Below are 57,671 nucleotides of genomic sequence, written 5' to 3'. Positions count from 1 at the left end.
GTACCGCACCTGCGGGCGCAATGACCCGCCAGGAGGAAACACTGGCGCTGATCTGGGCGCAGATTCTGGGCCGACCGGTTGAAGACCGTGAAGCGAATTTTTTTGCACTCGGCGGGAATTCCCTTTTGGCGATGCGGCTTGTCGCGCTCATGAAGCGCCACAACATCCAGATTCCTCTGAAACGTGTGTTTGGTGCGCCTACCTTGTCGCAAATGGCTTGTCTGATAGGGGAATGAAAGATGGCGGGCAAAGGACTGAACCCATATCAACAATATTACTGGAACGCGTCGAGCGCTTACGATCTCCCCGAGACCGCTTGCGTGAGCATTGGCTTTGTCCTTGAGGGGGCGGTAAACATCCCCTTGTTCAGTCGTGCGGTTGATGCAGTGGTCAATCGTCACGAGCAGCTAAGGTCGAATTTCCGGGAAACTGCGGAGGGCGTGCGACGCTTTCCTCAAGCCGCTGCACACAATGTACTACAGGTGGGGAGCGAACCGTTCGAGATGTATCGGCTTGATGCGAGCATTGAGGCGTTGTGCCAGGTCCCGCTTGATCTGAAAGTCGATATACCTTTCAGGGCTTATTTGAATCCCATTGATCATGAGCGATATCTGCTGGCCCTGATTATTCACCACATCGTGGTCGACTCATGGTCGCTGGAAGTGATCCTGGATGACCTGGCGACTGCCTACAATCGAGCGATGTCCGGAGCCGGGGAACCGTTGCTTTCTCCCCTGACCTTCGACTACGAAATCCTTGCACAGCCTTTGGAGCCAGATGAGCGTCAAAGACAAGCGCAGTTCTGGCGGGACTACCTGAAGGGCGCAAAAATCCCGGCCATTCCAGGCTTGGGCGTCGGGGAGAGCGCACAAGCGAAATCGACATTCGATGTGATCACTCCCCCACAAGAGGTTCACAAGGCGATCAATCAGCTTTGCAATGCATTGGATGTAACGCCCTTTGTGGTTTACACCGCTGCTGCGTCTATCGCACTGGCCCGGTTTTGCGCCTCGGATGACCTGTTGATCCAGACCAATGTGACGCCACGCTGGATGGAAGGCACACAAACAGTCGTTTCGTATTTGTCTGCACGGATTCCACTGCGGGTACATATCGACTCAACGCTGGCGCTGCAGACTCATATCTTGAATGTGGCGGACTCCCTCTACGAGACCTTTGAGAACGTCAGTCTGTCCATCGGCGAAATGATGGCCGAGTCCGAGATCAAGCAAAGCTTACCCATCCATATCGGCGCTGAAAGTCCATTTGAAAGCTGGCATCTGGAAAACGTTGCCGTGTCCCAGGTCCAGTTACCGGACTATCAGCCCTGGCCCCTGTTCTTGTGGGTTCCTGTCTCAAGTGAACATTCGTTTGTCAAGTTGCAGTATCAGGCCGACAGGATTTCCGCTGAAGACATGCTGACGCTGAAGCATCTGCTGAACGAAACGTTAGAGCGATTCAGGCTCCTGAGTGAGGGGGAAAGCTCCAGTGAACCCGACGCTTTCAGCCACGCCACTATTAAATAAGTCTCTCCATGGAAGGTTCGTAGAATGTCATCCCATCCCTTGACCATTGTTTCCGGTTCTCAAATTGCCACGTTAATGCCTTCGTTGCGCAGGGATATCCTGAAGCTGGTTGAAACGACCTATCTGCAACACGATGCCGGTCTGACCAACAATCCCGACAGCTATTTTCTGCGATTTGCCGATCGTCAGTCGGATCGGATCATTGCCCTGCCGGCAGCCATTTCCAACGACTCACCCATTTCCGGCATCAAGTGGATCGCCAGTTATCCAAAGAACATTGAGCGCAATCTGCAGCGGGCTTCCGCTGTGCTGTTGTTGAATGATTACGAAACGGGGTATCCGGTAGCGTGCCTGGAAGCCTCGCAAATCAGTGCAGCCCGGACCGCGGCTTCTGCGGTCGTCGCGGCCAGGGCTCTGACGGCTGATCCCAAGGCGCCTGTAAAGATCACATTTGTGGGGGCGGGCGTTATTTCGCGGGCGATCTTCGACTTCTTCAAGGCTGACGGCTGGACGTTCGAGCAGATCACCGTGTGCGATCTTGATGCAGGGTCGGCCAATGAGCTTTGTCGCCATGTTCAGGCGGATGGTTGCCAGAACGTCCGGTTTGTCGAAGATGTGAAATCCGCAATCAACTCGGCCGAAATTGTTGTTTTCGCCACCAATGCGGGTGAACCCTATGTTTCGGGCGGCGATGTCTTTGCGCCGGGGCAGATCATTCTGAATGTCTCGCTGCGTGATATCAGTCCCGACATTATCTGGCAGGCCTTCAACATATTTGACGATGTTGAACACTGCATGAAAGCCAATACATCACCTCATCTGGCCGAGCAGAAGTACGGTGATCGTTCGTTTGTAAATGGAACACTCGCCAGCGTTCTGACCCATCCGGAACAGATCGATCGTTCGCGCCCATTGATTTTTTCACCTTTCGGGCTGGGTGTTCTGGATCTCGTGGTGGGCAAGTTGTTCGTCGAAAGGTGTCTGGAAACGGGGGGCTATACCAACATCCCAGACTTCATTCCCGATACGCGGCGTTGGGTGGCTTCCAACGGCTGAGTAATCACTCGCAGGGTCAGCGAGCCTTCGTCATTCATTCCAGGGAGGAGTGACCGGTGCAAAATAAAAAGTGCATGATCATCGGCTTCAACGATTTCTCGTTTGAAGATTACTGTCAGATGCTTGATCAACTTGGGCCGCAAGCTGCGGCAAAGCGCGATTTACGTTTGGCGTTTGTGAATTACGAAGGCTCACGCTGCCATGCTTTGGGCGTCCTTAACAAGACCCGCAAGATGGAAGGCCTGACAGACTTGAACCTTAACAACGCCGATTTTCTTTGGCCCGTTGTGATGGTGTTAGGCTCCTATCTCGAAAAGCACGGTATTGCCTTTGACTACGTGAATCTTTTTCAGAGCGAAAAAGAAGTCCTGGCGCAAAAGTTGGCTTCCGGTGTCATCAATACCGTGGTCATCACGACGACCCTTTATGTCATGCCGCACCCTGTGCAGGAAATCGTCGACTTTGTGAGAGCACATGCACCCGATGTGCAGATCATCATCGGCGGGCCTTATATCAGTGGTCTTTTCAAGGCCCATGAGCGCGACATGCTGGGTGACTATCTCAGTGTCCTTGGCGGCGATATTTACATCAACAGCAATGAAGGTGAGGACACGCTTCGGCAAGTGCTTGAGGCGATCAACGCTAACCGCTCGGTGACTGGACTAAGTCGCACGGCGGTACTGGACGGCGAGGACTGGGTGTTCGGTACGGATGAGCCGGAATACAACGAACTGAAAGAAAACTTCGTCAACTACACGCTATTCCAGCCTCGCGGTATCGGGCGTTTTCTGTCAACGCGTACGGCCAAGTCCTGCCCTTACTCCTGTGCTTTCTGCGGATTTCCTCAGCGGGCCGGTAAATACCGCTATCTGTCCACCAGCGATGTAGAACGTGAACTTGACGCGATCAAGGCAATCGGCACCGTCGATACGCTGACTTTCCTGGATGACACATTCAATGTGCCCAAGCAGCGGTTCCGGGAAATCATGCAGATGATGATCGACAACAAATACAACTTTAAATGGAATTCGTTTTACCGCTCTGATCAGGGTGATCCGGAGACCATTGAGCTCATGGCCCGGGCAGGGTGCGAAGGGGTGTTTCTCGGAATCGAGTCAGCCTCCGACAAGATGCTCGCGCTGATGCGCAAGACGTCTCGCAGAAAGAACTATGAGCAGGCCATCACTTCATTCAGGTCTGTGGGCATAGCGACTCACGCGTCCTTCATTATCGGGTTTCCAGGGGAAACCTTTGAGACGGTGCAGGAGAGCCTGGATTTCATTGAGGTATTTGCGCCGGACACCTTCCGTGCTCAGGTGTGGTACTGCGATCCCCTGACACCTATCTGGAATGATCGGGAAAAGTACGGGATCACAGGGTCGGGTTTTGACTGGTCTCACGATACGATGAACAGCGAGTTGGCTGCTTCCATCACCGAACGGTTCTTCCTCACGGCTGAAAAGTCGACATGGCTACCGCAATTCGGTTTTGAGCAGTGGAGTCTGTTTTATCTGCGACGACTGGGGATGGAACAGGGCAACATTCTCGGTTATCTGGATGGCTTCAATGCTGCGGTGAAACATCAACTGTTGCATGGGGACGAGGCGGCTCTGCCCCATTCGATCAGAGACCGTTTCAATTTCAGTGCCGCACTGCCGACGCAGAGCCCGCCGGTCGCAATGCCCAATCTATCTGTGGAGTCGGCCGCGCACTTCAAGGTTGCCGAGGTGAGTCTGCGGGCCGCCGCTGCATGGCTGGACTCTGATAATAGTGGCCCTATGTCTGTGCAGACAGGCGAACAGACCCAGACACCTCTGAAACCAGCCGTGAGTATCGTCAGCAGCCCTCATCAGGAAAATGCCTGGATCGTGCCGTTTCTGAAGCATGCGTCAAAGGTTCTGGGCGGTGGTCGTTTTCTTTTGCAGTACGTTGCCAAAGAAGGAGCGAAGCTGATTGCGATTGACGATATGGCGGGATGCAGCGACGAAGCTCTTTATGAGAGGACAGTGACCTCGCTTGCTCAATCGCCATTGCTCGACAGTTACGAAAACTATCTGCTCTCACGCAATTCGCGGCTTTGTGCCGCGGGCATCGAAATGCGTCAGCCTGTCCTCAGGGTTTTCGCCCGTGAGGTGCCTGATATCCATTACTCGGACACCGGTCTTTATATGCATCTGGTGCTGGCAAGCTCCGAACATGGGGGGGCAAGCTCCCGGGTGCTTACCAATTTCATCCGGTGGACCGCGGATCTCTCTGTGGACAGTGCCGGGAGAAAACGGCAGGGCGCTGAACAGGCAGTGTTCATCAGAGTGCAATAGGGCGCGAGCACAAACGCTTCCTTTCCTGGGAGGAGTGCCCATTTCACTCGGGCATTCCCCCGTTCCGTTGAAAAAATGTCAGGTCAGCCAAGCAGCGCTGCTTTCTTTCGCTCTTCGCGGTCGCGGGCAGCCAGCAGCAGTTGTTCGGCAATACGGGCTTCAATGCGTTCTTCGATGAGCCGAATGAACAAGGCACTGTCTGCCAGGGCTGGTTCGAGTTGGTAACCACGACCGTCCGGGTCTCGCATCCAGTAGCGGGCGTCGATCAAAGTGCGTCGCAGCTCGACGACATCACTACGCAGCATCGGCGCGAACTGTGTTCTCCAATGATCCAGCGCTGCGGTCGCTTCACGTTCGTCGTAACGTTTGCCAGGTGTCAGAGCGGTGCTGACGTAAAGCAGCATGACGGCAAGTTCCTGACGGTTGAGTCGCCCCAGGGTCAGGCCGTTTTTCTTGCTCAAACGCGTCAGCGTCTCGACATACTGATCGAAATCGGTTGGAAGTTCCTTGTCCAATGTCTTGCTCCTCTGGTCTGAATGTTCACGCAGCTTATCGTGATGACATGCGGCGAGATTGCACCGGTATGGCCGGTGTTGGTTTGATGCTGTCAGCGCTCCGTTGTCTTACGGTAATAGAAAACGATGTACTGATAAAAGTAACCCCTCCACTCGACTGATGCGCAATCGAGGTAGAGGGATTGGTCAACGCTTCAAGGATATCCAGGCAACACAACTCATGTGCGGGCGAGCAAGCCTGCCCGCACACGTTTTATGCCGCGCCGTCCAGGAACTGCTCGGCGTAGTGGCAAGCCACCTGGCGTGTGTCGAGCAGGCGCAGGAGCGGTTCTTCGATGGCACAGCGCTCGGTCGCGTACGGGCAGCGCTTGTGGAAGGCGCAGCCTGACGGCGGGTTCAGCGGGTTCGGCAGTTCGCCGACGATCTTGATTTTCGGCTTGTCCGGATCCGGGTGAATGGTCGGCGTCGCCGACAACAGCGCCTGGGTGTATGGGTGCAGGGGACGGGTGTAGATGTCCTCTTTCGGGCCCATTTCCACTGGACGGCCGAGGTACATCACCATCACGTGATCGGCAACGTGGCGTACCACCGCCAGGTTGTGGGAGATGAACACGTAGGCGGTGTTGAACTCTTGCTGCAAATCCATGAACAGGTTGAGTACCTGCGCCTGAATCGACACGTCCAGCGCCGAGGTCGGTTCGTCCGCCACCAGCACTTTCGGCTGCAACATCATCGCGCGGGCCAGGGCGATCCGTTGGCGCTGACCGCCGGAGAACATGTGCGGATAGCGCTGGTAGTGCTCGGGACGCAAGCCCACCTGCTTCATCATCGCCTGGACTTTCTCGCGACGTTCGGCGGCGGAAAGGTTGGTGTTGATCAATAGCGGTTCAGCCAGTTGATCACCGATTTTCTGCCGTGGATTCAACGACGCGTACGGGCTCTGGAACACCATCTGCACATCTTTGCGCAGTTGCTTGCGCTGAGCCTTGTCGGCGCCGGCGACTTCCTGCCCGGCGATTTTCAATGAGCCGGAGGATGGCTCTTCGATCAACGTCAGGGCACGGGCCAGGGTGGATTTGCCGCAACCGGACTCACCCACGACAGCGAGGGTCTTGCCGGCTTCCAGTTCGAACGACACACCGTTGAGGGCGCGTACGGTCGCATGACCCTTGAACAGGCCGCGAGACACTTCGTAGTGACGGGTCAGGTTGCGGGCGGTAAGTACGACGGCCATTACGCCACCTCCTGGTTCAACGGGTAGAAGCAGCGGGCGAGGCTGTTGCTTTTCTGGTCAAGGGCTGGACGCTGGGTGCGGCAATTGTCTTGCACGTACGGGCAGCGCGGCGACAGCAGGCAACCTTGCGGACGGTCGTAACGACCGGGAACGATGCCCGGCAGCGTCGACAGGCGCGCAGCACCCAAGCTGTGTTCTGGAATGGCCTTGAGCAGCGCTTCGCTGTACGGGTGCGCCGGAATGTCGAACAGTTGTGGCACCTGACCGACTTCAACCGCTTGGCCGGCGTACATCACGCACACGCGCTGGGCGGTTTCGGCCACGACCGCGAGGTCGTGGGTAATCAGCACCAGGCCCATGTTCTGTTCTTTCTGCAGGGCCAGCAGCAGGTCCATGATCTGCGCCTGAATCGTTACGTCGAGCGCGGTGGTCGGTTCGTCGGCGATCAGCAGTTTCGGTTCGCCGGCAATCGCCATGGCGATTGCAACACGCTGGCTCATACCACCGGAGAGTTGATGCGGGTAGGCATCCATACGGCTGGCGGCGCCTGGGATTTCCACTTTTTCCAGCAGTTCGATGGCGCGAGCGCGGGCTTGCTTGCCGGACATTTTCAGGTGCAGGCGCAGCACTTCTTCGATCTGGAAGCCCACGGTGTAGCTCGGGTTCAGCGCGGTCATCGGGTCCTGGAAGACCATGGCCAGGTCTTTGCCGACGATTTGCCGACGCTGACGGTTGCTGAGCGCGAGCATGTTCTTGCCGTCGAAATTCAGGGCGTCAGCGGTGACGATCCCCGGATGCTCGATCAGGCCCATCAGCGCCATCATAGTCACGGACTTGCCGGAACCCGACTCGCCAACGATGGCCAGCACTTCGCCCTTTTCCACGGATATGTCGAGACCATCGACCACCGGAACGGCGTTGGCGTCGCCGAAGCGAACGTTGAGATTCTTGATTTCTAACAGTGACATTTGAATCTCCTCAGGCGGCGTTCTTGAGTTTCGGGTCCAGCGCATCGCGCAGGCCGTCGCCCATCAAGTTGATTGCCAGCACGCTGAGCAAAATGGTCAAACCAGGCAAGCTCACCACCCACCAGGCGCGTTCGATGTAGTCGCGAGCCGAAGCCAGCATGGTGCCCCATTCAGGGGTTGGCGGTTGTACGCCAAGGCCGAGGAAGCCCAGTGCCGCGGCATCGAGAATCGCCGAGGAGAAACTCAAGGTGGCCTGAACAATCAGCGGCGCCATGCAGTTGGGCAGCACGGTGACGAACATCAGGCGAGGCAGACCGGCACCGGCCAGGCGCGCGGCGGTCACGTAGTCGCGGTTCAATTCGCCCATCACCGCGGCGCGGGTCAGACGAACATAGGACGGCAACGAAACCACGGCGATGGCAATAATGGTGTTGATCAGGCCAGGGCCGAGGATGGCGACAATTGCCACCGCCAGCAGCAGGGACGGCAGGGCCAGCATGATGTCCATCAGACGCATGATGGTCGGGCCGAGCACGCGCGGGAAGAACCCGGCGAACAGTCCCATCAGGATGCCTGGAATCAGCGACATCACCACCGATGACAAGCCGATCAGCAGGGACAGGCGCGAGCCGTGAATCAAACGCGACAGCAGGTCACGACCGAGTTCATCGGTACCCAGCAGGAACTGGATATGCCCGCTTTCCAGCCAGGAGGGCGGGGTCAGCAGGAAGTCGCGGTACTGTTCGCTCGGGTTATGCGGTGCGACCCATGGGGCGAAGATCGCGCAGAAAATCACCAGCAGCATGAACAACAGGCCGGCGACAGCGCCTTTGTTCCTGGAGAACGCATGCCAGAATTCTTTGTAGGGCGACGGATACAGCAGGCTTTGATCGACTGCTACCGGTGTAGTGAGAGTGGTCATGGTCATTGATCTCAGCGCTGATGACGGATGCGTGGGTTGGCAAAGCCGTAGAGGATGTCCACTACGAAGTTGACCAGAATCACCAGGCAGGCGATTAACAGGATGCCGTTTTGCACCACGGGATAGTCCCGTGCGCCAATGGCTTCGATCAGCCATTTGCCGATGCCGGGCCAGGAGAAGATGGTTTCGGTCAGGACCGCGCCGGCCAGCAGCGTGCCGACTTGCAGGCCGACCACGGTCAGTACCGGAATCAGCGCATTGCGCAGACCGTGCACGAATACCACGCGCGATGGCGACAGGCCTTTGGCACGGGCGGTACGGATGTAGTCTTCACGCAGCACTTCGAGCATCGACGAACGGGTCATCCGCGCAATCACCGCCAGCGGGATGGTGCCGAGCACGATGGCTGGCAGGATCAGGTGATGCAGGGCATCGAAGAACGCCCCGACGTCATCGGCCAGCAACGTATCGATGAGCATGAAGCCGGTGCGTGGCTCGATGTCGTAGAGCAGGTCGATCCGCCCGGATACCGGGGTCCAGCCCAGGCTCACCGAGAAGAACATGATCAGGATCAGGCCCCACCAGAAGATCGGCATCGAGTATCCCGCCAGGGAAACACCCATTACCCCATGGTCGAACAGGGACCCTCGCTTGAGTGCCGCGATCACCCCGGCCAGAAGGCCCAGGATGCCGGCGAACAACATGGCGGCCGAGGCCAGTTCCAGGGTCGCGGGGAATAGAGAGCTGAACTCGGTCCAGACGCTTTCACGGGTACGCAGGGATTCGCCGAGATCGCCGTGGGCCAATTTGCCAATGTAATCCAGGTATTGGGCATACAGCGGTTTGTTCAGACCTAGGCGTTCCATTGCCTGAGCATGCATTTCGGGGTCGACCCGACGTTCGCCCATCATCACTTCCACGGGGTCGCCAGGAATCATGCGGATCAACGCGAAAGTCAACAAGGTGATGCCGAAGAACGTGGGGATCAATAACCCCAATCGGCGGGCAATAAAACTAAACATCTTGTGTGGTACCTCATCAGCCGGTTAGGCGTACCCGGCATCGCTGGGGTCAGCGATGCCGGGCGTTTCTTATCTACTTCACCTGGGTGGTGGCGAAGTTGTTAGTGGTGAGGGGGCTAATGTGATAGCCCTCTACGTTGGTGCGCATTGCAGTGAACATGCGGGTGTGCGCCATGCTGATCCATGGCTGGTCCTGATTGAAAACGTCCTGGGCCTGTTCGTAGAGCGCCGTGCGTTCGGCCGGGTTCACTTTGGCCCGTGCTTCGTCGATCAGCGCCTGGAACTTTTCATTGCACCAGCGAGCGTAGTTTTCGCCGTTCTTGGCGGCCTCACAACTGAGCATAGGCGTCAGGAAGTTATCCGGGTCGCCGTTATCGCCTGCCCAACCGGCGGACACCATATCGTGCTCGCCGTTCTTCGCGCGCTTGAGCATTTCGCCCCATTCCATGACACGAATATCGACCTTGATTCCGACCTTGGCCAGATCTGCCTGCATCATTTGTGCGCCGAGCATCGGATTAGGGTTGGTCGGGCCGCCGCCGTTACGGGTGAACAGGGTGAACACGGTGCCCTCCGGCACCCCGGCTTCCTTGAGCAGGGCACGAGCCTTGTCGAGGTCGCGAGGCGGATTGGTCAGTTTATGGTTGTAGCCCAGCAGGGTCTGCGGGTACGGGTTGACCGCTACTGTGGCATTACCTTTACCAAACAGGGCGGCGACGTAGGCTTCCTTGTCGAACGCGATATCGATGGCTTTGCGTACCCGCACATCGCTCATATATTTGTGCTGGGTATTCATGGCGATGTAGGACACGGTCATCGCATCCAGTTCTGCGACCTTCAGATTGGTGTCTTTCTTGATGCTCGGAATGTCATCCGGCTTCGGATACAGAGCGATCTGGCACTCGTTGGCCTTGAGCTTTTGCTGGCGTACGTTGTTGTCGGTGGCAATCGCCAGGACCAGCGCATCAGCCGGTGGCTTGCCAAGGAAGTAGTCCGGGTTGGCCTTGAAGCGAACCTGGGCGTCCTTGGCGTAACGCTGGAAGATGAACGGGCCGGTGCCAACCGGCTTGTTGTTCAGGTCGCCGGTTTTGTCGGCCTTGAGCAATTGATCGGCGTACTCGGCGGAGTAGATCGAGGAGAAGGCCATGGCGATGTCGGCCAGGAACGGCGCTTCACGGCGGGTCAGGGTGAATTTGACCGTATTGTCGTCGACCTTCTCGACGCTTTTGAGCAGTTCCTTGAAGCCCATGCTTTCAAAGTACGGGAAGCCTACGCTCGATTTCTTGTGCCACGGATGGTTCGGGTCCAGCTGCCGCTGGAAGCTCCAGACCACGTCGTCGGCATTCATGTCGCGCGTCGGCTTGAAGTAGTCGGTGGTGTGAAACTTGACGCCTTTACGCAGGTGGAACGTGTAGGTCAGGCCGTCATCGCTGATGTCCCAGGAGTCGGCCAGCGAGGGAATCACTTCGGTGGTGCCAGGCTTGAAGCCCACCAGACGATTGAAGATGGTTTCGGACACTGCATCGCCTGTGACAGCAGTCGTGTACTGGACCATATCGAAGCCTTCCGGGCTGGCTTCGGTACAGACCACCAAGGGTTTGGCCGAGACGCCAACAGCGACACTCAGCAACGCGGCAGCGATGGCCGCTCGTAGGGGAAGCATTTTCATCAAGAACCCTCTGCAATCGGTTGAACAGGAAAAAACCGAACGGCCGACTCGTCATGAGTCAGCCGCCGGCGTGCGTTTTACAAAATGTTGAACGGGATGGTGGTCACGAGACGGAACTCGTTGATGCTGCCATCCGCCTGGTTTTCGCTGGCACGGTGCGCGGTGTAGGTTGCGCGAACAGTGGTGGCCTTGAGCGGGCCGCTCTGTACCGCATACGAAGTACCAATGCCGTATTCGTAATGGTGCTCGCCGTCCATCGATTGAACGCTGGAGTAGGCGCCGCCTTTATTGTGAGTACCGTCGATGCCCCAGCCGCGAGCCTGATAGATGTTGAATTTCAGGCCTGGCACACCGTATTCGGCCATGTTCAGGCCGTAGGCGATCTGGAAGGACTTCTCGTTCGGGCCGTTGAAGTCCGAGAGCAGGGAGTTGGCCAGATAGATGCCGTTGGTTTCGTGCAGGTAGTCGAAGTACTCGTTACCGTTCACTTCCTGGTACGAGAAAGTCACGCTGTGGGCCTGGTGGGTCAGGCCGAACGACAGGGAGTAGGTGTCGTTGTCGATTTCGCCGAGCTTGGCTTTACCTTCGTCCACGGTTTTGTAGTAGTTCAGGCCGGTGGTCAGGCTCAGTACCGAGCTGTCGCCCAAGACGTGGCTGGCGCCGAAGTAGTACTGGTTCCACAAGTCTTCAGCCTGGGTGCCCCACAGGCTGGTGGTCAGGCTGGCGAACGGCTGGTAAGTGATACCTGCGGTGTTCACGTGATCGGCTTCCACGACGGTGTCAGCGTATTCGGACCGGAATTTGCGCTGGCTTTCTTCTGTACGCGGCGAGTTGCGATCGAACGTGGCCACGTCGAACGACAGGTTCTCCAGCTCCTCGCTGTGCAGGCTCACACCTTCGAAGCTTGAGGGCAGGGCACGGTTACCGATGACATCGACCATCGGGCTGCTGAAGTTTTGCCGGCCGGCAGTCAGCGTGGTGTTGGAGAAACGTGCCTTGACGTTAGCCAGTCCCAATTTGCTCCACTGACCCTCGGCGTCGCCGCCGTTTTTGGTCAGGGTACGGTTGTTGCCAAGGCCGCCAACGCCATTCAATGGTGCACCACCATTGGCAGACGCAAGGTCCTTACGGTCACGTTCCAACGCGATGGCGTTGTAAGCCGCAACTTCAGTGCTGAAACCGACAGTACCCTCTGTGAAGCCCGAGTTGTACTTGAGGATTGTGCCCTGGACCCAGTTGATACGACGATCAGTGTTGGTCGGTACACCGTTTTTGTTGTACTTGAAATGAGCACCACGTTTGAGTTGCTCATTGGCATACCAGTTACGCGTGCTGCCGGTGATCGATTGGCCTTCGACAAAGCCAGTGGCTTCACTCTGAGCACTTTTCTCTTTAACGGTAACCGGCGTGAACGCCTGGCTCTGGGATTCTGCGTACGCCGTGGCGGTCACGCTGCTGATGGCCAAGGCCAATAACGCGGTGCTGCTCAGTTTCATGTGTGAAGCTCCTTACTTTCTTTTTTTAATGCCGGTCTTTTTTGGTGATCCGGCTATTTGGTTTAGAACTCATTCAGGCTTCGCAAACGTTTGCTGCAGGCCGATTTGACGAATTACGGCAATACGCTTGCGTGAGGGCGGAATCCGCCCCCCAGCGTTTCTGGCTAATTGGTTATTGGTCGATACTGACGCCCGAGAACACGTTGCGACCGAAGGGGCTGACCTTGAACCCTTCGACTTTGGCGCTCAACGGCTGGTTGACCGTCGAGTGGGCGACCGGCGTGATCGGCACCTGCTGCTTGAGGTACTGCTGCGCCTGTTTGTAGAGCACGGTGCGCTGGTCGCGATCGGTGACGACCTTGGCCTGCTTGATCAGCTTGTCGTAAGCCGGATCGCACCACATGGAGTAGTTGTTGCCGCCAATGGCGTCGCAGCTGTACAGCGTGCCGAGCCAGTTGTCCGGGTCGCCGTTGTCACCGGTCCAGCCGATCAGGCTGATGTCGTGCTCGCCGTTCTTGGTGCGCTTGATGTACTCGCCCCATTCGTAGCTGACGATCTTGACCTTGAGGCCGATCTTCGCCCAGTCCGCCTGGAGCATTTCGGCCATCAGTTTGGCGTTGGGGTTGTACGGACGCTGGACCGGCATCGCCCAGAGGGTGATTTCGGTGCCTTCCTTCACGCCGGCGGCCTTGAGCAGTTCCTTGGCTTTTTCCGGGTTGTAGGAGGCGTCCTTTATGGTGTCGTCATAGGACCACTGGGTCGGTGGCATGGCATTGACCGCCAGTTGACCGGCACCTTGATAGACGGCATTGAGAATGCCTTGCTTGTTCACCGCCATGTCCAGCGCCTGGCGCACTTCGAGCTGGTCGAAAGGCTTGTGCCGGACGTTATAGGCGATGTAGCCGAGGTTGAAGCCGGGTTTCTCGATCAGTTGCAGTTTCGGATCATTCTTCAGTGCGGTCACGTCGGCGGGGCGCGGGTGCAGGGTGATCTGGCATTCGTTGGCCTTGAGCTTCTGCACGCGCACCGAGGCGTCGGTGTTGATGGCAAAAATCAGGTTGTCGAGCTTGACCCGGCTCGGGTCCCAGTACTGCTTGTTGCCGCTGTAACGGATGTTGGAGTCTTTCTGGTAGCTCTTGAACACGAACGGCCCGGTGCCGATCGGCTTCTGGTTGATCTCGCTCGGCTTGCCGGCCGCCAGCAACTGGTCGGCGTATTCGGCCGAAAGGATGGCGGCGAAGCTCATGGCGATGTTCTGGATGAACGCGGCATCGACGTTGTTGAGCGTCATCACCACGGTCAGCGGCCCGGTCTTTTCGACCTTGGCAATATTCTTGTTCAGGCTCATCCCGTTGAAATACGGGAACTCGGTCGGATAAGCCTTACGGAACGGGTGCTGCGGATCGAGCATGCGATTAAACGTGAACAGCACGTCGTCGGCGTTGAAATCGCGGGTCGGCGTGAAGTATTTGGTCGTGTGAAATTTCACCCCCTCGCGCAGATGGAACGTGTACTTGAGGCCGTCCTCGGAAATATCCCAGCGGGTTGCCAGGCCTGGCACGACATTGGTGGCGCCTTTTTCAAACTCTGCCAAACGGTTGTACAGCGGCTCGGCGGCGTCGTTATCGGTCGCAGTGGTGTACTGCGCGGTGTCGAAACCGGCGGGGCTGCCTTCGGAGCAGAACACCAGGCTGTTATTGGCGGCCTGGCTGATGGAAGTGGCGGCCAGCAGGCCGGTGCCCAGCAATGCGGATAAAACCAAGGTATGGCGCATGACGCTCCCTCACTTTTTAGTGTTATTCAATGCGCCGCGATCCCGTCCGGGGACGTTGTGGCTGCATTGAGCTCAAACCAATACGGGCAACAAACCGATAGCCCACACAGTCACTGGTCAGAACCCGACGGTAGGTGCCGTGGGTCTGGCAGTAAATGCGCTGAGTCCTAAAGACTCGTAGGAAAAGGCAACGCGTCCTAACCCCTGGCTGCGTCAGACAGCGGATTTGGATGTAGGCAAATTCCTAACTTCTCGGCAGAAAAAAGCAGCGGCGACACTGAAAACGTCGCCGCTGCCTTTTCTTATTTGCTGACGCTGACGCCGTAGAAGGAGTTCAAGCCAAATGGGCTGATCTTGAAGTCCTGCACGTTGGCGCGCATGGGTTGGAACACCGTCGAGTGAGCGATAGGTGTCATTGGAACAGCATCTTTGAGGACGTGTTGCGCCTGTTTGTACAGTTCGGTGCGCTTGGCCTGATCGGTGGTGCGTTTGGCTTCCTTGACGAGGCCATCGAATTTCTTGTCGCACCATTTGGAGAAGTTGTTGCCACTCAGCGAGTCGCAGCCGAACAGCACGTTGAGCCAGTTGTCCGGGTCACCGTTGTCGCCGCTCCAGCCGATGATCATCGCCTGGTTCTCGCCGCCTTTGGAGCGTTTGATGTACTCGCCCCATTCGTAGCTGGTGATCTTCACGTTCAGGCCGATCTTCTTCCAGTCGGACTGCAGCATTTCAGCCATCAGCTTGGCGTTCGGGTTGTACGGACGTTGTACCGGCATCGCCCACAGAACGATTTCGGTGCCTTCCTTGACGCCGGCTTCCTTGAGCAGCTGCTTGGCTTTCTCAGGATCGTACTTGGCATCCTTGATGGTGGTGTCGTAGGACCATTGGGTCGGCGGCATGGCGTTGACGGCCAGTTGGCCTGCGCCCTGATAAACCGAGTCGATGATCTGCGGCTTGTTGACGGCCATGTCCAGCGCCTGACGAACGCGCAGGTCGGCCAGCGGGTTCGGCTCGTTGCTGCCCTTGACCTTGTCCATCACGTTGTAGGCGATGTAGCCCAGGTTGAAACCAGCCTGCTCAGGCATCTTCAAAGTTTTATCTTCTTTGAGCGCCTTCAGGTCGGCTGGACGCGGGAACAGAGTGATCTGGCACTCGTTCTTCTTCAGCTTCTGGATGCGTACCGACGGGTCGGTGGTGATGGCGAAGATCAGGTTGTCGATCTTCACGTCGTCAGGCTTCCAGTAGTCCTTGTTCCCGGTGTAGCGGATGTTGGAGTCTTTCTGGTAGCTCTTGAACACGAACGGGCCGGTGCCGATCGGTTTCTGGTTGATGTCGGCAGCCTTGCCTTCCTTGAGCAGCTGGGCAGCGTACTCGGCGGACTGGATCGAGGCGAAGCTCATGGCCATGTTCTGGATGAACGCGGCGTCTACGTCTTTGAGGGTGAACTTGACGGTGTGGTCGTCGACTTTATCGATCTTGGTGATGTTGGTGTCCATCCCCATGTCGGTGAAGTACGGGAATTCGGTCGGGTATGCCTTACGGAACGGGTCATCCTTGTTAATCATGCGATTGAAGGTGAACAGCACGTCGTCGGCGTTGAACTCACGCGTCGGCTTGAAATACGGGGTGGTGTGGAACTTGACGCCTTCACGCAGGTGGAAAGTGTAAGTCAGGCCGTCACTGGAAATATCCCACTTGGTCGCCAGGCCAGGAATCACGGCGGTGCCGCCGCGCTCGAACTGGGTCAGGCGGTTGAACATGGTTTCTGCAGAGGCGTCGAAGTCGGTTCCGGTGGTGTACTGACCTGGGTCGAAACCGGCCGGGCTTCCTTCGGAGCAGAACACCAGGTTAGACGCCGCTTGGGCGAAAGGTGCACTGGCTAACAGGCTTGCGCCGACTAAAAACGGAATGACCGCGTGTTTAAGCATGGTGGCCTCATGATTTGTTGTCATTTTTGGAATTAGAGGACGACCTCGTGAGTCGACCTGCGGATACTTATGCAGGGGCCGTACCCAATGCAAGATCCTGAATGGCCACAAGTCCTAAAGAGTGGCACGAACGTACCTTAATGTCGCATATGTATAAATAGTGACGTATTTGACCGTTTGCGCAGGTTTTTTACGGTGCAAAACGTGCACCGATAAGGGGCGACCGGGGCGTTTGACGCACCCGGTTGGAGCCCGGTGTTACTTATTTATACCTACGCCATAGAACGGTGTGAGGCCAAACGGACTGATCTTGAAGTCGGTGACTTCCTTGCGCAGTGGCTGGAACACCGTCGAGTTGGCAATCGGTGTGATAGGTACTTGTTGTTTAAGGATTTGCTGTGCCTGTTGGTACAGTTTGACCCGCTGTTGTTTGTCCGTGGACACCTTGGCTTGCTGCACCAGTTTGTCGTAGGCTGGGTCACACCATTTGGCGTAGTTGCTACCTTTCACCGCAGCGCAGCTGTAGAGCACGCCGAGCCAGTTATCCGGGTCACCGTTGTCGCCGGTCCAGCCGTAGATCATTGCGTCATGCTCACCGTTCTTGGCGCGCTTGATGTATTCGCCCCATTCATAGCTGACGATGTTGGCCTTGATCCCGACTTTCTCCCAATCCTGCTGGATCATCTGTGCCGACATCCGCGCATTGGGGTTGGAGGCGCGCTGCACGGTCATGGCCCACAGATTAATTGTGGTGCCGGGGGCAACCCCTGCTTCTTTCAGTAGCGCGCGGGCTTTGGCCGGGTCGTGCGGGGCGTCCTTGATGCTCGGGTCATACGACCATTGCGCCGGTGGCAAGGCGTTTTGCGCCAGTTGCCCGGCACTCTGGTAAACAGCCTTGATGATCGCCGGCTTGTCGATGGCCATGTCCAGCGCCTGACGCACCTTGAGCTGGTCCAGCGGTGGGTGGGTCACGTTGTAGGCAAGGAAGCCGAGGTTGAAACCGGCTTGCTTGAGCACGGTCAGGTTCGGATCTTTCTCCATCACTTCAATGTCTGCCGGGCGCGGGTAGCCGCTGACCTGGCACTCGCCGGCCTTGAGCTTCTGCAAGCGCACGGCGGCGTCCGGGGTGATCGAGAAAATCAGGTTGTCGAGTTTTACGTCCTCGGGTTTCCAGTAAGCCTTGTTGGCGGCGTAGCGGATCTGCGAGTCCTTCTGATAGCGCTTGAACACGAACGGGCCGGTGCCGACCGGTTTCTGGTTGAGGTCGGCGGCTTTGCCTTCCTTTAACAGTTGGGCGGCGTATTCGGCGGGCTGCACCGAGGCGAAGCTCATGGCGAGGTTTTGCACGAACGCGGCGTCGACGTTGTTCAGGCTGAAGCGCACGGTGTGGTCGTCGATCTTGTCGATGCTTTTGATCGTGGTGTTCAGGCCCATGTCGGTGAAGTACGGCGACTCGGCGGGGTAGGCCTTGCGGAAGGCGTTGTCCGGGTCGAGCAGGCGCTGGAAGGTGAACAGCACGTCGTCGGCGTTGAAATCGCGGGTGGGGGTGAAGTAGTCGGTGGTGTGGAATTTCACGCCGTCGCGCAGGTGGAAGGTGTAGGTGAGGCCGTCCTCGGATACGTCCCATTTTGTTGCCAGGCCGGGTTCGATTTCGGTGCCGCCGCGTTTGAATTGGGTGAGGCGGTTGAAGACGGTTTCGGCGGAGGCATCGAAGTCGGTGCCGCTGGTGTATTGGCTGGGGTCGAAGCCGGCGGGGCTGGCTTCGGAGCAGTAAACCAGGGTGGCGGCGGCTTGGGCGGTTTGTGCGAGTGATGCGGTTGTGGCGAGGGCGAGTGCGAGCAGGAGTGGTTTGACGGTGGTTCTTTCCATGGAGTCCCCGGGATTTGAGCAGCGATATTTTCCTGAGAGTAGCGTTGTTGGCGGGGAGGGTGGAAATATCGTTTTTTGAGGGGGACCCCTCTATCCGGGCATAGTCTGCCGGTCTTTGCGTTGATGGCGGACTGTAGGAGCTGCCGAAGGCTGTGATCTTTTGATCTTAAAAATCAACGTCAAAAGATCGCAGCCTTCGGCAGCTCCTACGCAAAGCGGTGTCAGGCGGGCGTTGTGGGTGAAGTTAATCCGTTTCACGTTGCTTGAATGAGCGCGTGGCTCACGCCGTATACCGGGCCCGACTAAAAAACAGCGCAGCCCCGAGGGCGATAGCATTGGTTGAAACGATGCCCAGATCGAAGCCGGCGATGAAAGGCGGCAGCATAAAAATACTCGAAAACCCCAGAGCGAACAGGGTGATGCCCAGCCATTTTCTGAGGCCATAGGATTTCAGATAGAAGAACAACAGCAGGAATACTGCATAAGCCACGGCGTACAGGCCATATTCGTTCATGATCTCACCCGCCTTGAGTCTTGATGATCATGGACGATCCTGAGTGCTGAGGGCCTATGCCACCGCTGACCTGTGCATCCAGGCTGACGATGACATCGCCGGCGTGATAAGTCGGCAATTTGCTCAGCGTGAACTCGCGGACTGCCCATCCCACCGGGATGGCCGCACCGGGCATGAATTTACCTGCCGCTGCCCCGAAAACACCACTGGTGAGGTTGGCGATACTTGTTCGTTGAGCATTGAGTAAATCCCCCTGTTGCCGGGTCAGGGGTTTGGAGATCCCGACCATCATTTGGCAAGGCAAATCCTTGGCGAGCATTTTGTCATAGAGCTCTACCACCAGATTGCTCACTTCATAGTGGGCGGCTTTCGCTTCACCAAAATGCAGTGTTCTGAGGCTACCTCGTTCACCGGCTGACAGGGTGAAGCGCGATACGTTGAAGACAATTCCATGGTTGCCGGAAAACTGATCCCTTTCAAACTTCAATGCTCGCGTCCTTATCGAGTCTGGAAAGGCAGGGAGTTTCTCTTAGCTCCAGGGCTTTCGCAAATGCAAAATCAAAAGCAGCTGAGGCGGCCTGTTTACTCGCGTGTACACCGCCCTGCCGTTTTCGTGTCCGGGTTATCGCATCAAGGCATCAACACTTCAATCGCCCCATCCGCTGTCATGCTGACCTGGCTGGTGCCGGCTTCAACTTCTGGCGTCACCGGTGCCGAATCCATGCCGGCGGCGGCTTTCATCATCATCGGCCCGCGCATGTACGGTTGTGGATAGCCGTTGCTGTTGAGGTTCAGGTTGACGATTTTGTAGCTCTTGCCGCCCAGGGCGTCGGTGGCCAGTTGGGCGCGGGACTTGAAGGCAGTCACGGCTTCTTTGAGCAGGGCGTCTTCGCTGGCTTTGCGGGTTGGCGTCGCGATGGCGAAGTCCATGCCGCCCATTTTCAGGTCGGTGAGCAATTCGCCGGTGAGTTTGGACAAGGCGGCGAAGTCCGAGCTTTCCAGGCGCAGTTCGGCGCGTTCACGCCAGCCGGTGATTTTCTGACCCTTGGTGTCGTAGATCGGGTAGCTGTTGCGGCTGCCCTGACGCAGGGTGATGTCCTTGACCTGTTTGGCCTGGGCCAGCGCCTTGTTCATGGTGGTGCTGACGTCGGCGGCGAGTTTGGCCGGGTCGGTGTTTTGTTCTTCGGTGTAGAGGGTCACGATCATCAGGTCGCGGGCCACTTCCTGGCTGACTTCGGCGCGCAGGGAGATCTGGTTGTAATGCAGTTCGTCGACGGCCAGGGCCGGGAGGCTGGCGGCGGTGCCAATGCTTAAGGCAAGAAGGGCGGCGCTGCGGCGCAATGTGTGCATGAAAAGCTCCTTGGACGATGCGCAGGGGTTAGGGTCCGAACCTGCGTGAAACCATCAGACTCTAGCTTCAATGGTCCGTTTCGCACAGTTACAACTTCTATACAGATGGAATGCTGGTGATCCTGTGGCGAGGGGGCTTGCCCTGTTCGGCTGCGCAGCAGTCGCCATTCGGCAGATACAGTATGCAGGATCAAAACGCGGTGGCAGGTTTGGGACTGCTTCGCAGTCCAACGGGGGCAAGCCCCCTCGCCACAGGGGCACTCGTCACAAAAGAGCCTGTGGTCGTTTGCCGCACTTTCGCCTCTCATGCCCGTGGCTTGGTTATACTCCGTGCGATCCGCCTGGAGCGCTCATCAGGAGAGCTCATGCTCGCCCCCGTACAATTGACTTCCGCCACTCGCCAGAACCTCTGGCGGCTGACTTTCATCCGGATTCTGGTGCTCGCCGCCCAGGCCGGCTCCGTGGGCCTGGCCTACTGGCTCCAACTGCTGCCGTTGCCGTGGGTGCCACTGGCGATGACCCTGGGCTGTTCGACGCTGTTGTGTGTGTTCACCGCCGTGCGCCTGCGCACTTCGTGGCCGGTTACCGAGCTTGAATACGCCCTGCAACTGGCCTGCGACCTGTTTATCCACAGTGCCTTGTTGTATTTCTCCGGTGGTTCGACCAACCCGTTCGTCTCTTATTACCTGGTGCCGCTGACCATCGCCGCCGTGACGCTGCCGTGGCGCTATTCGGTGATTCTGTCCGGCATCGCTTTGGCGCTGTATACGTTGCTGCTGGCGCGGTTCTATCCGCTGGAAACCTTCCCGATCGCCCGGGAGAACCTGCAGATCTATGGCATGTGGCTGAGCTTCGCCTTGGCTGCCGCCGTCATCACCTTCTTTGCTGCACGCATGGCGGAAGAGCTGCGTCGGCAGGAAGAGCTGCGCGCGATCCGTCGCGAAGAAGGCCTGCGCGATCAGCAATTACTGGCCGTCGCGACTCAGGCTGCCGGTGCCGCCCATGAACTGGGTACGCCGCTGGCGACCATGAGCGTGTTGCTCAAAGAGATGCAGCAGGATCACCCCGATCCGATGTTGCAGGACGATCTGAAGGTTTTGCAGGATCAGGTCAAGTTGTGCAAGGAAACCTTGCAGCAACTGGTGCGCGCCGCCGAGGCCAACCGTCGTATGGCGGTGGAGATGCAGGATGTCACCGACTGGCTCGACGAAGCGCTCAACCGCTGGCACCTGATGCGTCCTGAGGCCAGTTATCGCTTCCAGCGTCTGGGCCAGGGCACGGTGCCGCGCATGGCGCCGCCGCCGGATTTGACTCAAGCGCTGTTGAACCTGCTGAACAACGCCGCCGATGCCTGCCCTGAAGGCTTGCAAGTGACCCTGGACTGGACCGCCGAAGACCTGACCATCAGCATTCGCGACCATGGCGCCGGTGTGCCGCTGGCTATCGCCGAGCAGATCGGCAAACCGTTTTTTACCACCAAGGGCAAAGGTTTCGGCCTGGGCCTGTTTTTGAGCAAGGCCAGCGTGACACGCGCCGGCGGCTCAGTGAAACTCTACAGTCATGAGGAAGGTGGCACGCTCACCGAGCTGCGCCTGCCCCGTGTCGCCCGAGGAGACGAACATGAGTGAAGAGATCCAAGTTGAAGGCGAAGAACTGCCGCATTTGCTGCTGGTAGACGATGATGCAACCTTCACCCGCGTGATGGCCCGCGCCATGGCCCGTCGTGGTTTTCGCGTCAGCACCGCAGGTTCCGCCGAAGAGGGCCTGACCATCGCCCAGGCCGATATACCTGATTACGCCGCGCTGGACCTGAAAATGGACGGCGATTCGGGCCTGGTGTTGCTGCCCAAGCTGCTCGAACTCGACCCGGACATGCGCGTGGTGATCCTCACCGGTTACTCGAGCATTGCCACCGCCGTCGAGGCGATCAAGCGCGGCGCCTGCAATTACCTGTGCAAGCCGGCGGATGCCGATGATGTGCTGGCCGCGCTGCTCTCCGAGCACGCCGACCTCGACAGCCTGGTGCCGGAAAACCCGATGTCCGTGGACCGTCTCCAGTGGGAGCACATCCAGCGCGTCCTGACCGAGCACGAAGGCAACATCTCCGCCACCGCCCGTGCCCTGGGCATGCACCGCCGCACGCTGCAGCGCAAACTGCAGAAGCGCCCGGTCCGTCGCTGAACGAGCGCTGAACGGTTATCGCCAGCCCTCGCGATCACACGAGCCGATCATTTATGATCGGTTCTTGTGTGTTCTTTTCTTTATTGAGCCTTATTCATGAATCAGAGCGCTGAATATTCCGCGGTCAACGATGCTGTGCGCGGGCAGTTTTTTCGCAAAGTGTGGGCGATGACCACGCCTTACTGGCACAGCGAAGAGAAGGGCAAGGCCTGGACGCTGTTGATCGCCGTGATCGCGCTGTCGCTGTTCAGCGTGGGGCTTTCGGTGTGGTTCAACACTTGGTACAAGGATTTTTACAACGCCCTGCAACAAAAGGATGAAGCGGCGTTCTGGCGGCTGATTCTGTATTTTTGCGGGATCGCGGCGGTGGCGATTGTCGGCGCAGTGTACCGGCTCTATCTGACCCAGATGCTGACCATTCGCTGGCGGGCCTGGCTCACCGAAAAGCACTTCGCCCGTTGGCTCGAAAACAAGAATTACTACCAGCTGGAGCAGGGCGGTTACACCGATAACCCGGACCAGCGGATTTCCGAAGACCTCAATAAATTCACCACTAACACGTTGGGCCTGGGCCTGGGCTTGATCCGTAACGTCGTCAGCCTGGTGTCGTTCTCGATCATTTTGTGGGGTGTGTCGGGCAGCATCGAAGTATTGGGCTTCACGATTCCCGGCTACATGTTCTGGTGCGCGCTGGTTTATGCCGCCGTCGGCAGCTGGCTGACGCATGTGATTGGTCGTCGCTTGATCGGCCTCAACAACAACCAGCAACGTTTCGAAGCCGACTTGCGTTTCTCCATGGTGCGGGTCCGCGAAAATGCCGAAAGCATTGCGCTGTACAACGGCGAACCCAACGAGAACCGTCGTCTGAGCAGCCGTTTCGGCCTGGTCTGGCATAACTTTTGGGACATCATGAAAGTGTCCAAACGCCTGACTTTTTTCACCTCCGGTTATGCCCAGATCGCAATCATTTTCCCGTTCATGGTCGCGGCACCGCGCTATTTCGCCGGCAAGATCGAGCTCGGTGAACTGATGCAAATCAATTCGGCATTCGGCAACGTGCAGGAGAGTTTCAGCTGGTTCATCACTGCATACCAGGACCTCGCCGAGTGGCGCGCCACCTGTGATCGTCTGCTGAGTTTCCGTCAGGCCATGACCGACAACGAAGAGCGCGCGCCGGCCATCGATGTGCAGAATCAGGGTTCGGCACTACGGGTGCATAACCTTGGTCTTGACCTCGCTGACGGTCGTCATTTGCTGACCAATGCCGACATGACCGTGGAGGAGGGCGAGCGCGTCATGCTCAGCGGTCGTTCCGGCAGCGGCAAATCGACCTTGCTGCGAGCCATGGGGCACCTTTGGCCTACTGGCCACGGCAGCATCCGCCTGCCGACGGCGCATTGTCTGTTCCTGCCGCAAAAGCCCTATCTGCCGATTGGCAGCCTGCGCGAGGCGTTGAGTTATCCACAGCCGGGCGACACCTACCCGCACGAGCGCTACGTCCACGTGCTGGAAACCTGCCGCTTGCCGCACCTGGTTTCGCGTCTGGATGAAGCCAATCACTGGCAGCGCATGCTTTCGCCGGGTGAACAGCAACGCCTGGCCTTCGCCCGTGCGCTGCTGTATGCGCCGCAATGGCTGTACATGGACGAAGCCACCTCGGCGATGGATGAAGAGGATGAAGCGTCGCTGTATCAGGCGTTGATCGATGAGTTGCCGGGGTTGAGCATTGTCAGCGTCGGCCATCGCAGCAGCCTGAAACGTTTCCATCCACGGCATGTGCGCATCGAGAATGGACACCTCGTGGACCAGGCCGTCACTGCCTGAACACCACTAGCCCCTGTGGGAGCGTGGCTTGCCCGCGATGAACGATAATGCGGTTCTTAATCGGAACCGCGTGATGGCCATCGCGGGCAAGCCATGCGCCCACAGGTCACCGGTGATCGTACAACCCGCATGCGCTATGATGCGGTTTCAGCCGTTTTTTCGAGACAGATGTTCACCATGGAAAACCCGATCGACGCACCTCGCCTCCCTCGCAAGCGCCGCAGCCTCGCACAGGAGTTGGTCACGGTGTTGTCCGAGCAGATCCGCGACGGTCAGCTCAAGCGTGGCGACAAGTTGCCCACCGAGTCGGCGATCATGAATGCCCATGGCGTCAGCCGCACCGTGGTGCGTGAAGCGATCTCCCGTTTGCAGGCCGCAGGACAAGTGGAAACCCGTCACGGCATCGGCACCTTCGTGCTCGACACCCCGAGCCCGAGCGGTTTTCGCATCGACCCGGCGACCGTGGTGACCTTGCGCGATGTATTGGCGATTCTGGAACTGCGCATCAGCCTGGAAGTGGAGTCCGCCGGCCTTGCCGCGCAACGTCGCAGCCCGGAGCAGTTAGCGGCGATGCGTGAGGCGCTGGACGCCTTAAACGAAAGTGCCGCCCACGCCGGCGATGCCGTGGCGTCGGACTTCCAGTTCCACCTGCAAATCGCCCTGGCCACCGGCAACCGCTACTTCACCGACATCATGACCCACTTGGGCACCAGCATCATTCCGCGCACACGCCTCAACTCCGCGCGCCTGGCCCATGACGACCAGCAGCACTACATGAGTCGCCTGAGCCGTGAACACGAAGAGATTTACGATGCGATTGCCCGCCAGGATTCCGATGCAGCGCGGGCGGCGATGCGCTTGCACCTGACCAATAGCCGTGAGCGGCTGCGTCAGGCGCATGAAGAGGCGCAGGCGCAGCGCGGCTAGGCGTATGGATCTTCTACCTCGACCGTTTTGTAATCGACATACTCAACGGAGTTGTTCAGCAATACCTTGAATATCTTCAGGGTGATTTTCCAGTACTGACGGGGCAGTGTTTCAAACTCGACGATGTCGCCTTCGCTTACATGCAGGTCAAAATCTGATGACAGCTCTTGAGCTGCATGTTTGGTTTCGACAGGAAAGTAAAACCTGTGGATTGTGCTCATGAGGTATTCGCCTATGCAGTGATTGACTGCCCGATTAGGCCTCGGAGGCAGAAGGTTCGAAACTGTAAGAAATAACAGTACCGACGAGCGGATTGTCGGCATTCACCAATCTTCCGATGCGTAATCTGCGCTTAACCCTCTATGCGAAACAACAGTGGTTCCGAACACGGCTCCATACTGGACTCATCCGCGAACTTGTAACGTAATTCGACTTGTTTGTTCAGGTACTTTTTCAGCTCTGCCTTGGGGATCTGCAGTTCAATCCCCGTCAGTTTCACCGCATCGTCGCTGGCGTCGTCCCAGACGCCGGTGGGTTCTTCTGGACCTGTCCAGTCAGGGCTTTGCGCATCTACCCCGAGGATCAGATAGACATACCAGCTCGGGGGGATTTCGGCTGAATCCGGGATGCTGACGTTCAGTGTGTCGCTCACGCTCGATAACTTCACGGTTGCTTTTTCAGGTTCGTGAGTCAGGCGCTGAGGAAGAATGGGCGGGGCAAAAGTCATGAGGGTTCGCTCTCCGTGCGAGATTGGCCATGATTCATTCACGGCGATCCTTTCACTGTAGGAGCCTCTTGCGAGGTGTGTTGAAAACGATCATGACCAACCGTTTCCGGTTGTGATGGCTGACATTCCCACACCATGGCGCGGGAATGCCGGCTGTGGAGGGCTTAGCCTTTTGTCAGGATTGAGCGATCCACTCTCACCGCCAACTCAATGGCCCCCGGCCTCGCGTCGAACGTTACGTTCCCGCGCTCATCCGCAACCGCCCGGGAGATCGTTACGCCCTTCGATAGTAACTCCAGCGGTGCACCCTTGAGCGATTGGCCCGAGACCAGTTCCAGTTTCAATTTGATTGTCATCAGTGATGTCCTTATCTGTTATTGGCTGGCGAATTAACAGCGCCGGTCGGGTGATAGTCCTTGAGCAGCAGATACGTGCTCCAGCCCCACCAATCATCCACGGTGGCGGTGTCGTTCAGGTTGTTGACGTCCTTGCGCCGCAACACCTTGTTGCCCTCGACCCTGAACAGTGGCGAGAAATTGCCTGCCGGGCTCAGCACCGCTTGCAGGTCAGGCAGATTTTTCAAAGCAGCAAAGCTGCCGGGCGACGGCGCAACGCCACTTAGATACGCCGCGAACACCTCATCCGCAGACACTTGAACCGCTTGATTCACCTGCGTGCGGTTAGCACTGTCGATCGCATCGAAATAGCGCTTGTCGCCATAGGAGCGCCAGCGATCACCGTTGCCATTGCGCACATTGAGGCCGAACTTGCTGTCTTCGTCGTGCATAAAACGGGTGATCAACGAGCCCAGATCACTCGGCGTGACCGCCGCCGCCAACTGTTTGCGCGGTACTCGCAAATGCCCGGCGGAGAATAGGTCGGTGAGGGAATGATCGGCAAAAGCGTTCATCGCATAGGCCAGTTCCAGCTGCTTTTCATCGCCACTGTTGTGGGCCAGCACGGCTTGTTGCAACGCGGCCGTATGCCCGGCGACGTAAGCCAACAACGCCCATTCGCCAAAGTGGTCGGCATTGTTGGCGGCCAGTTTCAGGTAACGCCCCAAAGGGAACAGCGCCGAGACGAAACTGCCGCCGCCGGTGATCTTGTTCCACTCTTCCGACAACGTATCTCCGAGGGCCTCATAAGCCTCGTGAGGCTGTTTACCGTCCTTGATCGCCTGATTGACCGCGGCGATTTCCTTTTGCATCACACCGAGAATCAGCTTCGCCTCAGCGTTTGAGGTCGGCAGCACCGCCAGAGAGTTGAAGGCGTTGGTAAAGCGCTGGATTCGCTCTTGGGCTGTTGCGCCTTCGTTGATCGGTTGCTCGGGAATTCCATAAAAATCACCCCCCAGCGCGATCACCTGACCATAGGTCAATGCCAGGCCATTGGGCAGATGCAATTCCACCTGCCAGGCCGGCAGCGCGGGTGCATCCTTGACGAAACGCAGCAGGGTGCTGTCGCCGATTGCAGTATGTTCTGCCCCCTCGAACCTCAACCGGGGCAGGTCTTTGCGTGGATCTTTCGGTGCTACGGGCAGCAGGTCACGGCGCTGATGTTTGGGGTGGTGATGACTTCCAGCGGTGAGTTTAAGCGCGTCGCCGTCACCGGAAATGGCGATACCGTGCGCGGTAAAAAGATCATCCAGATCGGCAATGACCTGTCGGGTATTTTCCTTCGGTTGTGCGTGTAGACCTGACATTTCTAGCTCCTTGATATGTCATGGGCAAAGTTCAATTTAACTGTATGTATATACAGTTGCCTGAATCATAGATGAGAAATTTCCTACGTCAAGGAATTACCTTTTCTGACTCAAATGCTGAGAGCGGCGATGAAATGCAGTTGACGGTTGTATTTTAAGTTGTACGATGACCTACAACTTCGGCGAAGGCTGAACGGTTTTCTCACACAACGTTGCTACCCAGGGTGTTCGAATAATGAATCCACAAGAACTGAAGTCCATCCTCTCTTCCGGCTTGCTGTCGTTCCCGGTCACCGACTTCAATGCTCAGGGCGATTTCCATCGCGCGGGCTACATCAAGCGTCTCGAGTGGCTGGCCCCATACGGCGCCTCGGCGTTGTTCGCCGCAGGCGGTACCGGTGAGTTCTTCTCTCTGGCGGCCAGCGAGTATTCGGAAATCATCAAGACTGCGGTCGACACCTGCGCCAGCAGCGTGCCAATCCTCGCCGGTGTCGGTGGTTCGACCCGCCAGGCTATCGAGTACGCTCAGGAAGCCGAGCGCCTGGGCGCCAAAGGCCTGTTGCTGCTGCCGCACTATCTGACCGAAGCCAGCCAGGACGGCGTTGCCGCCCACGTTGAAGCCGTGTGCAAATCGGTAAAAATCGGTGTGGTGGTCTACAACCGCAACGTCTGCCGCCTGACCGCGCCACTGCTGGAACGACTGGCCGAGCGCTGCCCGAACCTGATCGGCTACAAGGATGGCCTGGGCGATATCGAGCTGATGGTGTCGATCCGTCGCCGCCTCGGCGATCGTTTCAGCTACTTGGGCGGCTTGCCGACTGCTGAAGTCTACGCCGCGGCCTACAAGGCTTTGGGCGTACCGGTTTATTCCTCGGCGGTGTTCAACTTCATCCCGAAAACCGCGATGGATTTCTACCACGCCATTGCTCGCGAAGATCACGCCACCGTCGGCAAGATCATTGATGACTTCTTCCTGCCGTACCTGGATATCCGCAACCGCAAGGCCGGTTACGCGGTGAGCATCGTCAAGGCCGGGGCAAAAATTGCCGGCTATGACGCAGGCCCGGTGCGTGCACCGCTGACCGATCTGACGGGCGAAGAGTACGAAATGCTCGCAGCGCTGATCGACAAGCAGGGCGCGCAGTAACGCTCGATAAAACCAGGGCCGCTGAGCAATCAGCGGCTTTTTGTGTGAGGACTTCTTTTAAAAGGTGCAAGCCGTGGCTGATTTGAAGCGTTACGACAATTACATCGGTGGCCAGTGGGTCGCCGGCGCCGACTATTCCAGCAACATCAACCCGTCGGAATTGACCGACACCATCGGTGACTACGCCAAGGCCGATCTGGCTCAGGTCAACGCCGCCATCGATGCCGCCCGCGCCGCGTTCCCGGCGTGGTCCACTTCCGGTATTCAGGCTCGCCATGACGCGCTGGATAAAGTCGGCAGCGAAATCCTCGCCCGTCGCGAAGAACTCGGCACGTTGCTGGCCCGGGAAGAGGGCAAGACCCTGCCCGAAGCCATCGGCGAGGTGACCCGCGCCGGCAACATTTTCAAGTTCTTCGCCGGTGAATGCCTGCGCCTGTCGGGTGACTACGTGCCGTCGGTGCGTCCGGGCGTCAATGTCGAAGTCACTCGCGAAGCGCTGGGCGTGGTCGGCCTGATCACGCCATGGAACTTCCCGATCGCGATCCCGGCGTGGAAAATCGCTCCGGCTTTGGCTTACGGCAACTGCGTGGTGCTGAAACCGGCGGATCTGGTGCCGGGCTGTGCCTGGGCACTGGCGGAAATCATCTCCCGCGCAGGTTTCCCGGCTGGCGTGTTCAACCTGGTGATGGGCAGCGGTCGAGTGGTCGGCGAGGCGCTGGTCAACAGCCCGAAAGTCGATGGCATCAGCTTCACCGGTTCGGTCGGCGTGGGCCGGCAGATCGCGGTCAATTGCGTATCGCGCCAGGCCAAGGTGCAGCTGGAGATGGGCGGCAAGAACCCGCAGATCATTCTCGACGACGCCGACCTCAAGCAAGCGGTCGAGCTGTCGGTGCAGAGCGCGTTCTACTCCACCGGCCAGCGTTGCACCGCGTCGAGCCGTCTCATCGTCACCGCCGGGATTCACGACAAATTCGTCGAAGCCATGGCCGAGCGCATGAAGTCGATCAAGGTCGGTCATGCGTTGAAGTCCGGCACCGACATCGGTCCAGTGGTCTCGCAAGCGCAGCTGGAACAGGACTTGAAGTACATCGACATCGGCCAGTCCGAAGGTGCGCGTCTGGTCAGCGGCGGTGGTCTGGTGACGTGCGACACCGAGGGCTACTTCCTCGCCCCGACGCTGTTTGCCGACAGCGAAGCCGCCATGCGCATCAGCCGTGAAGAGATCTTCGGCCCGGTGGCCAATATCGTGCGTGTAGCCGATTACGAAGCAGCGCTGGAGATGGCCAACGACACCGAATTCGGTCTGTCGGCGGGCATCGCCACTACGTCGCTGAAGTATGCCAACCACTTCAAGCGCCATTCCCAGGCCGGGATGGTGATGGTCAACCTGCCGACCGCCGGCGTGGATTACCACGTTCCGTTCGGTGGGCGTAAAGGTTCATCCTATGGTTCACGTGAGCAAGGTCGCTATGCGCAAGAGTTCTACACGGTCGTAAAAACTGCCTACGTCGGTTCCTGATACACCGCAATACCTGTAGGCGTCGGCTCCCATAAAAGCCGGCGCCTGCAAATAAATCGTTATTACCCGCATAAAAATAATCAGTGGGAGTACATCTACAATGCAATCGACCAAGCCGACTCACGTCCGCTATTTGATCCTGCTCATGCTGTTTCTGGTGACCACGATCAACTACGCCGACCGGGCCACCATCGCGATCGCTGGCTCCAGCCTGCAAAAAGACCTCGGCATCGACGCGGTCACCCTCGGTTACATCTTCTCCGCATTCGGTTGGGCCTACGTGGCCGGGCAAATTCCCGGTGGCTGGCTGCTGGACCGGTTCGGTTCGAAAAAAGTCTATGCCCTGAGCATCTTTACCTGGTCGCTGTTCACCGTGCTGCAAGGCTATGTCGGTGAGTTCGGGCTTTCCACCGCCGTTGTCGCGCTGTTCATGCTGCGCTTTCTGGTGGGCCTGGCCGAAGCGCCATCCTTCCCCGGTAACGCACGCATCGTAGCGGCGTGGTTCCCGACCGCAGAGCGCGGCACCGCCTCGGCGATCTTCAACTCGGCGCAATACTTCGCCACCGTACTGTTTGCACCGCTGATGGGCTGGATCGTCTACAGCTTCGGCTGGCAGCACGTGTTCATCGTCATGGGTGTGATCGGCATCATCTTCTCGGGGATCTGGCTGAAAGTTATCCACAGTCCGCGCCAGCACCCGATGATCAACGACGCCGAGTTCAAGCACATCGCCGACAACGGCGGCATGGTCGACATGGACCAGGACAAGGGCAAAGGCAAAAAGGTCGACGGTCCGAAGTGGGACTACATCCGCCAGTTGCTGACCAACCGCATGATGCTCGGTGTGTACCTGGGCCAGTACTGCATCAATGGCATCACCTACTTCTTCCTGACCTGGTTTCCGGTGTACCTGGTGCAGGAACGCGGAATGACCATCCTCAAGGCCGGTTTCATTGCCTCGCTGCCGGCGATCTGCGGGTTTATCGGTGGCGTGCTCGGCGGGGTGATTTCTGACTATCTACTGCGCAAGGGCCACTCGCTGACCTTCGCTCGCAAGGCGCCGATCATCGCCGGTCTGCTGGTTTCCAGCAGTATCGTGGCTTGCAACTATGTCGATATTGAATGGATGGTGGTCGGCTTCATGGCCTTGGCCTTCTTCGGCAAAGGTGTGGGCGCATTGGGCTGGGCGGTGGTGTCCGATACCTCGCCGAAACAGATCGCCGGTTTGAGTGGTGGCCTGTTCAACATGTTCGGCAACATCGCATCGATCACCACGCCGATTGTCATTGGCTACATCATCAGCTCCACCGGCTCGTTCAAGTGGGCGCTGGTGTTCGTCGGTTGCAACGCGTTGGTCGCGGTATTCAGCTACCTGGTGATCGTTGGCCCGATCAAACGCGTTGTGCTCAAAGAGCCGCCGGCCAGCGGTCCTGAAACGAACAGCAAGTTATCTGAAGCGCATTCCTGAGGAGCGGCGTCATGCAGTTGATTGAACATTCCGACTCGCCGCGCTACATCCGCCTGCACGAGCGGGACAACGTAGTGATCGTGGTCAATGACCAAGGCGTGCCGGCCGGTACCGAATTTCCGGACGGCCTGGTCACCGTGGACTTCGTGCCGCAGAGCCACAAGGTCACCCTTGAGGACATTCCCGAGGGCGGCCAGGTGATTCGGTACGGCCAGACGATCGGCTACGCGTTGCAGCCGATTCCTCGCGGCAGCTGGGTCAAGGAAGATCAACTGCGCATGCCCACCGCGCCACCGCTGGACAGCTTGCCGCTGTCCACCGAAGTGCCGGTCGCGCAGGCACCGCTGGAAGGCTTCACCTTCGAGGGCTATCGCAACGCCGACGGCACCGTCGGCACGCGCAACATTCTCGGCATCACCACCACCGTGCAGTGCGTCACCGGCGTGCTGGATCACGCGGTAAAACGCATCAAGGACGAGTTGCTGCCCAAGTACCCGAACGTCGATGACGTGGTGGCGCTGACCCACAGTTACGGCTGTGGCGTGGCGATCACCGCCACCGACGCGTACATCCCGATCCGCACCGTGCGCAATCTGGCGCGCAACCCGAACCTGGGGGGCGAGGCGCTGGTGATCAGCCTGGGCTGCGAGAAATTGCAGGCCGGGCAGGTGATGCATGAGAACGACAGCTCGGTGGATTTGAGCGAGCCGTGGTTGTATCGCTTGCAGGATTCCAGTCACGGTTTCACCGAGATGATCGAGCAGATCATGGCGCTGGCCGAGACCCGTTTGAAGAAGCTCGATCAACGCCGCCGGGAAACCGTACCGGCGTCCGAGCTGATCCTCGGCATGCAGTGCGGCGGCAGTGATGCGTTCTCCGGGATCACCGCCAACCCGGCCCTGGGCTATGCCTCGGACCTGTTGCTGCGGGCCGGTGCGACAGTGATGTTTTCCGAAGTCACCGAAGTGCGCGATGCGATTTATCTACTGACGTCCCGGGCGGAAACCGAAGAAGTCGCTCAGGAACTGGTGCGGGAAATGGACTGGTACGACCGTTACCTGGCCAAGGGCGAAGCGGATCGCAGCGCCAACACCACGCCGGGGAACAAGAAGGGCGGGTTGTCGAACATTGTCGAGAAGTCCTTGGGCTCGATCGTCAAGTCCGGCAGCAGTGCGATCAACGGGGTGCTTGGCCCTGGGGAACGGTTCAAGCGCAAAGGGCTGATTTTCTGTGCGACCCCGGCCAGTGATTTTGTCTGCGGGACGTTGCAGTTGGCGGCGGGGATGAACCTGCATGTGTTCACCACCGGGCGTGGTACGCCTTATGGGTTGGCGATGGCGCCAGTGGTGAAGGTCTCGACCCGCACAGAGCTGGCGCAGCGCTGGCCGGACCTGATCGACATCGATGCCGGGCGGATTGCCACCGGGCGGGCATCGATCGAAGACCTCGGCTGGGAGTTGTTCCACTACTACCTGGACGTGGCCAGCGGCAAGAAACAGACGTGGGCGGAGCAGCACAAGCTGCATAACGACATCACCTTGTTCAACCCGGCGCCGATCACGTAAGGCAGGGGTATCGTTCATCGCGGGCTTGTCCGCGAAGGGGCCTTGGAACTGACCGAAGGTTTCAAGAATGTACCCATCAATAAAAAGGCCGCGATCCATATTGGATCGCGGCCTTTTTATTGGCTTCGATTCAGGCGTCAGACCGCATCCAGCTCCGGTTCGTCCGCCTGGATGTTAACGGTTGCTTTCACTTCATCGTGACGACGGATGAACTTCCAGTCCGCCTCGTCGATGTAGATACCGTTCGGGCCGCTGCCGCCTTCCAGGTCGATGGCGACGCTGGCGCAGACTTGCGGCTTCACACTCGCCAGGATCGGCACGAAGCCCAGTTGCAGGCTGGTTTCCAACAGCGCTGCCTGGTTCTTCTCGTCGATGTCCGCTGCTTCGTCGAGGTAGTACGGCAGGCGCACGCGACCAGCCTGGTCGCGGTCCATCAAGTGCAGCAACAAGTACATGTTGGTCAGCGCCTTGATGGTCATGGTGGTGCCGTTGGACGCCGCGCCGTCGATGTCGGTGTGGATCACCGGTTGGCCATTGACCTTGGTGATCTCGAACGCCAGCTCGAACAGATCCTTGAGACCGAGCTGGTTGTGGTTGGCCGCCACCAGCCGTGCCAGGTATTCCTTGGCTTCTTCGTTCTTGTTGTCCTGCTCGGCGCTTTGGCTCAAGTCGAAGACGGAGAGGGTTTCGCCTTCTTCGTACTGACCGGCGCTGTGGATGATCTGGTCAATGTGCTTGAGCGCTTCCTTGTTCGGCGCGAGCACGATACGGAAGCTCTGCAGGTTGGAGACCTGACGTTTGTTGATCTCGCGGTTGAACAGCGCCAGTTGATGTTCGAGGCTGTCGTAGTCGCTGCGGATGTTGCGCAGGGTCCGGGCGATGTCGGTAACCGCCGCGCGACGCGCCTTGCCGAGGGTCAGGGCTTCATCGGTGCGGTGTGCGTACGCGTTGATCAGCAGTTGCAGGCGACGTTCCATATCGTCTTCGCTGTCGAACTTGGCCACACCCTTCAGGCGAACCTGCGCGTAGAGCGCGTCGATCTGCCCGTCAGCCCGCAGCAGGCCTTGCCAGCTGTCCTGATAGTCATTGAGCAATGGCAGCAGGTTGTCCATGGAGTCGTCGACCGGGTCCATGAACGGCGTGCCGAACGGCAGGTCGGCCGGCAACAGCTGACGGCGGCGCAGTGCATCGTCGAGGGTGCGTTGCTTGGCTTCCATGTCGCCGATCTGCCGGCCAACCAATTGCAGCTTGGCCGACAGCTGCTGGACGCGTTCGGTGAAGGCATCGCTGGAGCGTTTCAACTCGTCCTGGGCGGCTTCCATCTGCGCCAGTTGCTCAAGCTTGTCGCCTTCCTCGGCGCTCAGGGTTTGCGCGCGGCGGAAGTCTTCCAGGGCTTTCTGCGCATCCAGCACCTGTTGGTACAGCGCCTCGGTCTGGGTCTTGCTCGCGGCACGGTCGGCGGCTACGGCTTGTTGGGTCTTCAGTTGCTTGAGTTCTTTGTCCAGACGCTCTTTCTGATCGCGCAGTGCCGCACGGTCGGCCAGGGCTTGCAGGGCCGGCGGCTCGATGTGCGACAGGTCGATGGACAGGCCCGGCACTTCGAAGCGCTCGCCTTTGAAGCCATCGAGGATCAGCTCCATGGATTTGACCCATTCACCGTCCTCATCCAGCGCGATGCCGTGTTCGCCCAATGGCAGGCTGAACAGCGCGCTGTTGAACAGCCGCATCAGGCGCTCGACGTCCTGCTGCGAGAACTCTTCGCGCAGACGGGCGTAGCTGTTGTTGTCGGCGTGATCGAGTTGTTGCTTCACCGATTTCAGGCGTTTTTCCAGATCCCGCAGACGCTCTTCCAGGTCTTCGGCCGAGAACTGCCGCGACTGGGCCAGCGCACCGGCCAGTTCATCGTGCGCGTCCTTGGCGGCGAGCAATTGCTGTTCGAGGACTTTGACGTCATCGACCAGGGCGAAGCGATGCTTGAGCACCGACAATTCGCCGAGCCAGCGCTGGATGCCGGTGATTTCCCGTTCCAGGCGCATCAGCTCTTGAGTGCCACCGCGTTGATCGTTTTGCAGGGCGTCCTGCTCGTTGCGGTAGTGCTCGGCCTGAATCGTCAGTTCTTCTTTGCGCGCACTGGCGTAGTCCGACCAGGTGCCGAGCAGGGAGTCGAGCAGCGGCGACAGGCGATGCAGTTTGCCGCGCAAGATATCCCGCTGTTTCACGCCGTTGGCCAAGGCCTCGACCAAGGGGCCGGCCGCGACTAGCGAGTTGTAGTCCTGCTCCATGCGGCGTACATCGCGGAACGCTTCTTCGCACGCGGCGATGTAATCGACGCTGCCGGAACGCAGGCTGTGTTCGAAGGCATCGAGGAATAGCTGCTTGAGCTTGGCCGCGGTGATTTCACGCATGTGCAGCAAGTTGATGAACAGGGCGCGGAAGGTCTTCAGGCTCTGCTCACTGGTGGAGCGCAGCGGGATCAGCGTCAGGTCGAGCGGAATCGAGGTGTGGCCGCCCACCAGCAAACGACGCAGTTCATCCGGCTTGAGTTCGTAGGCTTTCAGGCCTTCGCGCTCAAGATTGGTGAACAGCTCTTTCTGCCGCAGGCAGGTGTCGTCTTTCTGATAATGAGCCAGGTCGAGTTTGCCGGCGTAGGCGAAGAACTGGTGGCCGAAACCACCACCCGGGCCGCGACCGACCACGCCGATCACGTGGGGGCCGTGGGGCAGGGAGACTTCGACGAGGATGTAACTGGTGTCCGAGGCGAAGTAGAAACGCCGGGATTGTTCCAGGCTGTACTTGCCGAAACTCATGTCCGACATACGCGCCAGGATCGGGAACTGCAAGGCGTTGATCGAGGCGGACTTACCAAGGTTGTTCGCACCGTAGACCGACAGCGGCTCTTCCAGCGGGAACAGGCCGAGGCTGTAACCGGCGGTGTTCAAAAGGGCAAAGCGGCGAATGCCGTAGCGTTCCTTGCTCATGCGTCGGTCTCCTGTTCTTCGGCAATGGCGCGGGCCAGGGCGTCTTCTTCGCTTTCTTCTGCAAAGTCACTCAAGTCGAGCGGGTCGTCGGTCTGCAGCAGCTTCTCATCGCTGTCTTCGTCGATCAGCACCGGCGCTGGCAACGGCAGTACGCTGTGCAGGCTGGCGGCCAGGTCGCGGTCCTGCTGGACCGACAGGCAGACATCGAGGAAGCGGTGCATTGGCGGCAGGAAACGGTAGACACCGTTTTCTTCGCCGGCGAAACCGAGCTGAGTCATGCGGCGCATGATCTTTTCTTCGAGTTCTTCGACGGTCTGCACTTCGGCCTGAATAAACAGGTCGCGGTACTTCTCCAGCAGCGATGGCAATTCATCGCGACCGAGGCTGCCACCGTCGAGCACCGCGATCGGGTCACGGCCCTGATCGGCCAGGTGTTCGACGAGGATGAAGGTGAACAGCGCCAGACGTTGCGCCGTCTTGTTTACCGCCGCCGCGGCCAGGTCCGGCACGAAGTAGTAGAAACCACGGGTATCGCAGACCAGTTCAAAGCCCAATGCCTTGAACAGCGTGCGGTACTGGTCCTGGAAGTTCGACAGTTGGGCGTACAGCTCCGGGTCGCGGCGGCTGACGTGGTAGCCCTTGAACAGCTCGCGAAAGATCGGCGCCAGCTGGGACAGTTCGGATAGATCAAGATGCATTTGGGATGCTCGCAGAATCCTCGGCGGCGGTGTCGCGGGCCGAGAGCAGGGCGAAGGAGCGCAGGCTGACCTGGTGCTCGTGAGTGTGGTAATCGCGGCGTTCCAGACGCTCGCGCTTGAAGCGTTTTTCCCGCGACAGGCGCGAGAACCAATAGAGCAATTCGTCGGTGGCGCCGTCCGGCTCCTGCTCCAGCAGCCAGCTCATCAGGTCCGGCATCGGCAGGGCATCTTCGCAACGTTCGAGCATTTCCCGAACCGTGCGTGGCGCGCGCGGGGCTTCGCCTTTCTGGGTCTTGTGGGCCTTGGGGAAACGCGCCGGTTTCGGCTCGAAACGGGCCAGGGCGTAGACATAGGCTTCGACCTGGCTGGCACTGCCGAGGAAGGTGCTTTGCGGGCGGGTGAACAGCGGCATCGCGGCTTGCGGCACCGCATCGATGCCTTTACGACGAATGGCCGACAACGCCAGGGCTGCGCCACGGGTCACGGCGTTATGCCGGCGTGCTTCTTCGCGCAGCGGCAGCAGCAGCTCGCGGGCGTGACGCAGGGTCAACTGGGCGCTGGTCTGCATTTCGAGGATGCGCGCGTGGGTGCGCAGCAGCATGTCGTCGTCGACCAGATGGCCGAGGCGCTGCTGTTCGGTGAGCATGCGCAACAACACGTTCTCAACCTTGCGCACGCCTTGTTCGAAGGCGCCGTCGGCATTCACCAGCTGAATCATCGGTTCGACGTATTCGTCCCAGGTCGCCAGCACTTCAGCATAACGCTGACGCAGCGGAATCTGTCGGTCGCTGGTCTTGGCCCGTTCGGCGACGGCCACCAAGGCCTGTTCGTCGTTGGCGAGTTTCTTCAGCACGTCCCGCACGCGCATGTCGAGCAGGCGCAACTGGCGCGCCAGATCGTTGCCGTCGCGAATGTCGAAGGCGTCCTGGATGTAACCGGCCAGGCGTTCGAGGTGGCGCAGATAGGCTTCGATTTCCAGGCACAGGCCCAGACGGTGCTCACGGCGCAGGTAAGCGAGGAAGTCATGGATCTGCGCGTTGAGCTCGAAACGGTTCGGGCTTTTCGCCACGGGAACCAGAATGTCGAGGCGAATCCACACGTCCAGCAGGCTGGTGATGTCCTGCGGTGTGCTGTCCAGTTGCTGGGCGGCCAACTGTGAACGCAGTTCGTTGAGGCTCAGGGTGCCTTGGTCGAAGTGCTCGCACAGTGGCTCCAGAAGTGCCCAGTGTTCAGCGAGGGCGCGCAAGACGCGCTTGGGTTCGATCATCGGAATGGCCGGCTGGTTGGCAATTAAAAGCCGCGATTGTACTTCATCGCAGCCGTGTCGATTCACTCTCGGGATGGGCTGTCGCTTCTTCTATCGGTGAAGTCTATCGATCAAGCGTGGGCGATCTTGAGCGAAGGGCGGTAGAATCACCGCACTTTAGTTATCCACAAGTGGCCGACCTTTGCTTATCGAGTCCCGTCGCCGCGCTTATTTGACCGCCATGCAGGTGGTCAACTGGCTGCCGCGCACCGAATTGCCCTTTGCTGCGCCATCGCGGCCCGAGTTGCTGGAGACGCCTGAACCGTTGGTCGTCGCCCCGGTGACGCCTGCTCCGGTAGCGCAAACGCCCGTGGAACCCGCGGCCAAACCGGCCGAGCGGGTGAAAATCGAGGTGCCACGGCCGACGCCATCGGCTGGAAAACCAGCAAGCAAAGCGACGCAAGAGAGCGAAGAGGCACCGCTCGTCGCCAAGGCTGCGCCAGTGCCGCCGCCGCGTTTCGCCCTGCAATTGCTGCGAGCCGGTCGCTGCCTGTTGCTGGTGGAGTTACCCACAGGCGAAACTTTCCAGACCCGCGATCCCGCTTATCTGTTGCTCAAAGACATGCTGCGCGCCGCCGGTCTGCCGGACAGCCCGCAGATCGTCGGCGAGCCGGTGCGCTGGCCGTTGCTGGCTCGCGGCACCATGGACCAAGGGCCGGAAGCGGCTCGGGATTTCGTACAAGGTTTTCTGTCGGCCCGCCTGGAAGACGCACCGTGCGTCTGCCTGTGGCTGATCGGCCTGCCGGCGGTGCGTTTTGCCGGTGAGGCCAACGCCGAATCCTTCAACCGTGAACTTCAGGTCGAAGGCCTGGGGTCGGTCTGGGCCTTGCCGGGCCTGGAGTTATTAATGGAAGAGCCACAGCGTAAGGCTGATGTCTGGCAAGCCATGCGTCGGCTGATGGCGCGTTGGAAAGAATCGAATGAGTGACGCTGTATCGTTCCGCCCGATGACCGAGGCGGACCTGGACGCTGTACTGAAAATCGAATACGCGGCCTACAGCCATCCCTGGACCCGCGGGATTTTTCTCGATGGCCTGGGCAAGTACCAGATCTGGCTGATGTTCGAAGGGCAGCAGCAGGTCGGTCATGGCGTAGTGCAGATCATCCTTGATGAGGCGCATCTGCTGAACATCACCGTCAAACCGGAAAATCAGGGCCGCGGCCTGGGCTTGACGCTGCTGGAGCATTTGATGTCGATTGCCTACAAGGCTGAGGCGCGGGAATGTTTCCTGGAAGTGCGCGACAGCAACCGGGCGGCGTTTCGGTTGTATGAGCGGTATGGGTTTAACGAGATCGGGCGTCGGCGGGATTACTACCCGGCGGTTGGCGGGCGAGAAGATGCCGTGGTGATGGCCTGCACCTTGGTCGATTGATCGTTTCTAAAGGCTTCGCGGGCAAGGCTCGCCCGCGAAGGCGTCTTCACGGACGTCAACGATCAAGGCTTGCCGTCCAATGGATCCTGCCGGGCCAGTTCGGCTTCATCCAGCCCATCGCCCCCACCGATGTCGTCCTCGTCGACAATGCGCAACTCCCAATCCGCCTGGCCGTCTTCACCCGCTTCGTGGGCATCCCGTGCGCCGTCTTCACGGATCAGGGTTTCCGGGCTCAAATCATCGTCGGTGACGTCATTGTCATTGGTCGCGCCGGTCATACCGGCTTTACGGGCGCGCTGGTCGGGAATCTTCTGCGCAAGTTCGCGTTCGGGGGTCAGGTCGCCGATTCTGGTGCCGGGTTCTTCCTCGTCGAAATCCAGCTCATGCACCGAGCCCATGCGGTCTTCATCGTCGTCGATGGGCTCGGGTTGCTCCTTATCGAACGGACGTCGTGAATCAGTCATGGCTATTCCTCATACTGTAGGCCCTACTACAATTGACCCACTGGGCTGCCGGGAATTCCCGCGGGCATGGAGCGCCGACTAATCGTTTATACCTCAGGGCGTCAGGGGGATCTGCATCGCGCGCGTGACCCCGACGGGCGGTTGTCTGTCAAAGCAGCGCATCATTCTCGAGGCTTCATTGCATGAACGACTTACAAGATCTGATTGATAACAACGAGCGCTGGGCCGATGCGATCACCCGCGAAGATCCTGATTTCTTCGCCAAGCTGGCCCGCCAGCAAACCCCGGAATACCTGTGGATCGGCTGTTCCGATGCCCGCGTGCCAGCCAACGAAATCGTCGGCATGCTGCCGGGTGATCTGTTCGTGCACCGCAACGTGGCCAACGTGGTGCTGCACACCGACCTCAACTGCCTGTCGGTGATTCAGTATGCGGTGGATGTACTCAAGGTCAAACACATCCTGGTGACCGGCCACTATGGCTGCGGCGGTGTACGCGCCTCGATGCAGGATCGTCAGTTGGGCCTGATCGACGGTTGGCTGCGCTCGATTCGCGATCTCTACTATGAAAAACGCGACGAACTGGCCAAGTTGCCCACCGAAGAAGAGCGGGTCGACCGCCTCTGTGAGCTCAATGTGATCCAGCAGGTGGCCAACGTCGGTCACACCAGCATTGTGCAAAACGCCTGGCACCGCGGGCAGAGCCTGTCGATCCACGGCTGCATCTATGGCATCAAGGACGGTCGCTGGAAGAGTCTAAACGCCACCATCAGCGGTTTCGAGCAGTTGCCGCCGCAGTACCGTTTGCGCCCGGTCGAGGCGTTGTAAAACCGCTCGAGACTCTGTTCAGCAGAGGCTGCGCCGATACCAGTGCTGAAAAAACAGCTGGCCGTCGGCGTTCGGCGACTCGTCGTAACCGGTGATCCAGCCGCGGCAGTCGACAGCACCGCAGCGGCAGGCGAACTGACGCCGCAGCCGGTTTTCAGTGGTGGCGTAATCCATCGTCAGATAATCGCCCTTGGCGATGTCCTTCAGCGCCCATACCCATAGTTCACTCATGTCGACGAAGACATTCGGGTCGCATGAGTGGCGCAGCAGCCCGCAAAAATACGGATCGTACATATGAATACCGGGCGCCAGCTGCAAGGTCTGCGTACTGCGGGCATGCAGCAGTTGCCCCGAGATCCGGCAGATCCGGCTGATGCGTGGGAAATCGCGCAGGGCAGCAATGTTCGTCCCGCAGCCTTTTGCGGTAATGACCGTGAATTGGGTTTTCGCGGGATAACCTTGGCCAGGCGATAAATCGTGAGAGGGATAAATACAGTCGGCCGGCAGAGCTCTGGCCGAATTCCGGTTATCGGTTTTCATAACGATCCTTGTCCGTTCCAGGCTGCGACTACCGGAAGCTGACGATCCTGTCAGCTCTGCAGCACGGCTTATGGCTCAAGACTCTACCAAAGCGGATCAAGGGTCTACTGTCAGATATGACAGGCGAAAAAAGCTCTTTCCCGCGTCAGTCATGGCTCACGCGGGAAAGACTTCCATCGTTTTACAAGTGTGGGGCAGATGCGGAGGTCACAAGGGCCGGAGTCTGCAGCTGTTTCAGCTCGGATTTGACCGGCGCTGTCGAGCATTTGGCCACCGCTTGCTCAGGCGTCAGGTTGCGAATCGAGGTGTAGAACAGTTCGCAGGTTTTTTCTTTCTGGGTCACTTGCCAGGTCTGAGTGCAGCTTTTCAGCTGAGCGGTAGGGTCAGTGCCCGGTTTGCTGCCCATTCCGGCCTGCCAGCACGCGGCACTCAAATCCTGCCCCATGACTTTCAGCCCCGCGGCGTCGGCCTTGGCCTGCGCATCGTCGCCGCTATAGGCTTCGGGGTCGGCGGCGTACCAGATGTAGCTCGGGTGGTTGGAACCCAATACGGGTACCGCCACACCCTTGCTCGGGATGATGGTTGCCAGGCCCAGCACGTCCACGGTCTGCCCGTATTGTTGCTTGATCCAGTTACGTACCGGTGAACCAAAGGCGACCATTGGCAATGCTGCACCTTTGGCATTCTGGCTGACTTCCTTGACCATGGTGGTCTGGTAGTCCGTGAAGTAGTTGTAGACGCCTTCCAGATCCTTGCCGGCGGTGGACGGTGCGGCAATCGGCGCGATGTCGATGATGGTCTGATAGGCCGGCGTCTGGTCGGCGGGAATGTTGTTGGCGGTCAGCAGCGCGGCCCAGCGGTCGGTGGTCTTGGACTCCAGATAGTCCTGGGCCTGGGTCAGGGAATAATCCGGCGGGAAGTGCAGCAGTTCGACGCTTTTGCGGTTTTCCAGCGCCATGCCCAGCGGCAGGAACAGGTACCAGTTATAGGTCCATTTGCCATCGGCACTCAGCTTGTTGGCGCCGTTGTAGGCCAAATCCCCAGCATTGAGCAGCGCGGTCAGTGGCTTGTCATAGCCTTTGGGCACACCGCTGATATGGGCGTGGAGCTGCTTGTTTTCGGTTTTGACCAGCACTTTTGCAGTTTTGTAACCATCGCGCTGTACGCTTTGGGTCAGGTAATGCTCGACGGTCTGCTCCAGTGTCCAGTTGCGGAAGCAGATGACATTACAGTTGTTGGGGTAGGCGAACAGCCGAGTGACGCGTTCGGTACTGCCCAGATTCAGATCGACATCGGCGTGAGCGGCGGCGCTCAGGGTGAGCGCGGCGAGGGTGAATCCTGCGAGTTTGAACATGCTCAGATCCTTTTCAGCGTGAGCCCTCGGAGGAGGGGTGGGTACATACTGGAACTAGTTGTGTCGAACGGTCTAGTACACAAGTGAAAAGATCGCCAGTCAGAGCCCCTTTTTCATCAGGCAAAGTGCAGTGTATTGCTCAAATCGCCCATGGGTTTCTGGCCACGGGCAATCATTGCATCGTCCCGCTGCCTGAGGCCATCGAGCTTTTCAAGCTGAAACACCCGGGTGATCAACCGCAGAATCGAGCCAGTGTCATAGACCGTGTGATCCACCATGCCCTTGCGCGCAAACGGCGAAACCACCAGCGTCGGTACCCGCGAGCCCGGCCCCCAGCGGTCTCCCTTGGGCGGTGCGACGTGATCCCACCAACCGCCGTTCTCATCGACCGTGACCACGACCACCATGTTTTTCCATTGCGGACTTTCCCGCAGCACTTTCAGGGCGCGGACGATGTGCCGGTCGCCGGACGCTACATCGGCGTAACCGGCGTGCATGTTCAGGTTGCCCTGGGGTTTATAGAAACTCACCGCCGGCAGCGTGCCCGCCTCGGCATCGGCAAAGAACTTGTTGGTATGCGACTCATCACCCAACCCCGCATCCCGTAGACGTTTACCGCGCTCCAGCGGGTTTTCCGGCCCCTGCTGCTTGAAGTAGTTGAACGGTTGGTGGTGGTACTGGAAGTTCGGGATTTTCGGAATGCCGCCAGAGTCCTTGTACTGATCCAGCGTCGCCTGCCAACCTCCGGCATACCAGGCCCAGTCGATGTTTTTCTTCGAGAGCTTGTCGCCTATGTGCTCGTGGGTCTGGGGGACCATGACGTTCGGCAGGTCTGGTTTTGCGTACGCAGGACGCTCGGGGTCGCGAATCCAGGTCGGCCAGTACGGCGGAGCGAGCGTGTTGACCCCATAGCCGTCCGGCGTCAGCGCGCTGGGGCCGAATTGGGGTGGGCCGGTCATGGCACTGGCCGGGGATTGTTCCAGAGGCTTGAGGCGTGGGTCGGCCGGATCATCGCTTTGCAGCGTGGCGATCTGTGTCTTGGCTACCGAGTTGACGGCGTCCGGATAGAACGGCGCGGTGGCGCTGATCAGGTATTGATGGTTGAGAAACGAGCCGCCGAAAGCCCCCTGGAAAAAGTTATCGCAGAGCACAAATTCTTGGGCAACGTCCCACAACCGCAGGGAGTATCGACTCTGGGCGTAATACCCCATGGGCAGGCCACCGGAGTCGGCCCAGGCGACAAAGCCGTCATTTTTGCCACCATTGATCTGCATCTGGTTCTGATAGAACGCATGCCACAGGTCGCGCGTCACCAGGCCGAACGGCAAGTCTTCTGCATTCGGACCTTTGAGGGCAAAGGGCGCGTTAGGCAGGTGTTCCTGGAACTGGGTTGCGCTGGGGTAAGTCACGCCATCGAGGGTTTGCGGGCCGATCTGCAGCACGCCGCCCCAGACTGGCGGCAGGGTCTGCAACAGGCTGCCATCGCGATCGCGCTGCTGATATTCGACAGGTTTGAGGCCCGAGAGCGGTTTCTCGACGCCAGGGAAGTCGCCGAACAGGTTATTGAAACTACGGTTCTCGGCGTAGATCACCACTACGGTTTTCACTTGGTCGCGTAGGGCTTTGTCCAATTCGACAGGTGAAAGCAGGCGTTCGAGCGGTTTACCCGACTCATCGCCATGACTGCCACAAGCGCTGAGGGTCGCGCCGACACTGAGTACCGCCACGCCACCCAGGAAGCGGCGGCGACTGGTGTCGGTGGGCGTATCAGTTTGCGAGGGGGAGGCGTCGTTGCGATTTTCTTCATCGTTCATGGCGAGTTCCATCTTGCTAAGTTGTTTCAATATGTTTCGGCGGGACGCTAGCAGCGAGGTGTGACAGAGGGGTTACGTTTGTGAAAACAATGAGTCGCCAGTGTGGAAGCAGCCCGCTTCCACACTGGATCGGTGGTGGATTGAAGGTCGGCGTCAAGGCATCACCGGCGCCATATACGTAAGCGTCGTCCCTAGCGCCCACAGCAGAAACAGCACCAGTGGCGTGTGCACCAGCAACTGCACGAACGAAAACCCGATCAGATCCCGGGCCTTCAACCCGAGCACGCCCAGTAGCGGCAGCATATAGAACGGGTTGATCAGGTTCGGCAGGGCTTCGGCAGCGTTGTAGATCTGCACGGCCCAGCCCAGGTGATAGTTCAGGTCGTTGGCCACTTGCATGACATACGGCGCTTCAATGATCCATTTGCCACCACCGGACGGGATGAAGAAACCGAGGATGGCCGAGTACACGCCCATCAGCAGGGCGTAGGTGTCGTGGGACGCAATTTGTACGAAAAAGGTCGAGATGTGGTGGGCCAATGATTGTCCGTCGGTGCCCTTGACCACCGTCATCAGGGCAGCGATCGAGCCGTACAGCGGGAACTGGATCAGCACGCCGGTGGTGGTCGGCACCGCACGGGCCACCGCATCGAGGAAGCTGCGCGGGCGCCAGTGCAGCAGCGCGCCGAGCATCAGGAACAGGAAGTTGTAGGTGTTCAGTCCGGAAATCGCGCTGATCGCCGGTTTGGTCGCAAACTCATGGAACAGCCATCCGGCCGCCAGCAATGCCAGCAGAATCGTCAGCAGCGGGCTGTATTCCAGCCATTCACCTGGACGGGTACGCGGTGCTGGCGCCGGCAGACTGAAACTCGGATCGATACCGCAGGCTTTGGCGTCACGGGCTGTCGCGGGGCCGGGCGCGGTGGCGTAAGCAACGATTAGCGAGACCACGGTCAGTGCCAGCAACAGCACACCCGACTGCCAGAGAAAGATCGTTTGAGTGAAGGGAATGACGCCCGTGATCGACAGAATCGATGGCGGCAAACTGGCGGGGTTGGCCTGCAATTGTGCCGCGGACGACGACAGACCCAAGGCCCAAACCGCGCCCAGACCAAGATAGGCGGCGGCACCGGCGGCTCGGTAATCCATTTTCAGATCGGTACGGCGGGCGAGGGCACGTACCAGCAGCCCGCCGAATACCAGTGACAGCCCCCAGTTCAGCAACGACGCGACCATGGAAATCAGCGCCACCCAGGCCACGGCGGAACGGCCGTTTTTCGGGATCCGTGCCAGGCGATCGATCAGTTTCACCGCCGGTGGCGAACTGGCGACCACGTAACCGCCGATCACCACGAATGCCATCTGCATGGTGAACGGAATCAGGCTCCAGAAACCGTCACCGAAGGCCATGGCGGCGTCGGTGGGTTTGGCGCCCATGGCCATGGTCGCCACAGCGACGATGATCACTGCCAGCGCGGCGAATACCCAGGAGTCGGGAAACCAGCGTTCGGCAAAATTTGAACAATGCAGGGCAAAGCGCGCATAGCGGCTATCTTCGATATCAGCGGCCACGGGAGTACCTCGTTTTTATGTTTATTGTGGGGTTCAGGGCGCAATGGCCCATCCGGTCGGTGCCAACAGTAAATCAATCGGTCCGTTGCGGGGACGCTGTTTGGGGCGTTTGGGACTATGGTCTAACGGGTTGTCCACAACCGCATTTGCGTAGACCATGGGCGCCTTGGTTTTTTGCCTGCCAGAGTTCTTTTACATGACTGCCAACATCAATGCGCGCCCGGCGCCCTTCACTCGCTCGGACTATAAGACCCTGGGGCTTGCAGCCTTGGGCGGTGCGCTGGAAATCTACGACTTCATTATTTTCGTATTCTTCGCGTTGACCCTCAGCCAGCTGTTCTTCCCGCCGGAAATGCCCGAGTGGCTGCGTCTGCTGCAAAGCTTCGGGATCTTCGTCACTGGCTACCTCGCGCGTCCGTTGGGCGGGATCCTGATGGCGCATTTCGCTGACCGGTTGGGACGCAAGAAGGTGTTCAGCCTGAGCATTCTGATGATGGCGTTGCCGTGCTTGCTGATCGGGATCATGCCGACCTACGCCCAGATCGGCTATTTCGCACCACTGCTGCTGTTGGTCCTGAGGGTCCTGCAAGGCGCGGCGGTGGGCGGTGAAGTGCCGAGCGCCTGGGTGTTCGTCGCTGAGCACGCGCCGGTCGGGCATCGCGGTTATGCCCTCGGTTTCCTGCAGGCGGGGCTGACCTTCGGTTACCTGATCGGCGCCTTGACGGCGACTTTTCTGGCTCAGGCGTTTACCCCGGAGCAAATCCTCGATTACGCCTGGCGTTACCCGTTTCTGCTGGGCGGTGTGTTTGGCGTGATCGGTGTCTGGCTGCGCCGCTGGCTCAGCGAAACCCCGGTGTTCATGGCGATGCAGGCCCAGCGCGAGGCCGCTGTCGAACTGCCGCTGCGCACGGTCCTGCGTGAACACCGCCTGGCGATGCTGCCGGCGATGATCCTCACCTGCGTGCTGACCTCGGCCGTGGTGGTGTTTGTGGTCATCACCCCGACCATGATGCAGAAAACCTTCGGCATGACCGCCGGCCATACCTTCGCGCTGAGTGCCTTGGGCATCGTCTTTCTGAATATTGGCTGTGTGCTCGCCGGGCTGCTCGTCGATCGTATCGGCGCCTGGCGCACGGTGATGCTGTATAGCCTGCTGCTGCCTCTAGGCATCGGCGTGCTCTATACCTGTCTGATCATTGAGGGCCAGTGGATCGGCCTGGCCTATGCAGTGGCCGGCCTTGGTTGTGGGGTGGTCGGCGCAGTGCCGTCAGTGATGGTCAGCCTGTTTCCGGCGCGGATTCGCGTCTCGGGGATTTCCTTCACCTACAACATTGCCTACGCCGCTTGGGCGAGTGTCACACCGCTGCTGTTGATCGGTCTGATGCCGTGGAGTCCGTGGATTTGTGTGATTTTCTGCGCGGTGATGGGGGCCGTGGGCATCAGCAGCGCGGTGTATTTCGGTGCGCGAATGCCGCGAGTCGGACGCTGTTCGGTGGCTGGCGCGGCATGAGGCTGTTTGTGCCGCGACTATTTTTGTAGGACAACCCTGCAACACTCTTCAGAAAATACCCGCAAAGCCGATGGCTAGGCTGTAAGCCGCTTTTTATCTCTGTCCATCGGTGCTTCCCATGTTCAATAAACGCTTGAAGCAGGAGCTCTCGGCTCTTCGCGAAGAACTCTCCAGCCTTCTGCAAATCAAGGAGAGTCTGGAAAGCGAGATGCTGGTCCTGACCCTCGACTCCGATGGGCGAATTCAATCGGTCAACCAAAACTTCGTCAGTGAGATGCTCTACAAAAGCAATGATCTGATCGGCCGGCACATCGAAGACCTTGTTCCGGTCCATGTGAAATCGGATGAATTCCATAACCGTTTCAAGGCCGCGCTGACCCGTGGCGAGCACTTTGCCGGCGCGGTCCGTTTGCTACGCGGCAACGGTGCCGAAGCCTGGTTGCGTTCGATCATGCAGCCGGTGCGGTCCTCGGATGGCCGTATCAAGAACTTCTCGATTTACTCCAGCGACCTGACCCGTACCATCGAGGCGTCCCGTGAGCATGAAAATCTGATTGGCGCGCTGGTGCGTTCGACGGCAGTGATCGAGTTCGACCTCAATGGCAACGTGCTGATGGCCAACGAGCGTTTCCTCAGCGGCATGGGTTACAGCCTGGCGCAGATCCAGGGTAAACATCATCGTATCTTCTGTGAGCCAGAGGAATACAACAGCGCCGAGTATCAGAACTTCTGGCGCCGTCTGAACGCTGGCGAGTTCGTCGCTGATCGTTTCAAGCGTGTCGATAGCCACGGTCGCGTGGTCTGGCTGGAGGCTTCCTACAACCCGGTGGTCGATGCCAACAACAAACTCTACAAAGTGGTGAAGTTCGCCACGGTGATTACCGATCAGGTCAATCAGGAGCAGGCTGTCGCCGAGGCGGCCAACATTGCCTACAGCACTTCTCAGCAAACCGATCAGAGTGCACAACGCGGAACTGCCGTGGTGACTCAAGCTGTAGACGTGATGCGTGACCTGGCCAAACACATGCAAACCGCAGGGGAAGGCATCGAAGCACTGAACGAGCAATCGCTGGTGATCGGCACCATCGTCAAAACCATCAGCGGTATCGCCGAGCAGACCAACCTGCTGGCGCTCAACGCGGCCATCGAAGCGGCTCGTGCCGGTGAACAGGGGCGCGGGTTTGCCGTGGTGGCGGACGAGGTTCGGCAATTGGCCTCGCGCACCAGCCAGGCGACCGATGAAATTGTCGGCGTCGTGCGTCAGAACCAGGACATGGCGCGCAACGCCGTGGCGCTGATGACCGACGGCAAGCTCCAGGCTGAACAAGGTCTGGCGCTGGCGGCGGAGGCGGGCACGGTGATCGTCGAGATCCAGGACGGTGCGCAGAAAGTGGTGAACGCAGTCGGGCAGTTTGCCAACCAACTATCGACTTGATGCTATCTATCCGGCGCGGGTAGTCCTCAAAAAGGCCTACCCCGCCCGGTAAGCCTTTCCTCATTCCTGCGTACGGCTCAATCCCCCAACGCTTCCCCCTCACGCCGTGGATCGGCCCCGCCGGCCAACGTGGCTTTCCCCTGCGCATCCTTGACCCGAACAATCGCCTGAGTCCCGCTGGTCATGTCGATCTCGCCCACGCTGTGCCCTTTGTCCTTCAGCGCCTGAATCAGTGCCGGGCTGAACTGACCCTGTTCCAGTTCGGTCGGGCCGTTGCGGCTGCCGAAGTTGGGCAGGTTGATGGCGGCCTGTGGGTCGAGGTTCCAGTCGAGCAGGCCAATGGTGGATTTGGCCACGTACTCGATGATCTGCGAGCCGCCGGGTGAGCCGACGGTGGCCAGGAACTCACCGCTCTGGCGATCGAAGATCAGCGTTGGCGCCATGGACGAGCGCGGGCGTTTGCCGGGTTCGACGCGGTTGGCGACTTTTTGCCCTTGCTCTTCGGGGATGAACGAGAAGTCGGTCATCTGGTTGTTGAGCAGAAAGCCCTGGACCATCAAGTGTGAGCCGAATGCCGCTTCCACGGTGGTGGTCATGGACACGGCATCGCCCTCGTCATCGACTGCCACCACCTGCGAGGTGGAGATGCGCAGCGGCGAGCGGTCCGGCGCGTAGGCGACCTGAATGCCTGGCGGGGTGCCGGGTTTGGCCTGGCCCATGCTGCGCTCGCCAATCAAGGTTGCGCGGGTCGCCAGATAAGTCGGGTCGACCAACCCTTTGACCGGCACGGGTACGAAGTCGGTGTCGGCAACATACTGCGCACGATCGGCATAAGCCAGGCGCTCGGCTTCGGCGATCAGGTGTACGGCTTCAGGGGCTGGCTCTATGCCCGCCGGTTTACTGGTCTTGACCGGTTTGAGTGGTGCCAGGGCAAAGCGTGGGTCGCGGGTTTCCAGGGCCTGCAAGGTGCCGAGGATTTGCGCCACGGCGATTCCGCCCGATGACGGCGGTGGCATGCCGCACACTTGCCACCGTTTGTAGTCGGTGCACAGCGGCGCGCGTTCCTTGGCCTTGTAGCCCTGGAGATCGTTCAGCGACAGGCTGCCGGGGTTGGTATGGCCCTGAACCTTGGCGACGATTTCTTTTGCGATCGGCCCTGTGTACAGCGCGTCGGGACCTTCCTTGGCGATGCGCTTGAACACCGCGGCGAGTGCCGGGTTTTTCAGCTGTGTACCGACGGCTTTCGGGTGACCATCGGCAGTCAGAAAGTAGGCGGCCATGTCTGGTGAGCGCTGGATAAACGCGTCGGCCGCGATCAACTGATGCAGTCGTGGCGAGATGGCGAAACCCTGCTCGGCGAGTTTGATGGCGGGTTCGAACAGCCTCGCCCACGGCAGGCGACCGTGCTTTTGATGGGCCAGCTCCAGCGCCCGTAACACGCCCGGTGTACCCACCGAGCGCCCGCCGATCTGCGCCTGGGTGAAAGGCATCGGTTTGCCGTCGGCTTGCAGGAACAGTTTCTCGGTGGCGCCAGCCGGTGCGGTTTCGCGACCGTCGTAGGTGCGCACGGCCTTGCCATCCCACAGCACAATCAACGCGCCACCGCCGATACCCGACGATTGCGGCTCGACTAGCGTCAACACTGCTTGCATGGCAATGGCCGCATCAATCGCCGAACCACCCTCGCGTAGCATCTCCCGCCCGGCTTCGGCCGCCAGTGGGTTGGCGGCTGCGGCCATGTGTCTGGAGGCGTGCCGCGTCTGCAGGTCGGTGCGATAACCGGAGGTGATTTCCGGCGCGACCGGCAAGGTCGAGACCGAAGGCGAAGAGGGCGGGGCGTTACACGCGGCGAGGGTTAAAGCGGTGGCGATCAGCGAAAAGGCTGACAGGCGATAGCGGTTCAAGTGGAAGGCTGAGAACACGCGAGGCACTCCGTCCATGGGATAAAAGGTCCAGGGACTTTATCCGGTCGAAGGAGTGCTACGCAAATCAGGGGTCGCCCGCCACTTTTCTCGAGGCATAAAAAAACGGCCTACCTTTCGGTAAGCCGTTTTTAGTACTTGGTGGTACTTAGCCATTTTAGATCGACGGTTAGTCTAATGATTTACAAAATGTTTCATGGAGTCGAAGTATCCCAAGCCGTGCACATAGGTATCAAGCTCATCCGGATGTATCTGGGGGATAATGTCGGCGGGAATTCTTGATGAATTGGAAAGATTGTAGACGTGGAATTGATCACTGATTATTTTCCTCGCTACTATTTCGAACGACGGCAAAATCCTGGTGTGAAAATGCTGGTCCAGCCCACAAGGAGAAACTGTGGTGCTTTTCTCTTCATAAAATCGGCTGATAGCCTGATTAAGATCAACCCCCACCATTACCACTTTATTGAAGCCCGCATGATAGGCGATTTGCAGAGCTAAATAGGCAACAGTGCGCGCATCGAAGAAGCCCCGTTTCAGGTTTTTACTGAAGCCGATGCGCCGATTGCGACGCTTGAGAAAATTACGATTTCTTATCAGCTCTTTATCTGCACCAACCAGCGCACCCCAGGAAAACTTTGGCGCCTTGTTCAGCAAAAACACCTTCCCTTTGGGCGTAATCGATAGATGCTGAACATGGTCCTCCCATAAGGCGACTCGCTCACTAAGAAGCATGGCTTGGGAGAACAATTCAGGTTGTTGCTTGGGAAAATCTTTATCGGTACAGGCATAGAAAAAAGGCTTCACGCCAGTTCCGATAAACTTTGAGATTGCCCCATTCATTGTAATCATAGGGATGTCAGCGAACTCCTCAGGATGAAAGTCTTTGGCAGACCCTCCCGAGGCGACGATAAAGACAGCGCCTTTATGAATATTGCGACACTCGTCCAAGTCACGAATATTAATTTTGGCACTCATTCCTAATTGCGTCCTGTTGTAATGATCATTTGATTTAGTTCGGCAGCAAATGATATTTCTGAAGCGTTCTGTGCGAGACAGATCGTCTCACCCTCCTTGGAATCTGTTCGCCATCGATTGTACTAAGATCAATCTCTTCACGCTCACGGCCTTTAGCCTCCTGTGAGACTGCTCGAATCCAGTGTGCGCTGCATTTTATTCTGTATACCAGATTCAATTTTTTCTAGCATACAGGGTGGCGAAGACTGTCAGGGCATTCGGAGAAATGAAACGAATGCCCCAGACACAAGAAAGCCCGCACTAGGCGGGCTTCTTGAGGTTGTTTAGAGACTCATGGAGACATCTGTAAACAGGTACTTGGTGGCTACACAGGGACTTGAACCCCGGACCCCAGCATTATGAATGCTATGCTCTAACCAACTGAGCTATGTAGCCAAGTGGCGCGCATTATTCACCTGGAACGACGATGCGTCAAGCGTAAATTTAAAATATTTCTCCACACTTTCAACCGCTTATCCCGCTGACCCGAAAAATCGGGTCAGGGGAGGGCATCAATCGAGCTGAAATCTCCCGGTATTCGCACTCAAGGCCTTGCTGCCCTGGCTCAAGGTGTCCGCGGCGAGGTTCACCGCCCGCGCGCCTTCGAGCAAGCGTACCGCCGCCTGATCGACTTGCTGGATGTTGCCGCTGACTTCATCGGCGGTATTCGCTTGCTCTTCAACGGCAGTGGCGATTTGTGCCAGGGTGTCGGTGACGCTTTGCACCGCGCTGGCGATTTCCCCCAGGCGTTCGCCGAGACCGGTGACGGCTTGCGCATCCGATTGCGCCTGGCCGCAGGCGGCTTCCATCAGGCTTACCGCTTCGTTCACGGTGCTACGCAGGCTGTCGACGGTGCCGGCGATCTGCGCGGTGGAGGACTGGGTGCGTTGCGACAGGCTGCGCACTTCATCGGCCACCACCGCAAAGCCGCGACCTTGCTCGCCAGCCCGTGCGGCCTCAATGGCGGCGTTGAGGGCCAGCAGGTTAGTCTGCTCGGCCACGCCGCGAATGGTATCAACCACCAATTGAATCTGCTGCCCTTGCTCGCTGACCCGACCCAGTGCCGCCGCCGTTTCGTTCAACCGCTGATTGAGCTGCTGAATACTCGCTGTCGTGCGTTGGCTGTCGCGGCTGCTGTCGGCGGCGATGCGCTGGGTGTGCTGAGCGCTGCCAGACGCCTGTTCGCAACTCTGGGCGACCCCTTGTGAGGTGGCGGCCAATTGCGTGGCCGCTGCGGCGATCTGGCTGATTTGCAACTGCTGGGCTTCGACTTCGCCAAGGGCGCCGCTGGAGTGATCGTTGAGGGTGCGTACCGCGTTGCTTAACTGCAGGGTTTCGTGATCGACCCCCAGCAAACTGTTTCGCAGTTGTACCACCGCGACGTTAAGCGAGGTGCTGATCGCCGCCAGTTCGTCGCGGCCCTGTACCGGTACTTGCAGGCTCAGGTTGCCGTCGCGCAGTGCTTCGGCCAGCAGTGTGATGCCGCTGGCGCTACGACGGATCGAGGCCTGCAAACAGATGAACAGGTACAGCGCAGCCAGCAGCAGGCAGCCAAAAATTGTCGCCACCAGGATGAACTGGCGGATGGCCGAGCCATGGTAATAATCCAGCCGTTGATCCAGAGAAACCAACGATTGCTGGCGCAGCGAGGCAAGGTTACCGAGGAGGGCGTCGAGACTGCGTTCGAAATCTTCGGGCTTTAGGTTGATGCTGCCGCCGAAAACGCCGTCGTCCAGCACTTTCAAACCGGCATCCAGCTGCTTGAGGCTGTCATGGTATTGCCCGGCCCAGGTTTGCAGGGCGCTGGGCAGGCGCGCTTCCAGCAAGCTGCCAGTTTTCACCAGCTGTTCCCGAGCGTCGCCGATGCGGCTGCGCAAGTCGCGCAGTTGCAGGCGGCTTTGCAGCGTGAACTGCCCGGACACCACCGAAGCTTGACCAACCGCGGCGAGGCGACCGACCCGTTCGATCAGGTCCGGTGCGTGTTGAGTGGAGATCTGCGTCAGCAGATAAGTTTCCAGCCATGGCGCGAGGGTCAGGCGATTGTCCATGGCGATTTGTTCGCGCAAGGCTTGCAGGGCGCTCAAAGCATTGGTGAAGCGATCGTAGCCGTCCGGCCACCATCCAACGCTGCTCAGGCTTTTCGAATCCAGGCCGGTGAGGGCGCTTTGCAGGGCTTGATAGCGGGTGAGGGTCTCGCCCTCGGCGCCTTCGGTTTTCAGGGCATTGCCCAAGTCTGTGATTGCTTGGGTCACGGCCGGCTGAACCGTGTCGAACGCTGCCATCGCCGCGATAGTTGCAGGTGTCGGCTGGCGATTGGTTTCGGTGGCGCGCCAGCGCGCGGCGCGGTCACGCTGGGCGGCGAGCAAGTTGTCGAGCGCATCCAGGGCAATCAATTGCCGGACCCCGGCGCGTTCGCCGGCGATCAGGCTCAACTTGTCACGATAGTCCTGGCCGATCATCCACAAGCTGCCTGCCAGCGGCAGGATAAACAGCAGAAATAGCAGCTGAAATTTGCGCGCGAAGCCGAAACGCCCCAGCAGCCCGATCCCCGGTGATAAAAAAGCCTGCATGCCCCATGACTCCTCTGGACACCACGCACCATTGGCGTGCGTCGAGGCCATGGCGACCGCGACTGATGTCCTTCTAAAAGGCCTCGAAAGTTCACCTTGGTCCGCTCTGTAGGCCGACTCTGTAGCGAAACTTCCCATTCTCGGTCCCCTTTGTAAGGGGCCGCGTTGAAGCGGATAAGCAAGGCAAGATTCAGACCATGGCTTTGCGCTATCACCTTTTTTGAGGTCGTTAGCAAGCTAAGGGGATAGCGCGACTGCACCGAAAAATGGCACATTGACCGACCTGCCTGTGCGCACCCATCCGCAGTACGGAAACTCTCATGGCCATCAGCAACGTTCAGTCCGCCACGACATCGGCGTCCGCTCCTTCACAAAGCAGTCCGCTGGTCATGCGCATCATCGGCGCGGTGGCGCTGGCGCATTTGATCAACGACCTGATTCAGGCGGTGTTACCGTCGATCTATCCGATGCTCAAGGCCAACTATGGCCTGACTTTCACTCAGGTCGGCCTGATTACCCTGACCTTTCAACTGACGGCCTCGCTGTTGCAGCCGTGGGTTGGTTACCACACCGACCGCCATCCCAAGCCCTGGCTGTTGCCGGCTGGCACCGTTTGCACATTGATCGGTATTTTGATGATGTCGGTGGTCGGCAGCTTCTCGATGATCCTGCTGGCGGCAGGATTGATCGGCATCGGCTCGTCGACTTTTCACCCGGAAGCTTCTCGCGTCGCGCGACTGGCCTCGGGCGGGCGCTTCGGCCTGGCGCAATCGACGTTTCAGGTCGGCGGTAATGCGGGCTCGGCCTTCGGGCCGTTGTTGGCGGCGGCAATCATCATTCCCTATGGTCAGGGCAATGTGGCCTGGTTCGGCTTGTTCGCGCTGTTTGCGTTGTTCGTGCTGTACCGGATCAGCCGCTGGTACGCCAATCACTTGAACCTGTTCAAACTCAAACAAGGTCAGGCGGCGACGCACGGTTTATCAAAAGGCCGGGTGATCAGTGCGTTGGCGGTGCTGGGGTTGCTGGTGTTCTCCAAGTATTTCTACATGGCCAGTCTCACCAGTTACTTCACGTTCTACCTGATCGAGAAGTTTGACCTGTCGGTGGCCAGCTCGCAGCTGCATCTGTTCCTGTTTCTCGGCGCGGTAGCGGCAGGGACCTTCTTCGGCGGGCCGATCGGCGACAGGATCGGGCGCAAGGCAGTGATCTGGTTCTCGATCCTCGGTGTGGCGCCGTTCACGCTGCTGCTGCCCCATGTGGATCTGTTTTGGACCAGTGTGTTGAGTGTGGTGATCGGTTTCATTCTGGCCTCGGCGTTCTCCGCTATCGTGGTGTATGCGCAAGAACTGGTGCCGGGAAATGTCGGGATGATTGCCGGGGTGTTCTTCGGCCTGATGTTCGGTTTCGGCGGGATTGGCGCGGCGTTGCTCGGGCATTTGGCGGATATTCGCGGCATCGAGTATGTGTACTTCCTGTGTTCGTTCTTGCCGCTGTTTGGGGTGTTGGCGATCTTTCTGCCAAGAACCAAAAAAGTCTGAACCAACACCCCTCGACTGTGGGAACCGGCGAGCTCGCTAAGCTCCCACAGTGTTTCGCAAGTGGGGCCGCTGATTTTGTTCGGCCCAAAAAGCCCGCCTCAAAAAATCCACATCGGCAGATTCGCCACCAGGCGGACCTCGTCGTAGCTTCCGTCGATCTGCCCGCCCGTGGCCCGATGGTTGTAGACGATGGTGCGAAACACCGCGTTTTTCAGTGCGCCGGATTGCACCACGTACGCCACCATTAAACCGTTTTCATCGTGTTTGGCATTGTCCAGACCCCGCACGTTGTAACCGGTATTGCGCCCGTTACGGTCGCCGCTGTAATGGGTGCCGTCGATGTCCCAGCCCTTTGCGTGCCACAGACTGGTAGTCAGGCCCGGTACCCCGAAGGACGCCAGATCCAGGTCGTAGCGCAGTTGCCAGGACTTCTCGTTCGGACCGTTGTAGTCCGAGTACAACGAGTTGGCCATGTAATTGCCCGTGGACTCCCAGACGTAATCGAAATACTCGTCGCCAAACACCTGCTGCCAGGCCAGAGTCAGGCTGTGGGCCCGGTGCGATGCGGTGAACGCCAGGCTGAAGGCGTCATTGTCGATGTAGCCCAGGCGCTGCTCGCCCTGATCCTCGGTGTGGTAGTAATTCAGTGCAGTCTTGAGCGCAATCTCGCGCCGATCCCCGATCAACTGGGTCAATCCCAGATAGGTCTGCTGCCACATGTCCTCGAAGCGTGAGGTGTAGAGGCTGACGTCCAGACCGTAAGGGGTTTTGGCCATTCCTCCGAGGTAGGAAATACGCGACCCCGAATACGCCCGGTTACCGAAGGTGGTGGTGAGTTTTTCGCTGCCGGTACCGGTTCGTGGAATCGCCCGTTCGAAGCTGCCGGCCTGCAATGACAGCCAATCGAGTTCGTTGCTGAACAGGCCTACGCCCTGAAAGCTCGAGGGCAGGGCGCGATTGTCCTTGTAACGCAGAATCGGGTTGTCGGTGAGCAAGCGACCGGCCTTGACTTCTGTGCTGGAAAAACGCAGCCGCAGATTACCGACACCCAAACGGCTCCAGGTCGGTAGCGCATCGCCATCGCTGTCCACCAGCACCCGATCGCCACCATTGGCGACACGCCCATGTCCGCGCTCCAGGTTGATGGCGCTGAACAATGAAGCGTCCAGCCCGAAGCCGACCGCCCCTTGGGTATATCCGGAGCTGTAGTTGAGCATCGCGGTTTGCACCCAGGTTTCACGGATGCGGGTCCGCTCCAGGCCATCTTCTTTCTTGATCCCCAGGTAGGTAGAACGTCGGGTGTGTTGGTTGGCATAGTAATGGCGCAAGTTCAGCCCCAAATGGCTGCCGTCGACAAAACCCGGGGCCTGGGCTTGAGTGGTCGGCGTTTCATCCGCCGTTACAATCAAAGGGCTGCCGACGGCAATGCCGGCCATCAGAAGTACACGAAAATCCATTTCGATAAGTCTCTAGAGGAACAAATCAGGCGCACGTCGCTAATGCTGTCAGTGAAGAAATTTGAGCGACAAAAA

General features: G+C 58.8%; 47 protein-coding genes, 1 tRNA gene and 1 pseudogene (1 of these 49 running past the window's edge). 19 read left to right on the top strand and 30 right to left on the bottom strand.

From position 1 onward, the window contains the following. The 4 genes in view from JUI81_RS24730 to JUI81_RS24715 are tightly spaced (at most 56 nt apart) and all read left to right on the top strand, a layout consistent with a single transcriptional unit that may run on beyond the window. Positions 1-236, top strand: the final stretch of a protein-coding gene (locus tag JUI81_RS24730) for a non-ribosomal peptide synthetase (protein WP_028939891.1). 1,528 nt of this gene lie to the left of the window's left edge; 236 of the gene's 1,764 nt are visible here — the last part of the coding sequence; its start codon lies beyond the left edge, outside the window; its stop codon occupies positions 234-236. A 3-nt stretch (positions 237-239) separates the two neighbouring features. Next, entirely contained in the window at positions 240-1,526 is a 1,287-nt protein-coding gene (locus JUI81_RS24725; protein WP_204125235.1) for a condensation domain-containing protein, read from the top strand. A 24-nt stretch (positions 1,527-1,550) separates the two neighbouring features. After that, positions 1,551-2,582 (top strand): 2,3-diaminopropionate biosynthesis protein SbnB, encoded by a 1,032-nt coding sequence (gene sbnB / locus JUI81_RS24720; protein WP_028939889.1) that lies wholly within the window; start codon positions 1,551-1,553, stop codon positions 2,580-2,582. A 56-nt stretch (positions 2,583-2,638) separates the two neighbouring features. Beyond that, positions 2,639-4,900, top strand: coding sequence for a PhpK family radical SAM P-methyltransferase (locus tag JUI81_RS24715; RefSeq protein WP_050438301.1), 2,262 nt, complete (start codon positions 2,639-2,641; stop codon positions 4,898-4,900). A gap of 83 nt (positions 4,901-4,983) precedes the next feature. On the opposite strand, the gene JUI81_RS24710 is transcribed toward JUI81_RS24715, so the two are convergent. The 13 genes from JUI81_RS24710 to JUI81_RS24650 all read right to left on the bottom strand — a co-directional run bounded on the left by JUI81_RS24710 (position 4,984) and on the right by JUI81_RS24650 (position 20,161). Next, positions 4,984-5,415, bottom strand: a complete 432-nt coding sequence (locus tag JUI81_RS24710) for a DUF2087 domain-containing protein (protein ID WP_204125234.1) — start codon at positions 5,413-5,415, stop codon at positions 4,984-4,986. Positions 5,416-5,668: 253 nt separating this feature from the next. Then, complete coding sequence (locus JUI81_RS24705) at positions 5,669-6,649, bottom strand: peptide ABC transporter ATP-binding protein (RefSeq protein ID WP_018929514.1); 981 nt, start codon at positions 6,647-6,649, stop codon at positions 5,669-5,671. Then, positions 6,649-7,617 (bottom strand): ABC transporter ATP-binding protein, encoded by a 969-nt coding sequence (locus JUI81_RS24700; RefSeq protein WP_019651113.1) that lies wholly within the window; start codon positions 7,615-7,617, stop codon positions 6,649-6,651. The genes JUI81_RS24705 and JUI81_RS24700 overlap by 1 nt, the downstream gene beginning before the upstream one ends. Before the next feature lie 10 nt (positions 7,618-7,627). Next, positions 7,628-8,539: an ABC transporter permease subunit gene (locus tag JUI81_RS24695; RefSeq protein WP_028939886.1), complete on the bottom strand. Its 912-nt coding sequence runs from the start codon at positions 8,537-8,539 to the stop codon at positions 7,628-7,630. 11 nt (positions 8,540-8,550) lie between these two features. Further along, the gene (locus tag JUI81_RS24690) at positions 8,551-9,561 is read right to left on the bottom strand and encodes an ABC transporter permease subunit (RefSeq protein ID WP_018929516.1); all 1,011 of its coding nucleotides are present in this window, start codon (positions 9,559-9,561) and stop codon (positions 8,551-8,553) included. 73 nt (positions 9,562-9,634) lie between these two features. Continuing rightward, positions 9,635-11,230 (bottom strand): ABC transporter substrate-binding protein, encoded by a 1,596-nt coding sequence (locus JUI81_RS24685; RefSeq protein WP_204125233.1) that lies wholly within the window; start codon positions 11,228-11,230, stop codon positions 9,635-9,637. Positions 11,231-11,307: 77 nt separating this feature from the next. Then, positions 11,308-12,726, bottom strand: coding sequence for an OprD family porin (locus JUI81_RS24680; protein ID WP_028939884.1), 1,419 nt, complete (start codon positions 12,724-12,726; stop codon positions 11,308-11,310). Between the two features lie 172 nt (positions 12,727-12,898). Beyond that, complete coding sequence (locus JUI81_RS24675; RefSeq protein ID WP_019582422.1) at positions 12,899-14,500, bottom strand: ABC transporter substrate-binding protein; 1,602 nt, start codon at positions 14,498-14,500, stop codon at positions 12,899-12,901. A gap of 302 nt (positions 14,501-14,802) precedes the next feature. After that, a complete protein-coding gene (locus JUI81_RS24670) occupies positions 14,803-16,428 on the bottom strand; it encodes an ABC transporter substrate-binding protein (protein ID WP_018929520.1) in 1,626 nt (541 codons plus the stop codon). A gap of 258 nt (positions 16,429-16,686) precedes the next feature. After that, the gene (locus JUI81_RS24665) at positions 16,687-18,297 is read right to left on the bottom strand and encodes an ABC transporter substrate-binding protein (RefSeq protein ID WP_204125232.1); all 1,611 of its coding nucleotides are present in this window, start codon (positions 18,295-18,297) and stop codon (positions 16,687-16,689) included. Between the two features lie 280 nt (positions 18,298-18,577). After that, a complete protein-coding gene (locus tag JUI81_RS24660) occupies positions 18,578-18,811 on the bottom strand; it encodes a hypothetical protein (RefSeq protein WP_018929522.1) in 234 nt (77 codons plus the stop codon). A 4-nt stretch (positions 18,812-18,815) separates the two neighbouring features. After that, positions 18,816-19,298, bottom strand: a complete 483-nt coding sequence (locus JUI81_RS24655) for a hypothetical protein (RefSeq protein WP_019582420.1) — start codon at positions 19,296-19,298, stop codon at positions 18,816-18,818. Positions 19,299-19,441: 143 nt separating this feature from the next. Beyond that, complete coding sequence (locus JUI81_RS24650) at positions 19,442-20,161, bottom strand: SIMPL domain-containing protein (protein WP_028939882.1); 720 nt, start codon at positions 20,159-20,161, stop codon at positions 19,442-19,444. Between the two features lie 365 nt (positions 20,162-20,526). Here JUI81_RS24650 and JUI81_RS24645 point away from each other — a divergent pair, with 365 nt between their 5' ends. From JUI81_RS24645 to JUI81_RS24630, 4 genes are all read left to right on the top strand, one after another. Further along, positions 20,527-21,789 carry an ATP-binding protein gene (locus tag JUI81_RS24645; RefSeq protein ID WP_019582419.1) on the top strand — a complete coding sequence of 421 codons (1,263 nt, stop codon included), beginning with the start codon at positions 20,527-20,529 and terminating at the stop codon, positions 21,787-21,789. Then, positions 21,782-22,342 (top strand): response regulator transcription factor, encoded by a 561-nt coding sequence (locus tag JUI81_RS24640; RefSeq protein WP_019582418.1) that lies wholly within the window; start codon positions 21,782-21,784, stop codon positions 22,340-22,342. Before JUI81_RS24645 ends, JUI81_RS24640 begins: the two co-directional genes overlap by 8 nt. A gap of 96 nt (positions 22,343-22,438) precedes the next feature. Beyond that, the gene (locus JUI81_RS24635; RefSeq protein WP_019582417.1) at positions 22,439-24,166 is read left to right on the top strand and encodes an ABC transporter ATP-binding protein/permease; all 1,728 of its coding nucleotides are present in this window, start codon (positions 22,439-22,441) and stop codon (positions 24,164-24,166) included. A gap of 177 nt (positions 24,167-24,343) precedes the next feature. Continuing rightward, positions 24,344-25,093: a FadR/GntR family transcriptional regulator gene (locus JUI81_RS24630; protein ID WP_026346018.1), complete on the top strand. Its 750-nt coding sequence runs from the start codon at positions 24,344-24,346 to the stop codon at positions 25,091-25,093. On the opposite strand, the gene JUI81_RS24625 is transcribed toward JUI81_RS24630, so the two are convergent. From JUI81_RS24625 to JUI81_RS24610, 4 genes are all read right to left on the bottom strand, one after another. After that, entirely contained in the window at positions 25,090-25,314 is a 225-nt protein-coding gene (locus tag JUI81_RS24625) for a hypothetical protein (RefSeq protein ID WP_019582415.1), read from the bottom strand. The two genes, JUI81_RS24630 and JUI81_RS24625, sit on opposite strands and share 4 nt — an antisense overlap. A gap of 131 nt (positions 25,315-25,445) precedes the next feature. Next, on the bottom strand, positions 25,446-25,820 hold the full coding sequence (locus JUI81_RS24620) for a hypothetical protein (RefSeq protein WP_028939880.1): 375 nt from the start codon (positions 25,818-25,820) through the stop codon (positions 25,446-25,448). A 164-nt stretch (positions 25,821-25,984) separates the two neighbouring features. After that, entirely contained in the window at positions 25,985-26,176 is a 192-nt protein-coding gene (locus JUI81_RS24615) for a hypothetical protein (RefSeq protein WP_019582413.1), read from the bottom strand. 11 nt (positions 26,177-26,187) lie between these two features. Beyond that, entirely contained in the window at positions 26,188-27,522 is a 1,335-nt protein-coding gene (locus JUI81_RS24610) for a phospholipase (RefSeq protein WP_204125231.1), read from the bottom strand. A gap of 235 nt (positions 27,523-27,757) precedes the next feature. On the opposite strand from JUI81_RS24610, the gene kdgD reads away from it, so the two are divergent. From kdgD to garD, 4 genes are all read left to right on the top strand, one after another. Further along, positions 27,758-28,669, top strand: a complete 912-nt coding sequence (kdgD, locus tag JUI81_RS24605; protein ID WP_007939720.1) for a 5-dehydro-4-deoxyglucarate dehydratase — start codon at positions 27,758-27,760, stop codon at positions 28,667-28,669. Positions 28,670-28,742: 73 nt separating this feature from the next. Next, a complete protein-coding gene (locus JUI81_RS24600; RefSeq protein WP_019582410.1) occupies positions 28,743-30,188 on the top strand; it encodes an aldehyde dehydrogenase family protein in 1,446 nt (481 codons plus the stop codon). A gap of 100 nt (positions 30,189-30,288) precedes the next feature. After that, positions 30,289-31,656, top strand: a complete 1,368-nt coding sequence (locus tag JUI81_RS24595; RefSeq protein ID WP_204125230.1) for an MFS transporter — start codon at positions 30,289-30,291, stop codon at positions 31,654-31,656. Positions 31,657-31,667: 11 nt separating this feature from the next. After that, positions 31,668-33,221, top strand: coding sequence for a galactarate dehydratase (gene garD / locus JUI81_RS24590; protein WP_204125229.1), 1,554 nt, complete (start codon positions 31,668-31,670; stop codon positions 33,219-33,221). Between the two features lie 137 nt (positions 33,222-33,358). Here the strand turns inward: garD and mksF are convergent, their stop codons facing one another. From mksF to mksB, 3 genes are read right to left on the bottom strand one after another with little or no spacing between them, the layout of a single operon-like run. Next, complete coding sequence (gene mksF / locus JUI81_RS24585) at positions 33,359-36,199, bottom strand: Mks condensin complex protein MksF (protein WP_018929533.1); 2,841 nt, start codon at positions 36,197-36,199, stop codon at positions 33,359-33,361. Next, entirely contained in the window at positions 36,196-36,897 is a 702-nt protein-coding gene (gene mksE, locus JUI81_RS24580; RefSeq protein WP_019582408.1) for an Mks condensin complex protein MksE, read from the bottom strand. Before mksE ends, mksF begins: the two co-directional genes overlap by 4 nt. Beyond that, positions 36,887-38,164: an Mks condensin complex protein MksB gene (gene mksB / locus JUI81_RS24575; RefSeq protein ID WP_007939726.1), complete on the bottom strand. Its 1,278-nt coding sequence runs from the start codon at positions 38,162-38,164 to the stop codon at positions 36,887-36,889. The genes mksE and mksB overlap by 11 nt, the downstream gene beginning before the upstream one ends. Positions 38,165-38,384: 220 nt before the next feature. On the opposite strand from mksB, the gene JUI81_RS24570 reads away from it, so the two are divergent. Then, positions 38,385-39,131 carry a hypothetical protein gene (locus JUI81_RS24570; RefSeq protein WP_028939875.1) on the top strand — a complete coding sequence of 249 codons (747 nt, stop codon included), beginning with the start codon at positions 38,385-38,387 and terminating at the stop codon, positions 39,129-39,131. Further along, complete coding sequence (gene rimI / locus JUI81_RS24565; RefSeq protein WP_018929537.1) at positions 39,124-39,576, top strand: ribosomal protein S18-alanine N-acetyltransferase; 453 nt, start codon at positions 39,124-39,126, stop codon at positions 39,574-39,576. The genes JUI81_RS24570 and rimI overlap by 8 nt, the downstream gene beginning before the upstream one ends. Positions 39,577-39,638: 62 nt before the next feature. Here rimI and JUI81_RS24560 read toward each other — a convergent pair whose 3' ends face one another. Continuing rightward, positions 39,639-40,040 (bottom strand): hypothetical protein, encoded by a 402-nt coding sequence (locus JUI81_RS24560; RefSeq protein WP_019582406.1) that lies wholly within the window; start codon positions 40,038-40,040, stop codon positions 39,639-39,641. A gap of 182 nt (positions 40,041-40,222) precedes the next feature. On the opposite strand from JUI81_RS24560, the gene can reads away from it, so the two are divergent. Then, positions 40,223-40,867, top strand: coding sequence for a carbonate dehydratase (gene can, locus JUI81_RS24555; RefSeq protein ID WP_007939732.1), 645 nt, complete (start codon positions 40,223-40,225; stop codon positions 40,865-40,867). An 18-nt stretch (positions 40,868-40,885) separates the two neighbouring features. Here the strand turns inward: can and JUI81_RS24550 are convergent, their stop codons facing one another. From JUI81_RS24550 to JUI81_RS24535, 4 genes are all read right to left on the bottom strand, one after another. Next, entirely contained in the window at positions 40,886-41,407 is a 522-nt protein-coding gene (locus JUI81_RS24550) for an SET domain-containing protein-lysine N-methyltransferase (RefSeq protein WP_019582405.1), read from the bottom strand. A 181-nt stretch (positions 41,408-41,588) separates the two neighbouring features. After that, entirely contained in the window at positions 41,589-42,761 is a 1,173-nt protein-coding gene (locus JUI81_RS24545; protein WP_028939872.1) for a hypothetical protein, read from the bottom strand. A gap of 116 nt (positions 42,762-42,877) precedes the next feature. Further along, entirely contained in the window at positions 42,878-44,575 is a 1,698-nt protein-coding gene (locus JUI81_RS24540; protein ID WP_204125228.1) for an acid phosphatase, read from the bottom strand. Positions 44,576-44,728: 153 nt separating this feature from the next. Then, positions 44,729-46,147: a short-chain fatty acid transporter gene (locus tag JUI81_RS24535; RefSeq protein ID WP_028939870.1), complete on the bottom strand. Its 1,419-nt coding sequence runs from the start codon at positions 46,145-46,147 to the stop codon at positions 44,729-44,731. A gap of 196 nt (positions 46,148-46,343) precedes the next feature. Between JUI81_RS24535 and JUI81_RS24530 the strand changes: the two genes are divergently transcribed. The 3 genes and pseudogenes from JUI81_RS24530 (at position 46,344) to JUI81_RS32285 (ending at position 49,092) form a co-directional block, all read left to right on the top strand. Then, positions 46,344-47,657, top strand: a complete 1,314-nt coding sequence (locus JUI81_RS24530) for an MFS transporter (protein ID WP_026331941.1) — start codon at positions 46,344-46,346, stop codon at positions 47,655-47,657. A gap of 118 nt (positions 47,658-47,775) precedes the next feature. Next, a pseudogene (locus JUI81_RS32290) lies at positions 47,776-48,552 on the top strand (PAS domain-containing protein); the annotation flags it as partial. Then, complete coding sequence (locus JUI81_RS32285; RefSeq protein WP_371929210.1) at positions 48,532-49,092, top strand: methyl-accepting chemotaxis protein; 561 nt, start codon at positions 48,532-48,534, stop codon at positions 49,090-49,092. The pseudogene JUI81_RS32290 and the gene JUI81_RS32285, both read left to right, overlap by 21 nt. Before the next feature lie 77 nt (positions 49,093-49,169). On the opposite strand, the gene ggt is transcribed toward JUI81_RS32285, so the two are convergent. From ggt to JUI81_RS24505, 4 genes are all read right to left on the bottom strand, one after another. Next, on the bottom strand, positions 49,170-51,014 hold the full coding sequence (gene ggt, locus JUI81_RS24520; RefSeq protein WP_204125227.1) for a gamma-glutamyltransferase: 1,845 nt from the start codon (positions 51,012-51,014) through the stop codon (positions 49,170-49,172). 174 nt (positions 51,015-51,188) lie between these two features. Next, the gene (locus JUI81_RS24515; protein WP_204125226.1) at positions 51,189-51,992 is read right to left on the bottom strand and encodes a lipopolysaccharide biosynthesis protein; all 804 of its coding nucleotides are present in this window, start codon (positions 51,990-51,992) and stop codon (positions 51,189-51,191) included. 358 nt (positions 51,993-52,350) lie between these two features. Then, positions 52,351-52,427 (bottom strand) — tRNA-Met (locus tag JUI81_RS24510). Positions 52,428-52,543: 116 nt separating this feature from the next. After that, positions 52,544-54,601 (bottom strand): methyl-accepting chemotaxis protein, encoded by a 2,058-nt coding sequence (locus tag JUI81_RS24505; protein WP_028939866.1) that lies wholly within the window; start codon positions 54,599-54,601, stop codon positions 52,544-52,546. A gap of 320 nt (positions 54,602-54,921) precedes the next feature. On the opposite strand from JUI81_RS24505, the gene JUI81_RS24500 reads away from it, so the two are divergent. Further along, complete coding sequence (locus tag JUI81_RS24500) at positions 54,922-56,139, top strand: MFS transporter (protein WP_204125225.1); 1,218 nt, start codon at positions 54,922-54,924, stop codon at positions 56,137-56,139. Between the two features lie 98 nt (positions 56,140-56,237). Here the strand turns inward: JUI81_RS24500 and JUI81_RS24495 are convergent, their stop codons facing one another. Continuing rightward, positions 56,238-57,575 (bottom strand): OprD family outer membrane porin, encoded by a 1,338-nt coding sequence (locus tag JUI81_RS24495; RefSeq protein ID WP_374707273.1) that lies wholly within the window; start codon positions 57,573-57,575, stop codon positions 56,238-56,240. Between the last annotated feature and the right edge of the window lie 96 nt (positions 57,576-57,671).

The sequence above is a fragment of the Pseudomonas sp. 008 genome (assembly GCF_016861935.1).
Lineage (GTDB): Bacteria > Pseudomonadota > Gammaproteobacteria > Pseudomonadales > Pseudomonadaceae > Aquipseudomonas.
The sequence above is the reverse complement of the archived record's forward strand: the minus strand, read 5'-3'. Positions and strand labels throughout refer to the sequence as shown.

Bases quoted from the DNA above. Each gene is read 5' to 3' on its own strand.
- JUI81_RS24595 (WP_204125230.1), top strand. From the start codon at position 30,289: ATGCAATCGACCAAGCCGACTCACGTCCGCTATTTGATCCTGCTCATG.
- JUI81_RS24560 (WP_019582406.1), bottom strand. From the start codon at position 40,040: ATGACTGATTCACGACGTCCGTTCGATAAGGAGCAACCCGAGCCCATC.
- JUI81_RS24665 (WP_204125232.1), bottom strand. From the start codon at position 18,297: ATGGAAAGAACCACCGTCAAACCACTCCTGCTCGCACTCGCCCTCGCC.
- JUI81_RS24705 (WP_018929514.1), bottom strand. From the start codon at position 6,649: ATGGCCGTCGTACTTACCGCCCGCAACCTGACCCGTCACTACGAAGTG.
- JUI81_RS24495 (WP_374707273.1), bottom strand. From the start codon at position 57,575: ATGGCCGGCATTGCCGTCGGCAGCCCTTTGATTGTAACGGCGGATGAA.
- JUI81_RS24645 (WP_019582419.1), top strand. From the start codon at position 20,527: ATGCTCGCCCCCGTACAATTGACTTCCGCCACTCGCCAGAACCTCTGG.
- kdgD (WP_007939720.1), top strand. From the start codon at position 27,758: ATGAATCCACAAGAACTGAAGTCCATCCTCTCTTCCGGCTTGCTGTCG.
- JUI81_RS24515 (WP_204125226.1), bottom strand. From the start codon at position 51,992: ATGAGTGCCAAAATTAATATTCGTGACTTGGACGAGTGTCGCAATATT.
- JUI81_RS24615 (WP_019582413.1), bottom strand. From the start codon at position 26,176: ATGACAATCAAATTGAAACTGGAACTGGTCTCGGGCCAATCGCTCAAG.
- mksF (WP_018929533.1), bottom strand. From the start codon at position 36,199: ATGAGCAAGGAACGCTACGGCATTCGCCGCTTTGCCCTTTTGAACACC.
- can (WP_007939732.1), top strand. From the start codon at position 40,223: ATGAACGACTTACAAGATCTGATTGATAACAACGAGCGCTGGGCCGAT.
- JUI81_RS24570 (WP_028939875.1), top strand. From the start codon at position 38,385: ATGCAGGTGGTCAACTGGCTGCCGCGCACCGAATTGCCCTTTGCTGCG.
- JUI81_RS24650 (WP_028939882.1), bottom strand. From the start codon at position 20,161: ATGCACACATTGCGCCGCAGCGCCGCCCTTCTTGCCTTAAGCATTGGC.
- JUI81_RS24660 (WP_018929522.1), bottom strand. From the start codon at position 18,811: ATGAACGAATATGGCCTGTACGCCGTGGCTTATGCAGTATTCCTGCTG.
- rimI (WP_018929537.1), top strand. From the start codon at position 39,124: ATGAGTGACGCTGTATCGTTCCGCCCGATGACCGAGGCGGACCTGGAC.
- JUI81_RS24620 (WP_028939880.1), bottom strand. From the start codon at position 25,820: ATGACTTTTGCCCCGCCCATTCTTCCTCAGCGCCTGACTCACGAACCT.
- JUI81_RS24685 (WP_204125233.1), bottom strand. From the start codon at position 11,230: ATGAAAATGCTTCCCCTACGAGCGGCCATCGCTGCCGCGTTGCTGAGT.
- sbnB (WP_028939889.1), top strand. From the start codon at position 1,551: ATGTCATCCCATCCCTTGACCATTGTTTCCGGTTCTCAAATTGCCACG.
- JUI81_RS24505 (WP_028939866.1), bottom strand. From the start codon at position 54,601: ATGCAGGCTTTTTTATCACCGGGGATCGGGCTGCTGGGGCGTTTCGGC.
- JUI81_RS24630 (WP_026346018.1), top strand. From the start codon at position 24,344: ATGGAAAACCCGATCGACGCACCTCGCCTCCCTCGCAAGCGCCGCAGC.
- JUI81_RS24625 (WP_019582415.1), bottom strand. From the start codon at position 25,314: ATGAGCACAATCCACAGGTTTTACTTTCCTGTCGAAACCAAACATGCA.
- JUI81_RS24640 (WP_019582418.1), top strand. From the start codon at position 21,782: ATGAGTGAAGAGATCCAAGTTGAAGGCGAAGAACTGCCGCATTTGCTG.
- JUI81_RS24680 (WP_028939884.1), bottom strand. From the start codon at position 12,726: ATGAAACTGAGCAGCACCGCGTTATTGGCCTTGGCCATCAGCAGCGTG.
- JUI81_RS24500 (WP_204125225.1), top strand. From the start codon at position 54,922: ATGGCCATCAGCAACGTTCAGTCCGCCACGACATCGGCGTCCGCTCCT.
- mksE (WP_019582408.1), bottom strand. From the start codon at position 36,897: ATGCATCTTGATCTATCCGAACTGTCCCAGCTGGCGCCGATCTTTCGC.
- JUI81_RS24700 (WP_019651113.1), bottom strand. From the start codon at position 7,617: ATGTCACTGTTAGAAATCAAGAATCTCAACGTTCGCTTCGGCGACGCC.
- garD (WP_204125229.1), top strand. From the start codon at position 31,668: ATGCAGTTGATTGAACATTCCGACTCGCCGCGCTACATCCGCCTGCAC.
- JUI81_RS24690 (WP_018929516.1), bottom strand. From the start codon at position 9,561: ATGTTTAGTTTTATTGCCCGCCGATTGGGGTTATTGATCCCCACGTTC.
- JUI81_RS24675 (WP_019582422.1), bottom strand. From the start codon at position 14,500: ATGCGCCATACCTTGGTTTTATCCGCATTGCTGGGCACCGGCCTGCTG.
- JUI81_RS24545 (WP_028939872.1), bottom strand. From the start codon at position 42,761: ATGTTCAAACTCGCAGGATTCACCCTCGCCGCGCTCACCCTGAGCGCC.
- JUI81_RS24695 (WP_028939886.1), bottom strand. From the start codon at position 8,539: ATGACCACTCTCACTACACCGGTAGCAGTCGATCAAAGCCTGCTGTAT.
- JUI81_RS24635 (WP_019582417.1), top strand. From the start codon at position 22,439: ATGAATCAGAGCGCTGAATATTCCGCGGTCAACGATGCTGTGCGCGGG.
- JUI81_RS24550 (WP_019582405.1), bottom strand. From the start codon at position 41,407: ATGAAAACCGATAACCGGAATTCGGCCAGAGCTCTGCCGGCCGACTGT.
- JUI81_RS24540 (WP_204125228.1), bottom strand. From the start codon at position 44,575: ATGAACGATGAAGAAAATCGCAACGACGCCTCCCCCTCGCAAACTGAT.
- JUI81_RS24610 (WP_204125231.1), bottom strand. From the start codon at position 27,522: ATGTCAGGTCTACACGCACAACCGAAGGAAAATACCCGACAGGTCATT.
- mksB (WP_007939726.1), bottom strand. From the start codon at position 38,164: ATGATCGAACCCAAGCGCGTCTTGCGCGCCCTCGCTGAACACTGGGCA.
- JUI81_RS24530 (WP_026331941.1), top strand. From the start codon at position 46,344: ATGACTGCCAACATCAATGCGCGCCCGGCGCCCTTCACTCGCTCGGAC.
- JUI81_RS24670 (WP_018929520.1), bottom strand. From the start codon at position 16,428: ATGCTTAAACACGCGGTCATTCCGTTTTTAGTCGGCGCAAGCCTGTTA.
- JUI81_RS24725 (WP_204125235.1), top strand. From the start codon at position 240: ATGGCGGGCAAAGGACTGAACCCATATCAACAATATTACTGGAACGCG.